Annotated in this window: 40 protein-coding genes; 20 read left to right on the forward strand and 20 right to left on the reverse strand. The window is 74.2% G+C overall.

Annotation, left to right across the window (positions count from 1 at the left end; translation table 11 throughout):
• Positions 1-144: 144 nt before the first annotated feature.
• Both sucB and lpdA read right to left on the reverse strand, forming a co-directional pair.
• Positions 145-1,959 carry a 2-oxoglutarate dehydrogenase, E2 component, dihydrolipoamide succinyltransferase gene (gene sucB, locus ACZ6S5_RS28940; RefSeq protein ID WP_466005386.1) on the reverse strand — a complete coding sequence of 605 codons (1,815 nt, stop codon included), beginning with the start codon at positions 1,957-1,959 and terminating at the stop codon, positions 145-147.
• A gap of 66 nt (positions 1,960-2,025) precedes the next feature.
• A complete protein-coding gene (gene lpdA / locus ACZ6S5_RS28945) occupies positions 2,026-3,417 on the reverse strand; it encodes a dihydrolipoyl dehydrogenase (RefSeq protein ID WP_466005387.1) in 1,392 nt (463 codons plus the stop codon).
• 177 nt (positions 3,418-3,594) lie between these two features.
• Between lpdA and ACZ6S5_RS28950 the strand changes: the two genes are divergently transcribed.
• Entirely contained in the window at positions 3,595-3,924 is a 330-nt protein-coding gene (locus tag ACZ6S5_RS28950; protein WP_466005388.1) for a hypothetical protein, read from the forward strand.
• Positions 3,925-4,012: 88 nt separating this feature from the next.
• Here the strand turns inward: ACZ6S5_RS28950 and ACZ6S5_RS28955 are convergent, their stop codons facing one another.
• Positions 4,013-5,581 carry a leucyl aminopeptidase gene (locus ACZ6S5_RS28955; RefSeq protein ID WP_466005389.1) on the reverse strand — a complete coding sequence of 523 codons (1,569 nt, stop codon included), beginning with the start codon at positions 5,579-5,581 and terminating at the stop codon, positions 4,013-4,015.
• Positions 5,582-5,744: 163 nt separating this feature from the next.
• Here ACZ6S5_RS28955 and gcvT point away from each other — a divergent pair, with 163 nt between their 5' ends.
• Entirely contained in the window at positions 5,745-6,875 is a 1,131-nt protein-coding gene (gene gcvT / locus ACZ6S5_RS28960) for a glycine cleavage system aminomethyltransferase GcvT (RefSeq protein WP_466005390.1), read from the forward strand.
• Positions 6,876-6,949: 74 nt separating this feature from the next.
• Here the strand turns inward: gcvT and ACZ6S5_RS28965 are convergent, their stop codons facing one another.
• Positions 6,950-7,255 carry a putative quinol monooxygenase gene (locus ACZ6S5_RS28965; RefSeq protein ID WP_466005391.1) on the reverse strand — a complete coding sequence of 102 codons (306 nt, stop codon included), beginning with the start codon at positions 7,253-7,255 and terminating at the stop codon, positions 6,950-6,952.
• Between ACZ6S5_RS28965 and ACZ6S5_RS28970 the strand changes: the two genes are divergently transcribed.
• Positions 7,254-7,658, forward strand: coding sequence for a winged helix-turn-helix transcriptional regulator (locus tag ACZ6S5_RS28970; protein WP_466005392.1), 405 nt, complete (start codon positions 7,254-7,256; stop codon positions 7,656-7,658). The two genes, ACZ6S5_RS28965 and ACZ6S5_RS28970, sit on opposite strands and share 2 nt — an antisense overlap.
• Before the next feature lie 7 nt (positions 7,659-7,665).
• Here the strand turns inward: ACZ6S5_RS28970 and ACZ6S5_RS28975 are convergent, their stop codons facing one another.
• From ACZ6S5_RS28975 to ACZ6S5_RS28990, 4 genes are all read right to left on the reverse strand, one after another.
• Positions 7,666-8,958, reverse strand: coding sequence for a DUF2314 domain-containing protein (locus tag ACZ6S5_RS28975; protein WP_466005393.1), 1,293 nt, complete (start codon positions 8,956-8,958; stop codon positions 7,666-7,668).
• A 64-nt stretch (positions 8,959-9,022) separates the two neighbouring features.
• On the reverse strand, positions 9,023-9,847 hold the full coding sequence (locus tag ACZ6S5_RS28980; RefSeq protein ID WP_466005394.1) for an adenosylcobinamide-GDP ribazoletransferase: 825 nt from the start codon (positions 9,845-9,847) through the stop codon (positions 9,023-9,025).
• Positions 9,837-11,753, reverse strand: coding sequence for a bifunctional adenosylcobinamide kinase/adenosylcobinamide-phosphate guanylyltransferase (locus ACZ6S5_RS28985; RefSeq protein WP_466005395.1), 1,917 nt, complete (start codon positions 11,751-11,753; stop codon positions 9,837-9,839). The genes ACZ6S5_RS28980 and ACZ6S5_RS28985 overlap by 11 nt, the downstream gene beginning before the upstream one ends.
• Before the next feature lie 74 nt (positions 11,754-11,827).
• Positions 11,828-13,774, reverse strand: coding sequence for a serine/threonine-protein kinase (locus tag ACZ6S5_RS28990; RefSeq protein ID WP_466005396.1), 1,947 nt, complete (start codon positions 13,772-13,774; stop codon positions 11,828-11,830).
• Between the two features lie 125 nt (positions 13,775-13,899).
• Here ACZ6S5_RS28990 and ACZ6S5_RS28995 point away from each other — a divergent pair, with 125 nt between their 5' ends.
• Both ACZ6S5_RS28995 and ACZ6S5_RS29000 read left to right on the forward strand, forming a co-directional pair.
• Complete coding sequence (locus ACZ6S5_RS28995; RefSeq protein ID WP_466005397.1) at positions 13,900-14,100, forward strand: hypothetical protein; 201 nt, start codon at positions 13,900-13,902, stop codon at positions 14,098-14,100.
• The gene (locus ACZ6S5_RS29000) at positions 14,100-14,894 is read left to right on the forward strand and encodes a site-2 protease family protein (protein ID WP_466005398.1); all 795 of its coding nucleotides are present in this window, start codon (positions 14,100-14,102) and stop codon (positions 14,892-14,894) included. The genes ACZ6S5_RS28995 and ACZ6S5_RS29000 overlap by 1 nt, the downstream gene beginning before the upstream one ends.
• A gap of 45 nt (positions 14,895-14,939) precedes the next feature.
• Here ACZ6S5_RS29000 and ACZ6S5_RS29005 read toward each other — a convergent pair whose 3' ends face one another.
• Together ACZ6S5_RS29005 and ACZ6S5_RS29010 are read right to left on the reverse strand one after the other, a co-directional pair.
• Positions 14,940-15,938 carry an aldo/keto reductase family protein gene (locus ACZ6S5_RS29005; protein WP_466005399.1) on the reverse strand — a complete coding sequence of 333 codons (999 nt, stop codon included), beginning with the start codon at positions 15,936-15,938 and terminating at the stop codon, positions 14,940-14,942.
• Between the two features lie 65 nt (positions 15,939-16,003).
• Positions 16,004-20,779: a WG repeat-containing protein gene (locus ACZ6S5_RS29010; RefSeq protein WP_466005400.1), complete on the reverse strand. Its 4,776-nt coding sequence runs from the start codon at positions 20,777-20,779 to the stop codon at positions 16,004-16,006.
• 160 nt (positions 20,780-20,939) lie between these two features.
• On the opposite strand from ACZ6S5_RS29010, the gene ACZ6S5_RS29015 reads away from it, so the two are divergent.
• From ACZ6S5_RS29015 to ACZ6S5_RS29025, 3 genes are read left to right on the forward strand one after another with little or no spacing between them, the layout of a single operon-like run.
• Positions 20,940-21,791: an ABC transporter permease gene (locus ACZ6S5_RS29015; RefSeq protein ID WP_466005401.1), complete on the forward strand. Its 852-nt coding sequence runs from the start codon at positions 20,940-20,942 to the stop codon at positions 21,789-21,791.
• A 28-nt stretch (positions 21,792-21,819) separates the two neighbouring features.
• A complete protein-coding gene (locus ACZ6S5_RS29020) occupies positions 21,820-22,665 on the forward strand; it encodes an ABC transporter permease (protein WP_466005425.1) in 846 nt (281 codons plus the stop codon).
• Complete coding sequence (locus tag ACZ6S5_RS29025) at positions 22,662-23,654, forward strand: ABC transporter ATP-binding protein (protein ID WP_466005402.1); 993 nt, start codon at positions 22,662-22,664, stop codon at positions 23,652-23,654. Before ACZ6S5_RS29020 ends, ACZ6S5_RS29025 begins: the two co-directional genes overlap by 4 nt.
• Here ACZ6S5_RS29025 and ACZ6S5_RS29030 read toward each other — a convergent pair.
• Positions 23,638-24,198 carry a helix-turn-helix domain-containing protein gene (locus ACZ6S5_RS29030; protein ID WP_466005403.1) on the reverse strand — a complete coding sequence of 187 codons (561 nt, stop codon included), beginning with the start codon at positions 24,196-24,198 and terminating at the stop codon, positions 23,638-23,640. The genes ACZ6S5_RS29025 and ACZ6S5_RS29030 overlap by 17 nt on opposite strands.
• Positions 24,199-24,266: 68 nt before the next feature.
• On the opposite strand from ACZ6S5_RS29030, the gene ACZ6S5_RS29035 reads away from it, so the two are divergent.
• Positions 24,267-25,025 (forward strand): AzlC family ABC transporter permease, encoded by a 759-nt coding sequence (locus ACZ6S5_RS29035; protein ID WP_466005404.1) that lies wholly within the window; start codon positions 24,267-24,269, stop codon positions 25,023-25,025.
• Positions 25,019-25,327, forward strand: coding sequence for an AzlD domain-containing protein (locus ACZ6S5_RS29040; protein WP_466005405.1), 309 nt, complete (start codon positions 25,019-25,021; stop codon positions 25,325-25,327). The genes ACZ6S5_RS29035 and ACZ6S5_RS29040 overlap by 7 nt, the downstream gene beginning before the upstream one ends.
• Before the next feature lie 52 nt (positions 25,328-25,379).
• On the opposite strand, the gene ACZ6S5_RS29045 is transcribed toward ACZ6S5_RS29040, so the two are convergent.
• From ACZ6S5_RS29045 to nadA, 3 genes are all read right to left on the reverse strand, one after another.
• Complete coding sequence (locus ACZ6S5_RS29045; RefSeq protein ID WP_466005406.1) at positions 25,380-25,991, reverse strand: DUF3043 domain-containing protein; 612 nt, start codon at positions 25,989-25,991, stop codon at positions 25,380-25,382.
• 74 nt (positions 25,992-26,065) lie between these two features.
• Entirely contained in the window at positions 26,066-27,421 is a 1,356-nt protein-coding gene (gene murA, locus ACZ6S5_RS29050; protein ID WP_466005407.1) for a UDP-N-acetylglucosamine 1-carboxyvinyltransferase, read from the reverse strand.
• 213 nt (positions 27,422-27,634) lie between these two features.
• Positions 27,635-28,810, reverse strand: coding sequence for a quinolinate synthase NadA (nadA, locus tag ACZ6S5_RS29055; protein ID WP_466005408.1), 1,176 nt, complete (start codon positions 28,808-28,810; stop codon positions 27,635-27,637).
• 67 nt (positions 28,811-28,877) lie between these two features.
• Here nadA and ACZ6S5_RS29060 point away from each other — a divergent pair, with 67 nt between their 5' ends.
• From ACZ6S5_RS29060 to ACZ6S5_RS29075, 4 genes are all read left to right on the forward strand, one after another.
• Complete coding sequence (locus ACZ6S5_RS29060) at positions 28,878-30,014, forward strand: glycerate kinase family protein (RefSeq protein ID WP_466005409.1); 1,137 nt, start codon at positions 28,878-28,880, stop codon at positions 30,012-30,014.
• Between the two features lie 177 nt (positions 30,015-30,191).
• Positions 30,192-30,560, forward strand: a complete 369-nt coding sequence (gene erpA, locus ACZ6S5_RS29065; RefSeq protein WP_466005410.1) for an iron-sulfur cluster insertion protein ErpA — start codon at positions 30,192-30,194, stop codon at positions 30,558-30,560.
• A gap of 262 nt (positions 30,561-30,822) precedes the next feature.
• Complete coding sequence (locus ACZ6S5_RS29070) at positions 30,823-31,800, forward strand: carbohydrate kinase family protein (RefSeq protein WP_466005411.1); 978 nt, start codon at positions 30,823-30,825, stop codon at positions 31,798-31,800.
• Entirely contained in the window at positions 31,797-32,411 is a 615-nt protein-coding gene (locus tag ACZ6S5_RS29075; protein ID WP_466005412.1) for a P-loop nucleotide/nucleoside kinase family protein, read from the forward strand. Before ACZ6S5_RS29070 ends, ACZ6S5_RS29075 begins: the two co-directional genes overlap by 4 nt.
• A 60-nt stretch (positions 32,412-32,471) precedes the next feature.
• Here ACZ6S5_RS29075 and ACZ6S5_RS29080 read toward each other — a convergent pair whose 3' ends face one another.
• Together ACZ6S5_RS29080 and ACZ6S5_RS29085 are read right to left on the reverse strand one after the other, a co-directional pair.
• On the reverse strand, positions 32,472-32,702 hold the full coding sequence (locus tag ACZ6S5_RS29080) for a sulfurtransferase TusA family protein (RefSeq protein WP_466005413.1): 231 nt from the start codon (positions 32,700-32,702) through the stop codon (positions 32,472-32,474).
• Complete coding sequence (locus tag ACZ6S5_RS29085) at positions 32,699-33,850, reverse strand: cysteine desulfurase family protein (RefSeq protein ID WP_466005414.1); 1,152 nt, start codon at positions 33,848-33,850, stop codon at positions 32,699-32,701. The genes ACZ6S5_RS29080 and ACZ6S5_RS29085 overlap by 4 nt, the downstream gene beginning before the upstream one ends.
• Positions 33,851-34,022: 172 nt before the next feature.
• On the opposite strand from ACZ6S5_RS29085, the gene ctaC reads away from it, so the two are divergent.
• Together ctaC and ACZ6S5_RS29095 are read left to right on the forward strand one after the other, a co-directional pair.
• On the forward strand, positions 34,023-34,994 hold the full coding sequence (gene ctaC / locus ACZ6S5_RS29090; protein WP_466005415.1) for an aa3-type cytochrome oxidase subunit II: 972 nt from the start codon (positions 34,023-34,025) through the stop codon (positions 34,992-34,994).
• Between the two features lie 10 nt (positions 34,995-35,004).
• Positions 35,005-35,430, forward strand: a complete 426-nt coding sequence (locus tag ACZ6S5_RS29095; RefSeq protein ID WP_466005416.1) for a cytochrome c oxidase subunit 4 — start codon at positions 35,005-35,007, stop codon at positions 35,428-35,430.
• Positions 35,431-35,635: 205 nt separating this feature from the next.
• Here ACZ6S5_RS29095 and ACZ6S5_RS29100 read toward each other — a convergent pair whose 3' ends face one another.
• From ACZ6S5_RS29100 to ACZ6S5_RS29115, 4 genes are all read right to left on the reverse strand, one after another.
• A complete protein-coding gene (locus tag ACZ6S5_RS29100) occupies positions 35,636-35,845 on the reverse strand; it encodes a hypothetical protein (protein ID WP_466005417.1) in 210 nt (69 codons plus the stop codon).
• A 161-nt stretch (positions 35,846-36,006) separates the two neighbouring features.
• On the reverse strand, positions 36,007-37,053 hold the full coding sequence (gene trpD / locus ACZ6S5_RS29105) for an anthranilate phosphoribosyltransferase (RefSeq protein WP_466005418.1): 1,047 nt from the start codon (positions 37,051-37,053) through the stop codon (positions 36,007-36,009).
• Positions 37,054-37,179: 126 nt separating this feature from the next.
• The gene (locus ACZ6S5_RS29110) at positions 37,180-37,578 is read right to left on the reverse strand and encodes a hypothetical protein (protein WP_466005419.1); all 399 of its coding nucleotides are present in this window, start codon (positions 37,576-37,578) and stop codon (positions 37,180-37,182) included.
• A 92-nt stretch (positions 37,579-37,670) separates the two neighbouring features.
• The gene (locus ACZ6S5_RS29115) at positions 37,671-38,627 is read right to left on the reverse strand and encodes a cytochrome c oxidase assembly protein (protein WP_466005420.1); all 957 of its coding nucleotides are present in this window, start codon (positions 38,625-38,627) and stop codon (positions 37,671-37,673) included.
• Positions 38,628-38,735: 108 nt separating this feature from the next.
• Between ACZ6S5_RS29115 and ctaE the strand changes: the two genes are divergently transcribed.
• The 4 genes from ctaE to qcrB all read left to right on the forward strand — a co-directional run bounded on the left by ctaE (position 38,736) and on the right by qcrB (position 43,022).
• Positions 38,736-39,335, forward strand: coding sequence for an aa3-type cytochrome oxidase subunit III (gene ctaE, locus ACZ6S5_RS29120; RefSeq protein ID WP_466005421.1), 600 nt, complete (start codon positions 38,736-38,738; stop codon positions 39,333-39,335).
• Positions 39,336-39,407: 72 nt separating this feature from the next.
• Positions 39,408-40,241 carry a cytochrome bc1 complex diheme cytochrome c subunit gene (gene qcrC, locus ACZ6S5_RS29125; protein ID WP_466005422.1) on the forward strand — a complete coding sequence of 278 codons (834 nt, stop codon included), beginning with the start codon at positions 39,408-39,410 and terminating at the stop codon, positions 40,239-40,241.
• Positions 40,242-40,308: 67 nt separating this feature from the next.
• Positions 40,309-41,394 carry a cytochrome bc1 complex Rieske iron-sulfur subunit gene (qcrA, locus tag ACZ6S5_RS29130; protein WP_466005423.1) on the forward strand — a complete coding sequence of 362 codons (1,086 nt, stop codon included), beginning with the start codon at positions 40,309-40,311 and terminating at the stop codon, positions 41,392-41,394.
• Positions 41,391-43,022, forward strand: coding sequence for a cytochrome bc1 complex cytochrome b subunit (gene qcrB, locus ACZ6S5_RS29135; RefSeq protein WP_466005424.1), 1,632 nt, complete (start codon positions 41,391-41,393; stop codon positions 43,020-43,022). The genes qcrA and qcrB overlap by 4 nt, the downstream gene beginning before the upstream one ends.
• The last annotated feature ends 123 nt before the right edge of the window (positions 43,023-43,145 follow it).

The raw sequence follows: 43,145 nt of genomic DNA on the forward strand, positions 1-43,145 counted from the left end.
GCACCGCCAGTACCCCTTACCCCAGGGCCCAGGGGACAACAGAATGTTGCGGGGGTCTCCCGGGGACACACCTTACGGCGACACCGGGGGGGGGGGGGGGGGCCCCCCCCCCCCCTCCCCCCCCCCCCCCTTCCGGATGGTGCGTCAGAGCCCCAGCTCGGCCTCGAAGTTGCCGGCCTCCAGCCGCTCCTTGACCGCGACGAGGAAGCGGGCCGCGTCCGCGCCGTCGATCAGCCGGTGGTCGTACGACAGGGCCAGGTAGACCATCGACCGGACCGCGACGACCTCGCCCAGCTCCGGGTCGTTGACCACGACCGGACGCTTCACCACGGCACCCGTACCGAGCATCGCCGACTGCGGCGACGGCACGATCGGGGTGTCGAAGAGCGCGCCCCGGCTGCCGGTGTTGGTCAGCGTGAAGGTCGCGCCGGCGATTTCGTCCGGGCTGATCTTGTTGGTCCGGGTGCGCTCGGCCAGGTCGGCGACCCGCTTGGCGATGCCGCCGAGGTTGAGGTCACCCGCGTTGTGGATGACCGGCACCAGCAGGCCCCGCTCGGTGTCCACGGCGATGCCGAGGTGCTCCGCGTCCGGGTAGGTGATCGTCCCGCCCGCCAGGTCCATCCGAGCGTTGACGATCGGGTAGGTCTGGAGCGCCTCGACGGCGGCCAGGGCGAAGAACGGCAGGAAGGACAGCTTCACGCCGTGCCGCTGCTGGAAGGAGTCCTTGGCCTGGGCCCGCAGCTTGGCGATCCGGGTGACGTCCACCTCGATCACCGTGGTCAGCTGCGCCATCTCGTGCAGCGACTCCTGCATCCGCTTGGCGATCGCCGCGCGGATCCGCGGCAGCTTCTCGGTGCTGCCCCGCTTCGCGCTCGGCTGCGGCTTCGCCGCCGGCTTGGCCGGGGCCGCTGCCGCGGCGGCGGGAGCCGGCTGCGCGGCCGGCGCGGCCTGGGCCGCCTTCGCCTTCTCGGCCGCCTCCAGCACGTCCTGCTTGCGGATCCGGCCGCCGACGCCGGTGCCGTTGACCGAGGAGAGGCTCACACCGTGCTCCGCGGCCAGCTTGCGCACCAGCGGGGTCACGTACCCGGCGGCCTCCTCGCCACCGCCCTGCACGGGGGTGGTCGGGCGCTGCGGCGTCGGGGTCGGGGCGGCCGGCTGCGCGGCCTGCTCGGCCTTGGCCGGCTGGGCGGCCTGCTCCGCCTCGGCGGCGGGCTCGTTGTACGCCGCGCCCGGGGTCGGCTCCTCGACCTTGGGCTCCGGGGCCGGAGCCGGGGCCGGCTTCGGCTCGGGCTTCGCCTCGGCCTTGGGCTCCGGCTTGGGCTCCGGCTTCGGCTGGGCCGGCGCGGCGCGGGCCGCACCGACGATCGCCAGCACCCCGCCGACCTCGGCGGTCTCGTCCTCGGCGACCTTGATCTCCAGCAGCGTGCCGGCGACCGGCGACGGGATCTCGGTGTCCACCTTGTCGGTGGAGACCTCCAGCAGCGGCTCGTCCACCTCGACGCTCTCGCCGACCTGCTTGAGCCAGCGGGTCACCGTACCCTCGGTGACGCTCTCGCCCAGGGCCGGCATCTTGACCTCGGTGCCCTGGCCCGCCGGCGCCGCGGCCGGGGCCGGCTCCTGCACGGCCGGCTGCTCCGCCTCGGCCTGCGGCTCGGCGGCGGCCTCCTCGGCCTGCTCGGCCGGCGCCTCCTGCTGCGGGGCGGCCCCACCGGCCTCCTCGCCCTCACCGGCGATGATCGCCAGCTCGCTGCCGACCTCGGCGGTCTCGTCCTCGCCGACCACGATCCGGCTCAGCACGCCCGCCGCGGGCGACGGGATCTCGGTGTCCACCTTGTCGGTCGACACCTCGAGCAGCGGCTCGTCGACCTCGACGGTCTCGCCCTCCTGCTTGAGCCAGCGCGTGACGGTGCCCTCGGTGACGCTCTCGCCGAGCCGGGGCATGGTGACCGATACCGGCATGTTCTCCAGACTCCTTCATTCCCCTGGTGGGATCATCGCCCGTCGCCGGACGCCGCGGTTGTCGTGTCAGGCGTGCGCGTGCAGCGGCTTGCCGGCGAGGGCCAGGTGCGCCTCGCCCAGGGCCTCGTTCTGCGTCGGGTGGGCGTGCACGAGCTGCGCCACCTCGGCCGGGTACGCCTCCCAGTTGTAGATGAGCTGCGCCTCGCCGATCAGCTCGCCGACCCGGGCACCGACCATGTGCACGCCGACCACCGGGCCGTCCTCGACCCGGACCAGCTTCACGTGGCCGGCGGTCTTGAGGATCTGGCTCTTGCCGTTGCCACCCAGGTTGTAGTTGTAGGTCTTGATCTTGTCGGCGCCGTACTGCTCCTTGGCCTTGGCCTCGGTCAGGCCGACCGACGCCAGCTCCGGGTCGCAGTAGGTGACCCGCGGGATGCCGGCCTCGTCGATCACGGCCGGGTTCTGGCCGGCGATCTCCTCGGCGACGAAGATGCCCTGCTGGAAGCCGCGGTGCGCGAGCTGCAGGCCGGGCACGATGTCGCCGACCGCGTAAACGTTCGGCACGCTGGTACGCAGCCGCTCGTCGGTCAGCACGAAGCCGCGGTCCATCTTGACGCCCTGCTCCTCGTAGCCGAGGTTGGCGGTGTTCGGGCCCCGGCCGACGGCGACCAGCAGCAGCTCGGCCTCGACGGTGTCGCCGCCCTGGATGGTCAGCTTGACGCCGTTCTCGGTCTTCTCGACCTTCTCGAACGGCTTGCCGACCTTGAAGTTGATCTTCCGCTTGCGGAAGGCCCGCTCCAGCGCCTTCGACGACTCCTCGTCCTCGGCGGCGACCAGGCGGGGCAGCGCCTCGACGATGGTCACGTCCACCCCGAAGGACTTCCACACGCTGGCGAACTCGACGCCGATCACGCCGCCGCCGAGCACGATCGCCGAGGACGGGACCCGGTCCAGGACCAGGGCGTGGTCGCTGGTGATGATCCGCTCGCCGTCGACCTCCAGGCCGGGCAGGCTCCTGGCGTACGAGCCGGAGGCCAGGACGATGTTGCGCCCGGTGTAGCGCTTGCCGTCCACCTCGACGGCGTTCGGCGCGACCAGCTTGCCGTGGCCCTCGACGATGGTGATCGCCTTGTTGCTCTTGAGCATCCCCTGGAGGCCCTTGTACAGGCGGGCGATCACGCCGTCCTTGTACGAGTTGACCGCCGCCATGTCGATGCCGACCAGCTCGGCCTTGACGCCGAACTGCTCCGACTCGCGGGTCTGGTCGGCGATCTCGGCGGCGTGCAGCAGGGCCTTGGTCGGGATGCAGCCGTTGTGCAGGCAGGTCCCGCCGAGCTTGCCCTTCTCGATCAGCGCGACCGTCAGGCCGAGCTGTACGGCGCGCAGGGCGGTCGCGTAGCCGCCGCTACCACCTCCGAGGATGACGATGTCGAAGGTCGAATCGTTCGGCTGGCTCACATCCAACTCCCAGGTCGCGTCACTGCATCGGGGGTTACGGCGGAGTAACAGGCACACCCCACCTCGGTCATCTTGTCACCACCGGGAGCGGAGCGCGTAGTGAGGTGCCCAACGACACGTCACCGACACGTACGCTTGGCACCGTCTTCGATGACGTACGGGGGAGGAGTGGATCCGGTGGGGCTGTTCCGACGACGCAAGCGGGCCGGCACGGTGAGCCGCGACCGGGCCGCCGACCGCGCCGATCTGGACCACCTTGAGAACTTCGTCCGGACCCGGCGCGGGGTCGAGGCGTACCTGGAACCCCGGACCACCGTCACCGAGACCACGGTCATGCTGATCGCCGACGACGGCGAGTGGACCCGCCGGCGGATCGGCAGCCCGGACCAGGGCCGCCGGTGGGCCCACAAGCTCGCCATCCCGATCTACGACGTCCGCCTGATGGGCTACCCCCAGCGCATGCGCGACTACAACGAACGCCGCAAGCGCCGCCCGGAACTCTTCTGACCGCGTCCCGGAAGCAACTTCGGGGAAGTTGCTGTCTCTCGGCGTGCCGAGGCAGCAACTTCCCCGAAGTTGGGTGGATCTTCAGGCGTCAGCCGTTGGCGGCTACGTCGTCGATCAGGTGGAGCAGGGTGCGGACGGGGACGCCGGTGCCGCCCTTGGTCCAGTAGCCGGTCGCCTCGCCCGAGTGGTAGCCGGGGCCGGCGATGTCGATGTGCGCCCAGGCCACGTCGTCGGTGACGAACTCGCGCAGGAAGACGCCGCCCTGAAGCATGTGACCGGCCCGGTCCATCACCGCGTTGACCTGCGAGATGTCCGCGACGTCGCTGTCCATGCCCTTGCGCACGTCGTCCGGCAGCGGCATCGGCCAGGCCGGCTCGCCGGTCGCCTCACCGGCCGCCTTCACCCGCTCGCACAGCTCCGGGGAGCCCATCACGCCGGCGATCCGCTTGCCCAGCGCGATCACCTGGCCACCGGTCAGCGTGGAGGTCTCGAACAGGTAGTCCGCGCCATCCTCGCAGGCCCGGGCGATGCCGTCGGCCAGGATCATCCGGCCCTCGGCGTCGGTGTTGAGCACCTCGACCTTCTTGCCGCTGTACATGCTGATCACGTCGCCCGGCCGGTAGCTGGTGCCCGACGGCATGTTCTCCGCCATCGGCAGGTAGCCGGTGACCGCGACGGACGGCTTGAGCGCCGCGACCGCCAGCATGGCCGCGCCGACCGCCGCCGCGCCGGCCATGTCGGACTTCATCTCCCACATGCCCTGGGCCGGCTTGATCGAGATGCCGCCGGTGTCGAAGGTGATGCCCTTGCCGACCAGCGCCACCCGCTTGCCGTTGCCGCCGCCCTCCGGCGTGTAGGTGAGCTTGACCAGCCGCGGCGGGGCCTCGGAGCCCTGGCCGACGGCGAGGATGCCGCCGTACCCGCCGGCCTTCAGCGCCTCCTCGTCGAGCACCTCGACGCCGAGCCCGGCATCCCGGGCGGCGGCGGCCACGGCCTCGGCGAACGCCGGCGGACGCAGCTCGTTCGGGGCGGTGTTCACCCAGTCCCGGCTGGTCAGCACCGCGCCGGCGACCGCCTGGGCCCGGGTGATCTCCGCCCGTGCGGTGGCGTCGCCCGCGTCCGGGACGGCGACCAGCACCTCGGCCACCGGCTCACGCCGGGCCGGCTGCGGCTTGGTCTTGTAACCGGCGAACCGGTAGCCGCCGAGCAGCGCGCCCTCGGCGACCGCGCGCAGCGCGGCCGGGGCGTCGGCGTCGTCGGGCAGCGGCAGGGCGAGCGCGACGCGCGGCGCGCCGGCCAGGGAACGGACCGCCGCGCCGGCGGCCCGGCGCAGGGTCTCCGGCGCCGGGGCGGCGCCGGTCGGCTCCGGACCGAGGCCGACGGCGGCGACCACGGGCGCGGTGACCGTGCCCAGCGTGGCCAGCTTGATCACCTCGCCGGCGCCGCCGGTCGCGCCGAGCAGGGCCAGCGTCTCGGTCAGCTTGCCGTCGAACGCGGCGGCGATGCTCTCCGCGCCGCTGGCCAGCAGCAGGGTGCCGGCGGGTGAGCCGGACTTCTGCTCGGCGGTCTGGCTGTGCACGCCGATCACGATCGCGTCGACGGCGAGTTCGGCGGGGTCGGTGTCGACCAGGCTGAGGGTGGTGCGGGGCGATGTCACGAAAGCTACTCCGGGCGGGCCGGGCCGGCCGCTGCGTCGCGTACCGGCGATGAAGGTCTCCGGCGGCAACCTACCCGCCGGACGCGTTGCTGTCCCGCCGATGCGCTCCGACGGGGTCCCGCCGATGCTAACCAGGCGTCCAGGTGACGGTAAGTTGCCACCCATGACCGAGGTGACCTCCGACGCCGCCGCGACCCGGCTGCGTCGTTCCCCCCTGCACGAGCGGCACACCGCGCTCGGCGCCAAGTTCGCCCCGTTCGGGGGTTGGGAGATGCCGCTGGAGTACGCCGGCGGCGGCGTGCTCAAGGAGCACACGGCGGTCCGTACCGGGGTGGGCGTGTTCGACGTCTCGCACCTGGGCAAGGCCCGGATCACCGGGCCGGGCGCCGCGGACTTCGTCAACGCCTGCCTCAGCAACGACCTCGGCCGGATTGGGCCGGGCAAGGCGCAGTACACGCTCTGCTGCGACGACGCCACCGGCGGCGTGGTCGACGACATCATCGCCTACCTGCACGCCGACGACCACGTCTTCCTCATCCCGAACGCGGCGAACACCGCCGAGGTGGTCCGCCGCCTGCGCGCCGCCGCGCCCGCCGGGATGGTGATCACCGACGAGCACGAGGCGTACGCGGTGCTCGCGGTGCAGGGGCCGCGCTCGGCGGAGCTGCTCGGCGCGCTCGGCCTGCCTACCGACCACGGCTACATGAGCTTCTCGACCGCCACCCTCGACGGCGTGGGGCTGACCGTGTGCCGCACCGGCTATACCGGCGAGCTGGGGTACGAGCTGGTCGTCCCGGCCGAGCACGCGCTCGCCGTGTGGGACGCGCTCTTCGCCGCCGGCGAGGCGTACGAGCTGCGGGCCTGCGGCCTGGCCGCGCGGGACACCCTGCGCACCGAGATGGGCTACCCGCTGCACGGGCAGGACCTCTCGCTGGAGATCACCCCGGTGCAGGCCCGCTCCGGCTGGGCGGTGGGCTGGGACAAGCCGGCCTTCTGGGGCCGGGACGTCCTGCTCGCCGAGAAGGCCGCGGGCCCCCGGCGTACGCTGCGCGGCCTGGCGGCGGTGGACCGGGCGATCCCGCGCCCCGGCATGGCCGTGTACGTCGGCGACCAGCAGGTCGGCACGATCACCAGCGGCACGTTCAGCCCGACGCTGAAGCAGGGCATCGCCCTCGCCCTCATCGACACCGACCCCGACCTCCCCGACGGCGAGGTGCTGGAGGTCGACATCCGAGGCCGCCGCGCCCAGATGCGCCTCACCCGTCCCCCCTTCGTCCAGCCCTCCGTCCGCTGAGTTCTCGTTGATCAAGGAGTTTGCGTCTCCGGCGGGCCGGATCCTGACGCAAACTCCTTGATCAACCGGGCGGGTCACGGGTCGGTGGTGACCTCGGTGGGGGTGTAGTGGCGCATTTCCTCGATGTCGTGGACGTAGGGGCGGATCTCGCGGAAGAAGGCGGGAAAGTGCGGGCCGGTGCGGAAGCCGTGCAGGTGATCCTGCGCCGACGTCCAGCGGATGCGCAGGACGTACGCGGCCGGGTCCTCGACGCAGCGGCTCAGCTCGTAGCCGAGGCACTCCGGCGCGGCGTCCAGCGCCCGCGCGGCCCGGGCGTACGCCGGGACGAACTCCGCCTGCCGTTCGGCCGGTACCCGGTACCTGATGTACTCGACGATCATGCCCACCAGCCCACACCGGGACCGGTGCGCGGACAAGTACGCACTTTCCGGTAAGGAGGGGGACCGGATGCCCCGGCGCTACCACTGCGCGGTGGAGGTGGCCGTCGACGTGGTCGGCGGCCGGTGGCGGCCGGTGATCCTCGCCCACCTCAAGGAGGGCGTGCACCGCTACGGCGAGCTGCGCCGCCGGATGCCGGACGTCAGCGAGAAGATGCTCGTCCAGCGGCTGCGCGAGCTGGAGGCGGAGGGCCTGGTCGCCCGGCGCGACCTCGGCACGCCGAAGGCCCTGCACGTCGAGTACCACCTCACCGCGGAGGGTCGCAGCCTCGTGCCGGTGCTGGAGGCGCTGCACGCCTGGGGCCTGGCCCGGGCCGCCCGGACCGGCACGCCGATCGAGCCCTGAGCGCGGCTCAGTCGGCGGTGGGCGGCTCGCCGGCGTCCAGCACGGCCTGGGTCCAGCCGCCCTCGATCACGCCGCTCGTGTCCAGCACGGCCCAGTCGACGACGTCGGACGCCTCCACCACCACCGGGGAGCCGATCCGCACGGTCGGGTCGCTGTTGGCGTCGCTGGCGCTGGCGCCGACGATCCGCTCCGGGCTCTCCCACGAGGTCACCCCGGCCCAGACGAACTCGGGACCGTCGTCGCCGGGCAGCCCGTACTTGACCACGAGCTGGGTCTCGGCGGGCAGCTGACCGGCGAGGAAGCGGGCCCGGATGTCGCCCAGCCCGGCCCGGGCGGTGGCGATCGCCCGGCTCATCGCGTCGCCCGGGCGCGCGTACCGGACGTCCGGCTGGATGCCGTTGAACAGGGTGGCGCAGGCGGCGGCGAAGTAGCGGCCGGGCGGCCCCGGGTGCCCGGGCGGCGGGCGGAGGGTGAGGAACGAGTCGGCGTCCGGATCGGTCGCCGGGTCCAGCTCCAGCGCCAGCAGCACCGGCGCCGTCGCCCCGTGCTGCTCCGGGTTCCCGTACGCCACCGCGATGTCGTGCCCGGTCACCGTGGCCAGCATCGGGAGCTGCACGAACGCCGGTACCTCCTCGCCGGCCAGTCCCTCGGTCCACTCCCGCAGCAGCCGCCGCGCGGCCCCGGTCATCACCGCGCCCCAGGCCCGGGTGAGATGGTCCGGCACCCCCTGGGCCTGGAGTTCCAGCAGCCCGAACCGGCGCAGCCCCTTGGTGGTGAACCAGAGCCCGTCGGCGTCCGACGAGTACGGCACCAGCACCCAGTCGACCAACCGGATCCGGCCCTGCTCGTCGGGGAGCGAGCGCAGCGCGGCCGCCGGGTCGAGGAACTGCAGGCCGAAGACGTCCACCACGTCCCCGTCGACCGTCTCGGCGACCGCCGCGGCCACCGCCCGGGCCGCCCACTCGTGCGCCGGCGGCCAGCCCGGCCGGTACTCGGCCTGCACCACCACCAGGTGGGTGGCGGCGGCCAGCCGGGCCAACTGCTCCTCGGTGGCCCCGAACGCGGTGAGCAGGTCCGGCGGCAGCTCGGGGAACTCGCTGATCGGCCGGGTGTCCACGGTCATCAGCGGGCTGTCCAGCATCTGCTTCGCCAGCCCGTGCACCGGCTCGGCGAGCCGCCCGGCGAGGCCCGCCACCGCGGTCTTCGGGCTGACCTTCGGCAGCCCGGCGATGGGCACCAGGTAGGTCGCGTCCAGTGACTCCGGGACCGGTACGGGCAGGAAGTCGTCCGTGATGAGCATGCCGTCCCCCTCGACACCGCCGGTGCTGTCGTTTGAGAACGCTACCCGCCCGGACGGGTGACGCTCAGCCGGACAGCACCAGTCCCAGGTAGGACAGCGTGGTGACGATCTCCACGGTGGCCCCGAGCACGTCGCCGGTGATCCCGCCGAGCCGGCGTACCACATGCCGCAGCAGCCCCGCCGCGACGGCGAGCGCGGCGAGGACGGCGAGCGGGCCCTGCCACGGTCGGCCCGGCACCGCCGGCACGGCCAGCAGCGCGACGGCCGCCGCGCCGACGACCAGCGCGACCGGCCCGACCGTGCCGGCCACCAGCGCGCCCAGCCCCTCCGGGCGGGCCGCCGGTACCCCGCGCCGGCAGGCCAGGCCGACGCCCAGCCGCCCGGCCGCCGTCGCGGTGACCACCGCCGCGAGCGCCGCCGGCCACGACCGGCCGGCCAGCTCCGCGAGCACCGCCGCCTGGAGCAGGAGTACGACCACCAGCGCGACCACGCCGAACGGCCCGACGTCCGGCTTCTTCATGATCTCCAGCGCCGCCGCCCCGCGCCGGTACGACCCCAGCGCGTCCACGGTGTCGGCCAGCCCGTCCAGGTGCAGCCCCCGGGTCAGCAGCGCGCCCGCCCCGACGGTGACCCCGGCCGCGACCAGCGGAGGAGCGAGCGCGGCGGTCAGCAGCAGCACCGCCGCGAGCAGCGCGCCGAGCACCGCCCCGACCGCCGGGGCGAGGGCCATCGCGACGCCCGCCACGTCCCGGTCGATCCGGCCGGCGACGGCTCCAGGTCGCGGCGCGGCGACAGACGCGCCGCGCTGGAGCTGTCGGGGCACCGGCAGCGTGGTGAAGGTGGTGACCGCCAGCCGGAGGCCGGCGGCGAGGCGTGTGTCAGTCGGCACGTCGGCCGGGGGAGACCGGCTCGTCCGGGCCGGTCGTGGTGGGCCCGGGGCCGGCCGGCTCGGGCTCGGCGAACTCCGGCTCCGGCTCGGGCTCGGTGGTGGCCGGCCCGGGACCGGCCGGCTCCGGCTCGGTGAAGTCCTCGTCGTCCTCGCCGCGCAGCGACGGGTGCGTCGGCAGGCCGGCGGCGAGCGCCAGCGCCGAGCGCAGCAGCGGCAGGGTGGCCAGCGCGGTCGCCCCCTCGCCCAGGTCCAGCCGCAGGTCCACCAGCGGGGTCAGGCCGAGCACGTCGGCGGCGAGCCGCACCGCCGGCTGGCCACCGTGGTCCGGCAGCAGGCACCAGTGCCGGGCCTGGCCGGCGAGGTCCCGGCTGACCATGCCGGCGGCGACGCCGACCGGGCCGTCCAGCAGCACCGGGACCCGCCGGGCGGTCGCGCCGAGCAGCACGCCGGTGGCCACCGCGACGTCGCCACCACCCAGCTCCGCCAGGATGTCCTTGGCGTCCCGGGGGGAGCGCCGGGTGCGGTGCAGCGCGTCCCGGACCGCCGCGCAGCGGACCATCCAGGCCGCGTCGTCGTACTGGCCGTGCTCGGTGAGCACCCGGCCCAGCACCGCCGGGGGTTCCGCCCCGGCCGTGGCCGCCAGCACCGCCGCGGCGGCCGCCTCGGTGCCGGCGCCGCACGCCGCCAGCACCAGCAGTTGTACGCCCGCGTCGGCGGCCTGCTCGGCCAGCCGCCAGCCGTACCGCAGGGCCGATTCGACCTGCTCGGCGCTGAGCGCCGGCCCGTCCTCGATGGCCGCCGAGGTGGGCGCCTCGACCACCTGGAGGCCGGCCCCACTCTCGGCGGCCAGCCGGGCGAGGACCCCCTTGCCGGCGCGCGCCTGCCGGGCGCGGCGCAGCGACTCACCGGGCACCGCGCCGGCCGACGCGCCACCGGCGTGGTCGCCGTGCAGCAGCAGCACCCGGACCGAGCCCCACGGCGTGGGGTTCGGGGTGCCCTGGGTGGCGGCGGCGAAGCCGACCACCCGCTCCAGCACCCCCAGACCGCCACCGGCCAGGTCCAGGGTGGCGAGCCGGTCGACCGCCTGCGGGCCGGCGTAGTCGTCGGGCATGGGCAGTTCCATGCCGGGCTGGATGACCAGCCCGGTGGCGATCATCGGCAGCGCCATGGTGGGAGCGGCCCAGTCGCCGCCGGTCGCCGCGGGCGCCGGGGCGGGGGCGGCCGGCGCGGCCGGGGTCAGCACCTCGGGCAGGCTCTCCTCCGGCGCCGCCCCGTTCACCGTCCCGAGCGCGGCGGCCGGGGCGCCCGCCTGGCCGGGTCCGGCCTGCGCGGGCACGGCGGGGTGCTGCGGCTGCGGGCCGGTCGGCTTCAGCCACGCGGGCTGGCCGGCCACCACGAGGACCACCGCGTCGCAGGCGTCGGCGACCGCCCGGTTGGTCGCGCCGAGCGCGTCGGTGAAGGCCCGGCCCAGCGGGGTGGTCGGCACCAGGGAGAGCCCCACCTCGGGGCTGACCAGCACCAGCCGGGCGGCGCTCGCCCGGACCGCGTCGGCGAGCTCGGCGATGGTGGCCGTGTCGTCGGCGGGCTGGTGGGCGGGGTCGAGCAGCACGGTCACCCAGCCGCCCAGGTCGTCGACGATCAGCGTCTCGTTCGGCTCGGCCCCGGCGATCACGTCGGCCAGCCGGCGCGGGTCCGCCGCGGTCTCCTCGGTCGTCCAGCTCCCCGGCCGGCGGGCGCGGTGCGCCGCCAGGCGGGTCGCCCATTCGGTGTCCTCCGGGTCCCCCTCGGGGGCGGTGGCCACGTACCGGACCGTGGGGGCGTCGGCGACCAGCGATTCCGCGAACTCGGACTTGCCGGACCGGATACCGCCGAGCACCAGGAGCGTGTTCCACCCGTCAACGGACATGCCCGTACCTTAAAGCCGTCGTGCGGGTCGCCGCCCGCCGGCCCGGACGCGGACCGGCGGGTGGACGGGTGGGCTCAGGCGCAGTGCTCGAACGGGCTGCCGTAACTGGCCCCGCCGGTCGACCCGCCCCACTTCACGCAGACCCCGGGAGCGGTGGCCCGCACCGGCCCGGCGTAGTAGCTGTACGCCCCGCTCTCGGTCTGCCGGGTCTTCCCCTGCACCTCCAGGTACGCCGACGCGGTCGTGGGCCGGCCGACGTCGGTGTCCTTGAGGGTGACCACGCAGTTCGTCCCGCTGCCGCTGTTGTAGAGCAGGTACACCCGGCCCTTGCGGACCCCGTCCGCGGTCAGCGTGGCCGAGTCGATCACCTGGTAGCCGCTGCCGCACACCTGCTTGGCCGTGTACGGCTGCTGCTGGGCGGCGGGGGAGCTGGTCGACGGCCCCGGCGCCGGCGCGCCGGTGTCGCCCGGGGTCGGCTGCGCCCCGCCCGACGGGGTGCCCGCCGCCGAGCGGCTCGGGGTGGCCTTCGGCGACCGGCTGGGCCGGCCGGTCCGGCTCGGCGTCGTCCCGGGCGTCGCCACGGTGGCGGACGGGTCGGTGCCGGCGGGGTCGGGCAGCGCGGACTCCCCGGCCAGCGTGGCCGGCCGCGGAGCCGGGTCGTCCGGCGACCGCAGCACCGCCACGGCCACCGCGGTCAGCACCGCGACGAGGACGACTCCGGCCGCCCCCGCCAGGGCGAGCACCCGGCCGCGTCCCCGCCGCTCGCCGGTCGACTCCTCCAAGGTCGGCGGCACTCCGGAGCCGGCGTTCCGCTCCTGCGGCGGCCCGTACCCGCCGGGGCGCGGGCCGGTGGCGCCGACCGACCAGGCCGGACCGGGTGGCCCGGCGGGGCGCGGCGCGGCCTGGGCGTACCCGGGTTGGCCGCCGGACCCGCTCCCGGCGTCGGTCGCGGCGGCGCGGCCCGGTGCGAAACCCGGCGGCGTGGCGGCAGCCGGGCCGGATCCCTGCGGGGCGGTGCCGGCCGGGGCTGCCGGGGACTCGGCGGGGGGCTGGCCGCCGGTCGGCGCACCCCCGGACGGCGCCGGGGTGTGCGGGCCGGCAGCGGCCGGCGTGGGCAGCACGGCGGGCCCGGGGACGGCCGGACCGGCCACCGCCCACGGCGGGCGGGGCGGGGCGGGGAGCCGGGCCAGGGTGGAGTCCCGGGCGTCCTGGGCCGCCTCGGCCAGGGCGAGCGCGCTCGGGTGCCGGTCCCGGGGGCGCTTCGCCAGCGCCTGGCGGACCACCTCGATCACCGCCGGGGGCGTGTCCGAGGGCAGCGGCGGCGGCTCGTCCTGGGCGTGCCGCATGGCCACCTGGAGCGGGTTGTCGCCCTCGAAGGGCGGCCGGCCGGCGAGGCAGAAGTACGCGACCGCGCCGAGCGCGTACACGTCGGTGACGGCCGAGACGGGCTGGCCGACGGCCTGCTCCGGCGACATGAACGAGGCGGTGCCGAGCACCATGTGCGCGGCGGTGATGCCCGCCGTGGCGCTGGCCCGGGCGATCCCGAAGTCGACCAGCACCACTGTGCCGTCCCGCTTCACCAGCAGGTTGCCCGGCTTGACGTCCCGGTGCACGATCCCGGCCAGGTGGGCGGCGTGCAGCGCGTGGGCGGCCTGCGCCACCACCGACATGGTCGACGCCGGGTCGAGCCGGCCGGCCCGGCGGATCCAGGTCACCAGCGGCTCGCCGTCGACGTACTCCATCACCAGATAGCTGACCTGGCCGCCGTCGGCGAGCGCGGCGGAGCCGAAGTCGTGCACCTGCACGATGCCGGGGTGGCGCAGCGCGGCCAGCATCCGGGCCTCGGCGTGGAAGCGGGTGGTGAACTCCGGGTCGGCGACCAGCGACGGCAGCAGCACCTTCACCGCGACCTCCCGGCCGAGCAGGGTGTCGGTGCACTTCCAGACGGCGCCCATGCCGCCGGTCGCGATGCGTTCACTCAGCCGATACCGGTCGCTGAGCACCACTCCTTGAGTCAGCACCGGGTCACCGTACCGGCCCGCCCGGACGCATGATCCATGTGGCGGGGGGCCGTTCCACGTCCGGCCGACTACGCTTGCGGAGGTTTGGCGTCCCAGGGGACGACGGCGGCGAGGGGAGACGCGGCATGGCGTGGAGCTGGCGGTACGAGGGCACGAACGGCGACCAGGTCGACGGACCGAGCGAGTCGTTCGGCAACCAGGCGGACGCCGAGTCGTGGATCGGCCAGACCTGGCGGGAGCTCGCGGCGTCCGGCGTCACCTCGGTCGCGCTCGTCGAGGACGACCGGTTGGAATACCGGATGAGCCTGCTGCCGACGGCGGAGTGATGGCGTACGACCGCCCGGGCGACCCGCTGGTGCTCGGCGTGCCCCGGGCGGCGTTCCGCCCCAGCCCGGTCTTCCTCGCCCTGGCGGCGCTCTTCGTGGCCAGCGGGGTGATGACCTGGCTGGGGTTCGGCAACGTCCGGTTCGACGTCTTCCTCTTCGTCGTCACCGGCTGGCTGGTCTCGCTCTGCCTGCACGAGTACGCCCACGCGGTGGTCGCGTACCGGGCCGGCGACCGGGACATCGCCCACCGGGGCTACCTGACGCTCAACCCGCTCAAGTACACCAACCCGCTGCTGTCCATCGTGCTGCCGGTGGTCGTGGTGCTGCTCGGCGGGATCGGCCTGCCCGGCGGCGCGGTCTGGGTGGACCGGCACGCCATCCCGGGCCGGCTGCGGCACACCCTGGTCAGCCTGGCCGGCCCGGCCACCAACGTGCTGTTCACCCTGCTGCTGGTGGTGGCGCTGCGGATCGGCCTGGAAATCGGCGGGCCGATCGAGTTCTGGGCCGGATTGGCCCTGCTGGCGTTCCTCCAGCTCACCGCCAGCGTGCTCAACCTGCTGCCGGTGCCCGGCCTGGACGGCGGCAACATGATCCAGCCCTGGCTGAGCCCGCAGTACCGCCGGATGTACGACCTGTTCGCCCCGTTCGGGTTCATCCTGCTCTTCGCGTTGCTGTGGAACCCGCGGATCGGCGGCGCCTTCTTCGGCGCGATCTTCACCGTCTCCGACCTGATCGGTCTGCCCCCGGAGCTGTACAGCGCCGGGCTGCACCTGATCCGGTTCTGGCAGGGCTGAGCCCGGCCCGGCCGGCGGGGACGCGCCGGCCGGACCGGGACCGGCTCACGGGCGCTGGGCCGGGCTCTCGGTCTTCGCCGGGTCCCGCTCGGTGACCGGCTCGACGATCTCGTCGATCGCCTTGAGCAGATCGGCGTCGAGCTTCACGCCGGCCGCCTTGACGTTGTCGTGCACCTGCTCCGGCCGGGACGCCCCCACGATCGCCGAGGAGACGTTCGGGTTCTGCAACACCCAGGCGACGGCGAGCTGCGCCATGCTCAGCCCGGCCTGCTCGGCGAGAGGCTTGAGCCGCTGCACCCGGTTGAGCACCTCGTCGGTCATGAACCGGGCGATGAAGTTGGCGCCGGACTTCTCGTCCGTGGCCCGCGAGCCGGCCGGCGGCGGCTGGCCCGGCAGGTACTTGCCGGAGAGCACGCCCTGGGCCATCGGCGACCAGACGATCTGGCCGACGCCCAGCTCCTCGCTGGTCGGGATCACCTCGGCCTCGATGACCCGCCACAGCATCGAGTACTGCGGCTGGTTGGAGATCAGCGGGATACGCAGCTCGCGGGCGAGGGCGTGCGCCTCCCGGATCTGCGACGCCTTCCACTCGGAGACCCCGATGTAGTGCGCCTTGCCGGAGTGCACGACGTCGGCGAACGCCTCCATCGTCTCCTCCAGCGGGGTGCTGTAGTCGTACCGGTGGGCCTGGTAGAGGTCCACGTAGTCGGTCTGCAGCCGGCGCAGCGAGCCGTTGATCGACTCCATGATGTGCTTGCGGGACAGCCCCCGGTCGTTCCGGCCCGGGCCGGTCGGCCAGTAGACCTTGGTGAAGATCTCCAGCCCCTCGCGCCGCTCACCCTTCAGCGCGCGACCGAGCACCTCCTCGGCCTTCGTGCCGGCGTACACGTCGGCGGTGTCGAAGGTGGTGATGCCGGTGTCCAGGGCGGCCCGCACGCACGCGGTCGCCGCCTCCTCCTCGACCTGTGAGCCGTGGGTGATCCAGTTGCCGTACGAGATCTCGCTGACCATCAGGCCCGAGCGGCCTAGGTGTCGGAATTCCATGCCCCGACCCTAGTCCCGCCGCCCGGCGGCCCCGCCGGCGGCGCGTCAGCGTCGCGGGGTGCGGATCAGAGCACCGGGCTGGTGTCGGCGAGCAGCTGGTCGATCTCGGCGACCACGGCGGCACGGCTCGGGTGCACCGGGTCGATCAGCTGCTGGCCCCGCCGGTCCCGCGCTCCCCAGCGGCCCGTCTCGTCGCCCACCAGGAAGGCGACCGGGTGCACCACCAGCGCCGCGTACACCGGCGCGACCAGCACCCGGCCGGTCCGGTCCACCACGCCCCGGCGCCCGGCCAGCGCCACGCCGGCCAGCCCGTCCTCGGTGAAGCCCTCCACCTGTCGGCCGTCGGCCAGGGCGGTGCTGAGGTTGTGGTACCGGGTCGGCACGACGACCTGCCCGGAGCGGTCCACCGCGCCCCAGCCGCCGTTCTGCCGGACCGCCGCCAGGCCGGCGCGGAACGGCCGCGCCTCCTCGTACCCGGGCGGGATCTTCACGATGTTGGTCGGGTCCACCGCCATCCACCGGCCCTGGCCATCCATCGACACCCAGGCCAGTCCCTCGGAGAACGAGCCCACCGCCCGGTAGCCGTTGTTCGCCTCGATCAGCGCCGCGCCGGTCGTGTCGATCAACGCCCAGCGGGACGCCTCGGGGCGGCGCACCCAGGCCAGTCCCTCCTCGAACGGCTGCACCTCGGCGTACCGGTGCTCGACCACGAGGTTGCCGTGGGCGTCCGCGTACCCCCAGAGCTCCTGCTCCTCGTCGAAGGTGGGCACCGGGTGGCGCTCGCGGCCGAGGATCGCCTCCCGGCTGCGCGGCTTCGGCCCGAAGCCGTCCGCCGCGGCCCGCTCGGCGACCGCGTCCAGCGCCACTGCGGTACGGGCGCCCAACTCCTCGTCCTCGCCCTGGCGCAGGTCCATCGCGCGCTCGAAGTGCAGGCACGCCTCGGTGAGTCGGCCCTGGTCGTAGCAGCACCGGCCGGCGTGCTCGTGCAGCGCCGCGCGCAGCCGGTCGGGCAGCTCCGACGAGTTCGCCTCGGCGAAGAGCCGGTCGGCCTCCGGGTACTCGCCCCGCCAGCGCAGCACCTCGGCGAGCCGGGCCCGGGCCAGCGCGGTCCGCCGCAGCTCGCCGGTGGCGTCGGCGTAGGTGAGGGCGAGCCGCGCGTCGGCGAGGGCGTCGTCCAGGTCACCGAGGATCCGGGAGGCCACCGACCGCAGGCTCAGCAGCCGGGCCCGGCTGCGGTTGTCCAGCGCGCTGCCCAGCTTGGCGGTGAGGCCGTCCCGGACCTCGCGCAGCGCCGCCGGATCGGGGGCCTCCTCGCGCAGGGTCTCCGGGTGCAGGCGCCAGCGGAACGCGGCCAGCGCCTGCTCCGGGTCTGCCGGGCGTACCTCCGGTCGCTCGTCGCCGGCGGTCTCCTCGGCCTGGTCGGCGGGTGGCGTCAGGCCCTCGTCGGGGGTGGAAACCTCGGCCGGCAGCGGCTCCGACGTGGCCTCCGGCTCCGGCGTCGCGGGCGCGACCCCGGCGGGACGTTCGGCCGCCGACGGAGATGCGGCCCCCGCGCCGTCGGCGGCGGCGGGCCGGGTGTCCGCCGTACCGGCTCCCGCGTCGGGCTCCGCCGGGGCGGGCGCCTCCGCTGCTCCCGCGGACGGTGCGGCGCGGTCCGCCGGACTGTCGCCCGTCGGCGTGGCCGCGGAGCCCGGGGTGGCTCCGGTGCCGGGCGTGACCCCGGCCGCGGGCTGCGCGGGCCGGTCGGTCGTCGCTTCCGGGACCGCTCGGGTGTCCGGCGTGCTCGGCTCGGCGCCGGAACGGTCGGGCGACCAGGCCGGCGGGACCGATGCCGGCGCGGGCGGCGGCGGAGCCGACACGGCCGCCGCGACCGGCGGGCCGACCGCCGGTCCCGCCCCCGGGCCGACCCGGTCGCCGGGCGGTACGGGCTCGTCCGGGCGGGCCGGCGCGGGGTCCGCCACGGGCGCCGGCTCCGGTGCGGGGTGGCTCGGTCGGAACCAGGCCTCGACCTCGCCGGCCGCCCCGTCCGGGGTGCCCGCGTCGGCAGGCCGGCCCGGTCGCGTCGCGTCGGGGTGCCCGCGGTCCGCCTCGACCGTGGCGGGCGTCGGGTTCGCGGTGACGAGCCGGTCGGTCGGACCCGCCACGGGCGGGGCACTCGCCGGGGCCGGGCGGGGGTCCGGCTGCCCGGCGGCTGCCGGTGGCAGGGGACGTTCCGGCTCGCCCGCCCGGGCCCCCGGGTACGCCGGCGGCGCCGGTAGCGGTCCGGTCGCCCGGGCCGGCACCGGTCCGGCGGTCGGTGTGGACACCGGTCCGGCCGGCGGCGCCGAGACCGGCGCGTGGGCGGCACCGGTGGGCGCGGGCGCGCCGGAGACCGGCCGTGCCGGTGGCGCGGAGACCGAACCGGCTGGTGGTGGGGAGGTCGGTGGTACCGGCGGGGTGGCCGCCGTGGAGGAAGCGGGCCGGGCGGGCGGCCCGGAGACCGGCCGACCCCTGCCCTCGACCGCCTCGTCGCCGCGCGCCGACGGCTCGCCCCGGTCGACCGGGCGCGGCCCGTCCCGGCCGGGAGTCGAGGGCGTGCCCGGGCCGGGCGCCGACGGCCTGGCGGGGCCGTGTGCCGATGGGGTGGCGTCCGCGGGCGTCGGCGAGGTGGCAGGGCCGGGCAGGAACTCGACGCGCAGGTCGGCGGCCGGCGGCGCGGAGGTGGGCGCCTCGGGTGCCGGAGGCCGCTCCGAGCGGTCGACCGGCGGATGTCCGGGGCCGTCCGAGACCGGTCGGCCGGCCACCGGGGCACCGGCCACCGGAGCGCCGGAGGCCGGCGAACCCGAGACCGGCGTGCCGGGTCCCGGCATACCGGGAGCCGGCGTGCCGGAGACCGGCGTGCCGGGCCGGGCGGTGCCGGAGACGGGCGCGCCCGACACCGGAGCGCCCGAGGTCGGCGCGATCGGCCGCGGATCGGGCCGGCCCACGGGCGGGCGCCGTCCCTCGTCCAACTGCTTCGGGGCGGCCGCCATCGGGGCCGGACGCGGCTCGTCCGGCCAGCCCGGTGGCGTCGGGCGCGGTCGCGGGTCGTCCGCGCGGGGCGCGGTCGTCGGCCGGTCCGGCCGGCTTTCCGCGTGGACCGGCGCGGTCGGCCGGGGCCCCTCGCGCACCTCGTCGGGTCGGGCCGGGGGCATCGCCCGCGGGTCGTCGGGCCGCGTCGGCGCGGGCGACGTCGGCCGGTCGCGCAGTTCCTCGGGCCGGGCCCGGGCGGCCGGTTCGACCGGTGCCCGCCGGTCGTCCGCGGGACGCATCGGGCCGGGCTCGGCCGGCCGGCCCGCCCGCTCGTCCGGACGCGGCCGGAACTCCGGCCGGGCCGACTCGGGGCGCGGGCCGACGGACTCGGGGCGCGGGCCGACCGACTCGGGGCGCGGGCCGCCGGACTCGGGGCGCGGACGGCTCGGGTCGGGCCGGGGAACGTCGTACCGGGGGCCGGTGGTCCCGGGACGCGGGCCGTCGTGCCGGGGGTCGGCCGGGTCGGGGCGGCGACCGTCGTACCGGGTGCCCGGCTCGTCCGCCGGCCGGGCCGGCCGCCCGTCGGGGCCGAGCGGTGGGCGGTGCCGCTCGTCGGGGCGCTGGCTGGCCGGCTCGGTGCGGGGCCGCCGCTCGATGACCGGCCACTCCTCGGCGCGCGGGCGGACGGCCTCGCCCGGGGGACGCTGGCCCTCCCACCGCTCGTCGGGCCGGAAGGCGGCCGGGCGCGGTCCCTCGTACCGGCCGGACTCGGGGCGGTGCGCGTCCACCGGCCGGCGCGGGCCGTCGGGCGCGTCCCGGTACGTCTCGGCCCGCGCGGCGGCCTCCCGGCGCGGGTCCGCCTCGCGTCGCGGCGCGCCGTCGAAGCCCCGCTCGGTGGGCCGTCCGTAGCCCGGGTCCCGCCCGTCGGTCGGCCGGGCGAAGCCGGGTTCACGCCGGTCGCCACGTCCGTCGAAGCCCGGGTCGCGCCGGTCCGGCCGCCGTTCGGCACCGGGATCACGGCGGTCGCCCCGGCGGTCGAAGTCGGGCTCGTGCCGGTCGGGCCGACGGTCGAAGTCGGACTCCTGCCGATCGGGCTGACCGTCGAAGCGCCGGTCCGCCGGATGCTCGAAGCCGTGGTCGCGCCGGTCCGCCCGGCGCTCGAAACCGGGCTCGGGCCGACCGTTGCGGGTCGGCTCGGCCCGCTCGACGGGGGCGTCGAAGCCCTGCTCGCGCCGCCGGGTGCGTCCGTCGGGCGCGCTCCAGCGCTGCTCGGGCCGGCCGGAACGCGGCTGGGCGCGGTGCGGGAACTCGTCGGGCTCCGGCAGCCAGCCGGACTCGGGCGCGGGGGAGACCGGGCGGTGCGGTGCGCCGTCGCGCGGGCGTACCCACCGCTGGTCGGGCCGATCGTCCCGCCACGCGGCGGGCTGCTCGCGCTCCGGCGTCCCCGGGCCGCGCGGGTCGTACCGGTCGTCGGGGTGCGGGCCGCGCCGGTCCGACCACGACCGCCGCCCGTCACCGCGGGGCTCCTCGCGCCCGTTCCGATCCGGGTACGCGCGCCGCTCGGCCGGGCGCCGGTCATCCGGGGCCGGGCTGACCGGGTACCCGCCGCGCCGCCCGTCCGGTCCGGCCGGGCTGACCGGGTACGCGTCCTCCACCGGCGCCGGGCTGACCGGCTGGACCTCGGCCCGGCCGACCACGGCGGCCCGGCCGCGCGGCGCGGGCGGGGCGAGGTGCTCGATGCCGATGTCACCCGGGTAGCGCTGCCCCGGGAACTGCGGCCGCCACTCGTGGGTCGGCTCGGCGGCCCACGAGGGTTCGGCCGGCTCGCGCCAGCGGTCGTAGCCGCTCATCGGGGGACCCTGTCGCCGCCCGCGCGGCGCGGCCCCGTGGCCGGCTCGCGTCGCTCGCTCACGGCGATGTCACCTCGTTGGAAATTGTCGCGCTGGGCACCGGACGTGCCGGTAGAGTCGCCCGGTCCGGCACGTCTGGCTGCGGAAGGAGGGTAGCGGCGTGGGCTCTGTCACCGCCACTGTGGCGCCGCCCACGAACTCAAACGTTACCCTATCGATTCGGACATTCGGCGCGATAGCCCGGTCCGGCTTCCGGCGATACGCCACCTACCGACAGGCCGCCGTGGCGGGCGTGGTCACCAACACCGTGTTCGGCTTCCTGCGCTACTACATCTTCCTCGCCGCGGCGGGCGCCGCCGGCCGGGTCGCCGGCTACGACCGGGAGCAGCTCGCCACCTTCGTCTGGGTCGGGCAGGGCCTGCTGTCGGTCATCGCGATCTGGGGCTGGACCGAGCTGGCCGACCGGATCCGCACCGGCGAGATCGCCGCCGACCTGCTCCGTCCGGTGCACCCGGTGACCAGCTACCTCGCCACCGACCTGGGCCGGGCCGGGTACGCCGCGCTGTCCCGGCTGGTGCCGCCGGTGCTGGTCGGACTGTTCCTCTTCGACGTGTACCTGCCGCACCGCGCGGCGACCCTGCCGCTGTCCGTGCTCTCCGTGCTGCTCGCCGTGGTGGTCTGCTTCGCCTGCCGCTACCTGGTCAACGCCACCGCGTACTGGTTGCAGGACGTCCGGGGACCGCTGATCCTCTGGACCCTCTGCTCCGGCGTGCTCGCCGGGCTCTACTTCCCGTTGGGCTTCCTGCCCGGCTGGCTGGAGGCCGTGCTCCGCTACGGCACCCCGTTCCCGAGCCTGCTCCAGATCCCGCTCGACGTGCTGGTCGAGCGGGAGCCCGCGGCGACGCAGCTCGGCCTGGTCGGGGTGCAGGCCGGCTGGGCCGTGGTGCTGCTCGCCCTCTGCCGGCTGGTGCAGCGCCGGGCCGAGCGTCGGCTGGTGGTGCAGGGTGGCTGAGCCGGGCACGCTGACCGGCTCGACCCCGGTGACCGCGTCCCCCGGGGGCGGACCGGAGCCGGCGGGCCGTACGCCGGGTGCGCTCGGCGCGTACCGGGCGCTGCTCGGCGCGCAGGCGCGGTCGCAGGCCGCGTACCGGACGTCGTTCGTGGTGGACCTGGTCGGCAACGTCGGCGCCACGGTGTTCGACGTCGTCACCGTCCTGGTGCTCTTCGGGGTCACCCGCGAGCTGGGCGGCTTCACGCTGCGCGAGACGCTGGTGATCGTCGGCCTGTCGTCGTTCGCGTTCGCCGCCGCGGACCTGCTGGTCGGCAACATCGAGCGGCTACCCCGGTACGTCCGCACCGGCCTGTTCGACGCGGTGCTGGTCCGCCCGCTGGCCGCGCTGCCCCAGCTGCTGCTGATGGACCTGCCGGTGCGCAAGGTGTCCCGGGTGGTGTTCGGACTGGCCGTGCTGGTGGCCTCGGTCGGTTCGGCGGGCATCCACTGGACCGCCGGCCGGGTGGCACTGGTGGTGGTCGCCCCGCTCGCCGGGATGGTCTTCTTCGGCTCGGTCTTCGTCACCACCGCCACCGTCTCGTTCTACTGGATCGACTCGGGCGAGCTGGCCAACTCGGTCACCTACGGCGGGCGCGACTTCACGTCGTACCCGGTCACCGTCTACGGCGGCTGGTTCCGGGCGCTCTTCGCGTACGGGCTGGGGTTCGCCTTCGTCAGCTACCACCCGGCGCTGGCGCTGCTCGGCCGGGCCGACCCGCTGGGCCTGCCCGCCTGGGTGGGCTGGGTCGCCCCCGGCGTCGCGCTGGTCGCCGCGGCGATCGCCGCCCTGGCCTGGCGCGTCGGGATCCGTCACTACCGGAGCACGGGGTCATGAGCGTCATCGAGATGAGCGGACTGCGCAAGGAGTTCACCGTCCGGGTGAAGGCCGGCCGGCTGCGCCGGGAGAAGCGGACGGTCACCGCAGTCGACGGGATCGACCTGCGGGTGGAGCGCGGCGAGATGCTCGGCTACATCGGCCCGAACGGCGCGGGCAAGTCGACAACCCTGAAGATGCTGACCGGTGTCCTCATGCCCTCGGCGGGGGAGGCCCGGGTCTGCGGGCTGCGCCCGGTGGCCGAGCGGACCCGGCTGGCGATGCGGATCGGCGTGGTGTTCGGGCAGCGCTCCCAGCTCTGGTGGGACCTGCCGCTGCGCGACTCGTTCGAGCTGCTCCGGCACGTCTACCGGGTGCCGGCGGGCGAGCACGCGGCGCGGCTGACCCGCTGCCGTGGCCTGCTCGACCTCGACGAGTTCCTGGACACCCCGGTCCGGCAGCTCTCCCTCGGCCAGCGGATGCGCGGCGAGCTGACCGCCGCCCTGCTGCACGGCCCGGAGGTGCTCTTCCTCGACGAGCCGACCATCGGGCTGGACGTGGTGAGCAAGCAGGCCGTCCGGGGCTTCCTGGCGGAGCTGGGCCGGTCCGGCGACACCACCCTGGTGCTGACCACCCACGACCTGGCCGACATCGAGCGGCTCTGCCACCGCCTGGTGGTGATCGACCACGGCCGGGTGGTGCACGACGGGTCGATCGCCGCCCTGCACAGCCGCTACGGCTCCCGCCGGATGGTCGTCGCGGAACTGGACGCGGTGCTGCCGGCAGTGCCGGAGCTGCCCGGCGCGCCGCTGCAGCGGGTGGAGGCGGACGGGCACCGGCTGGTCTTCGCGCTCGAGTCGGCGACCGTCGCCGAGGTGGTCGCCGGCCTGGCCGGGCTGGCCACCCTGCGGGACATCTCGATCGTGGAGCCGGACATCGAGGAGGTCGTGGCCCGGCTCTACCGCGCCCCGGACGCGGTCGGCGGAGCCGCCGTCACGGGTGCTCCATGACCAGCACCGCGAAGGTCCCCGGGGTCAGCGCCTCGTACCGGTGCGGGATGTCGCCGGGGAACGTCGCGTAGTCGCCCGGCCCCAGCTCGACCGGGTCGGACTCCGGGCCGACCCGCATCCGTCCGGCCGCGACCACGACGTGTTCGACGCTGCGCGGGGTGTGCGCCTCGGCGAGCCGGACCGCGCCGGGCTCCAGCTCCATCACGTAGACGTCCCGCCGGGTGTGCGGCGAGCCGGCGGCGAGCAGGGTGGCGGAGAAGTCGGCGTGCTCGGAGCGGATCCGTGGCCCCTCGCCGGCCCGGACCACCCGGACGGCGGCCGTCGGCGGCTCGACCAGGCGGCTGAACGGGACGCCCAGCGCGACACCGAGCGCCCACAGCGTCTCGACGCTCGGATTGCCGGCCCCCGACTCCAGCTGGGACAGGGTGGACTTGGCGATGCCGGCCCGCCGGGCCAGCTCGGTCAGCGACAGGCCGGCCCGGTCGCGCTCGCGCCGCAGGGCGGCCGCGATGGTCGCCAGCGGGGGAGCGGGGTCGATCGCCATGTGTTCGCTCCATCGGTCTATTTGTTCGGTTTGACGAACGGGGCCGTTCATGTTCAGGATAATGGACCATGCGTACGGCATATCGAACGGGCGACGCGGCGGTGCTCCGCGACGTCGCCGCCATCGGCGCGGCGATGATCGCCGTCGGCGCGTCGTTCGGCGCGGTGGCGATGGCCGCCGGCCTGCCCGCCTGGGCCACCCTCGCCATGTCCGTCCTCGTCTACGCCGGCGGGGCCCAGTTCATGGCGGTCGGCCTGGTCGCCGCCGGCAGCCCGCTCGCCGCGGTCCTCGCCGGCCTGCTGCTCAACGCCCGGCACCTGCCGTTCGGCCTGACGCTGGGCGGCAGCCTCGGCCCCGGCCGCTGGCGGCGACTGCTCGGCAGCCACCTGATGACCGACGAGGCGACCGCCTTCGCGCTGGCCCGGCCGGCCGGGCCGGGACGACGGCGCGCGTTCTGGCTCGCCGGGATCCTGCTCTTCCTGGCCTGGAACGCCGGCACCGCGCTCGGCGTGCTGGCCGGCGGCGCGGTCGGTGACCCGGCCGCCCTGGGCCTCGACGCCGCCTTCCCGGCCGGGCTGGCCGCCCTGCTGCTGCCCAGCCTGCGCGACCGGGACACCCGCCGGGTGGCGCTGGCCGGAGCGGGGTTGGCCGTGCTGGCCACCCCGCTGCTGCCCGCCGGACTGCCGGTGCTGCTCGCGCTCGCCGCCCTGGTCGTGCCGGCGCTCCGCCTCCGCCGGAGCGCGGACGTGCGGGAGACGCCGGCCGCCGGACCGGACGGCGTCGACGGGCTGGAGCGCGTGGGGCGGACCGGGGAGGCGTCGTGCTGATCGCCGTGATCCTCGCCCTGGCCGTCGGCACGTACGCCTTCCGGGCCTCCGGCGTGCTGCTGCGCGACCGGCTGGAGCTGCCCGAGTGGTCCCGGCGGCTGCTGCCGGTCGGCGCCGCCGCGCTGCTGGCCGCCCTGGTGGCGACCGCCGCGCTGACCGAGGCGGGCGGCTTCGCCGGCTACGCCCGGCCCGCCGGGGTGCTGGCCGGGGTGCTGCTCGCCTGGCGGCGGGCGCCGTTCGTCCTGGTCGTGGTCGCCGCCGCCGGCACCACCGCGCTGCTACGCCTGCTCGGGGTGGCCTGAACACGACCCGGCCCCTCCCCGCGACGGCGGGAAGGGGCCGGAGCAGCCTGGATCAGATCTTGTCGCCGATGTTCACCCGGGGCGCGGGGGCGCGCATCCGGCGGAACGTGATCGACCGCATGATCGCGTAGAAGTAGAGCGAGCCGAGCTTCTCGGTGCTCTTCGGGCAGCGCTCGCGCACCAGCTTCTTGATCTTGCGCGAGATCAGCACCGAGTCGACCACCACGCCGAGCGCCAGCAGGCCCCACAGCACGTTGGAGAGCAGCCGGACGACCGGCGGCATGGCCTGGTTGGAGCCGACCAGCACGATCAGCGCGCCGCCGAAGAACCAGGTGCCGACGGTACGCCGGGAGTCGACCACGTTGCGGGCCAGTTGCCGCTCCGGGCCCCGGTCGCGGGGACCGCCCTCGCGCCGGAACTCGGCCGCCGCCTCGGCACGGGCCGACCGGCGCTGCTCCCGGGCCTCCTCCTTGGTCAGCGGCTTGCTCGGCGCGCCACCGGCGCGCCGACCGGCGCCGGGCCGCTTCGGGGTGACCTGCCCCAGCTCCTTCTTGCTCGGGGTGTAACCCCGGGAGCGGGCAGCGGTGGACTCCTCGTCGGGCGTCACCGGGGTGACGGAGTCCTCGACCAGGTCGGTGGGCTTACGGCGAAACAGCGACGGCACGCGGCAAGGGTAGCCAAACGGCCGCGCCCGGTGCACATCGCGGGTGCACCGGGCGCGAAAGAGGCGGTGTGACGTTACGGACGCTCGACGTGCGCGCCCAGATCCGCCAGCTTGGCCTCGAAGTCCTCGTAGCCGCGGTTGATCAGGTCGACGCCGTACACCCGGGAGGTGCCCTCGGCGGCCAGGGCCGCGATCAGGTGGCTGAATCCGGCCCGCAGGTCCGGGATGACCAGGTCGGCCGCGTGCAGCTTGCTCGGGCCGGCGATCACCGCCGAGTGCTTGAAGTTGCGCCGGCCGAAGCGGCACGGGGTGCCACCCAGGCAGTCCCGGTAGACCTGGATGTTGGCGCCCATCGAATTCAGCGCCTCCGTGTAGCCCAGCCGCTGCTCGTAGACCGTCTCGTGGACGATCGACAGGCCCCGGGCCTGGGTCAGCGCCACCACCAGGGGCTGCTGCCAGTCGGTCATGAAACCGGGGTGGACGTCGGTCTCCAGCGCCACCGCGTTCAGCTCGCCGCCCGGGTGCCAGAACCGGATGCCGCCCTCCTGGCCCGGCTTGCCGGCCCGCGGCGGCCGCAGGTCGGTCACCTCGTACTCGCCGCCGACCGAGCGGAAGATGTTGAGGAAGGTCATCATGTCGGCCTGCTGCGCGCCGAGCACCTCGACGTGGCCGCGGGTGGCCAGCGCCGCCGCCGCCCAGCTCGCCGCCTCGATCCGGTCCGGGATCGGCCGGTGGGTGTAGCCGCTGAGCCGCTTCACGCCCTGGATCTCGATCACCCGGTCGGTGTGCACCTTGATGATCGCGCCCATCTTCTGCAGGACGCAGATCAGGTCGATGATCTCGGGCTCGACGGCGGCGTTGCGCAGCTCGGTGACGCCCTCGGCCATCACCGCGGTGAGCAGCACCTGCTCGGTGGCGCCCACGCTCGGGTACGGCAGCGCGAACTTGGTGCCGTGCAGGCCGTTCGGCGCCGACAGGTGCAGCCCCTCCGGGGTCTTGTCGACGGTCGCGCCGAACTCCCGCAGCGCCTGCAGGTGGAAGTCGATCGGGCGCGGGCCGATGTGGCAGCCGCCCAGGTCGGGGATGAAGGCGTGGCCGAGCCGGTGCAGCAGCGGACCGCAGAACAGGATCGGGATGCGGCTGGAACCCGCGTGCACGTTGATCTGGTCGGTGCTGGCGCTCTCGACGTTGGACGGGTCGAAGACGAGCTCGCCGTCCTCCTCGCCGTCGCTCACCTTCACCCCGTGCAGGCCGAGCAGCCCGCGGACCACCTCGACGTCCCGGATCCGCGGCACGTCGAACAGCCGGCTGGGGGTGTCGCCCAGCAGGGCGGCGACCATCGCCTTGGACACGAGGTTCTTCGCGCCGCGCACGCGGATCCGCCCTTGAAGCGGAGTGCCTCCGTGTACGACCAGGACGTCGTCGGTCAACGCAACCTCCAGCGCGCTTCTGCTGCCGTGTAGATGGTGGGGCCCACGATTCGCATCGCTACCCGGAACGCGGTCATGTGAAAACGGCCCGCGTGTGTCGTCGCCCCGGCAGCATAGCCCTCCGTGACGAAAATGGAATCGGTCACATCACCAGCGAGGGCATGAACCGGGGATTCCGGCGCTTTTCCGTACCAGTGAGGTGACCGAGCGTGATCAGGCGCCCGGCAGGGCCAGCATCTGGTCCAGTGCCGTCCGGGCGTGGCGCGCGGTGTCCGGGTCGACGGTGATCTGGTTGACCACCCGTCCGGCCACCAGCTCCTCCAGGGCCCAGACCAGGTGCGGCAGGTCGATCCGGTTCATCGTCGAGCAGTAGCAGACCGCCCGATCGAGGAACATGATCTGCTTGTCCGGGTGGGCCAGCGCCAACCGGCGGACCAGGTTCAGCTCGGTGCCGACCGCCCACGCCGAGCCGGCCGGGGCCGCCTCGATGGTCTTGATGATGTACTCGGTCGAGCCGACGAAGTCGGCCGCGGTGACCACCTCGTGCCGGCACTCCGGGTGGACCAGCACGTTGACCCCCGGCACCCGCTCCCGGACGTCGTTCACGCTGTCCAGCGTGAAGCGGCCGTGCACCGAGCAGTGCCCCCGCCAAAGGATCATCTTGGCGTCGCGCAGCTGCTCGGGGGTGAGCCCGCCGTTGGGCTTGTGCGGGTCGTAGAGGACGCAGTCGTCCAGGGAGAAGCCCATCTCCAGCACCGCGGTGTTGCGGCCCAGGTGCTGGTCGGGGAGGAAGAGCACCTTCTGCCCCTGCTCGAACGCCCAGTCCAGGGCCCGCTTCGCGTTCGACGAGGTGCAGACCACGCCGCCGTGCCGGCCCACGAAGCCCTTGATGTCCGCCGACGAGTTCATGTACGTCACCGGGACCGTGTCCTGCGCGATGCCCAGCTCGGTCAGCACGTCCCAGGCGGTCTCGACCTGCGACAGCACCGCCATGTCGGCCATCGAGCAGCCGGCGGCCAGGTCCGGCAGGATCACCTGCTGGCTGTCCGAGGTGAGGATGTCCGCGCTCTCGGCCATGAAGTGCACGCCGCAGAAGACGATGTACTGGGCGTCGGGCCGGGCCGCCGCCTCCCGGGCGAGCTTGAACGAGTCGCCGGTCACGTCGGCGAACTGGATCACCTCGTCGCGCTGGTAGTGGTGGCCCAGCACGAAGACCTTCGTGCCGAGCGCGGCCTTGGCCGCCGCCGCCCGGGCCACCAGGTCCGGGTCGCTCGGCGCGGGAAGGTCGCCCGGACACTCCACGCCACGCTCGGTGGCGGGGTCGCTGCCGCGGCCGAGGAGCAGCAGCGCAGTGGCGGTGTTGGAGGGCTCAACCCAGGTCGAAGTCACGCACCCATGGTCCCACAGCGCGGCCGGCCCGCAGCCGTCCGCGGTGTGGCCTGCCACACTGCTCGGCATGCGCGTGCTGCTCTGCCCCGACAAGTTCGCCGGCACGCTGCCGGCCCAGGAGGTGGCCGCCGCGGTGGCCGAGGGCTGGCGGAGCGTCGCCCCCGGCGACGAGCTGCTGATCCGGCCGCTCGCCGACGGCGGCCCCGGGTTCGTCGCGGTGCTCGCCGAGGCGCTCGGCGGACGGCGGCTGCCGGTGCCCACCGTCGACCCGCTCGGTCGCCCCGCCGCCGGTGAGATCCTGCTCACCGACGACGGCACGGCCTACCTGGAGAGCGCCCAGGCGTGCGGGCTGCACCTGCTGTCGGCCGCCGAGCGCGACCCGAAGGCCACCACCTCGTACGGTCTGGGGCTGCTGGTGGCCGCCGCGGTCGAGGCGGGCGCGCGGATCGTGGTGATCGGGCTGGGCGGCTCGGCCACCAACGACGGCGGCGCCGGCATGCTCACCCCGCTCGGCGTCACCGCGCTGGACGAGGCCGGCCGAGCCCTGCCGTACGGCGGGGCGGCCCTCGCGGCGGCGGCCGCGCTGGACGGCGCGCCCCGGGTCCGCGGCGCCGGCCTGGTCGCCGCCACCGACGTCGACAACCCGCTGCTCGGCCTGCACGGGGCCAGCAACGTGTACGGCCCGCAGAAGGGCGCCAGCCGGGAGGACGTGCTGCTGCTCGACGCCGCGCTGGAGCGCTGGGCGGGCCTGCTGGAGCGGGACCTGCCCGGCTGCCCGGCCGGCCTCGGCGCGCTGCCCGGCGGCGGCGCGGCCGGCGGGTTGGGCGCGGCGGTGCTGGCCCTGGGCGGCCGCTGCGAGTCCGGCATCGGACTGGTCACCCGGGCGATCGGCCTGGACGCCGCGCTCGACGCCGCCGACCTGGTGATCACCGGGGAGGGCTCCTTCGACCACCAGTCGCTGCGCGGCAAGGTGGTCGCCGGGGTGGCCGGGGGTGCCCGGGACCGGGGTGTGCCCTGCGTGGTGCTCGCCGGCCGGGTGAGCACCGGGCGGCGGGAGGCCGCGGCGGCCGGGGTGACCGAGGCGTACAGCCTGGTGGAGCACTTCGGCGGCGAGGAGAACGGCGGCGTCGAGGCCGCGATGGCCCGACCCGCCGAGGGGCTGCGCGCGCTCGGCGCGCGGCTCGCCCGGCAGTGGAGCCGCTGAGCCGTCGGCCGACGGCGCGCTGCCCTGCGGCGCGGCTCACGCGGCGCGGGTCCCGCCACCGGAGGTGACTGCCGGCGGGGCGGCGTACGATCGGGGCTGGACCACACCGGGAATCACTGGCGGACGCGCGACGTTGGCCAGTGCGTCCGGACCCATACCGCGCAGGGAGATTTCCACGTGACCACGCCAGCGCAGACCGAGTCGACCGAGGCCAAGGCCCCCAGCACCGTCGTCCTCACCGACGTCGCGGCGCAGAAGGTCAAGGCCCTGATCGAGCAGGAGGGCCGCGACGACCTGCGGCTCCGGGTCGCCGTGCAGCCGGGCGGCTGCTCCGGCCTGCGGTACCAGCTCTTCTTCGACGAGCGGTCCCTCGACGGTGACATCGTCACCGACTACAACGGTGTCGAGGTCGTCGTCGACCGGATGAGCGCCCCCTACCTGGCCGGCGCGACGATCGACTTCGCCGACCGGATCGACGCCCAGGGCTTCACCATCGACAACCCGAACGCCGGCAACTCCTGCGCCTGCGGCGACTCGTTCAGCTGAGTCGGCGCCGGCGCCGGCGCCGGCCACCCGGTCGGCGGGTCCGGCCTGCCCCAGCGGTGAAAAGCGGCGGGGCCGTCCCTTTGCGGGCGGCCCCGCCGCTTTTTCCGTGCCTGCCCGGAATCGTCCGTACGGCGTGCCGCGCGGTGTCCGTCCGGTGACGGGCGCCCTACGGCGGTTGACCGGTGGTCGACCGACCTGCGACCGGCGCGCCGGTCGGACCGGTAGGCTGACCCGCGCCGTGCTCCCGACCACGAGGGTTGACATGAAGATCGCCGTGACCGGCTCGATCGCGACCGACCACCTGATGAGCTTCCCCGGCCGGTTCGCCGAACAGCTCATCGCCGACCAGCTGGACAAGGTCTCCCTGTCCTTCCTCGTCGACGAACTGGTGCTCCGGCGCGGCGGCACCGCCGCCAACATCGCCTTCGGCATGGCGCAGCTGGGCCTGCGGCCGGTGCTGCTCGGCGCGGTCGGCGCCGACTTCGCCGACTACCGCTCCTGGCTGGAGCGGCACGGCGTCGACTGCGACTCGGTGCACGTCAGCGATTTGGCGCACACCGCCCGCTTCGTCTGCACCACCGACCTGGACATGTGCCAGATCGCCTCGTTCTACGCCGGCGCGATGAGCGAGGCCCGCAACATCGAGCTGGCCCCGGTGGCGGACCGGCTCGGCGGCCTGGACCTGGTGCTGGTCAGCGCCAACGACCCGGCCGCGATGATCCGGCACTCCGCGGAGTGCCGGGAGCGGGGGTACGCCTTCGTCGCCGACCCGTCGCAGCAGCTCGCCCGGATGGCGGGCGAGGACGTGCTCAGCCTGGTCGACGGCGCCGACTACCTGATGACCAACGAGTACGAGAAGTCGCTGCTGCAGAACAAGGCCGGGCTCAGCGACGCGCAGCTGCTGGACCGGGTGAAGGTGCGGGTCACCACGCTGGGCAAGCGGGGCGTGGAGATCGCCGGCCGGGACTTCGCCACCATCCACGTGCCGATCGCCCGGGAGATCCAGGCGGTGGACCCGACCGGCGTCGGCGACGGCTTCCGGGCCGGCTTCTTCGCCGCCCTCAACTGGGGCGTCAGCCTGGAGCGCGCGGCCCAGGTGGGCTGCCTGCTGGCCACCCTGGTGCTGGAGAACTTCGGCGGCCAGGAGTACGAGGTCCGCCGGGACCTGTTCGTCAAGCGGCTCGCCGAGTCGTACGGGGACGAGGCCGCCGACGACGTCCGGTCGCACCTGCTGCCGTGACCTCCGACGTGCCCGTCCCGGACGGCGGGGTGGACCCCGACGGCTCCAGGTCGCGGCGCGGCGTCAGACGCGCCGAGCTGGAGTTGTCGCAGGGCGCGGTGCGCCCCGGCGCGGGCGGCCCGCTGCTGGTCGCCTTCGCCGGGCTGCCCGGCGTGGGCAAGACCACCCTCGCCGTCCGGGTCGGCGCCGCGCTGCGCGCCCCGGTCCTGCCGGTCGACCCGGTGGAGCTGGCCCTGCACCGGTACGGCCTGGTCGGCGACGTGCCCGGGATGGCCGCGTACGGCGCGGTCGCCGGGCTGGCCGAGGTGCAGCTCGGGCTCGGGCTGAGCGTGGTGGTCGACGCGGTGAACCCGGTGTCCAGCGCCCGCGGCCTCTGGCACGACCTGGCCGAGCGGGCCGGCGTGCCGCTGCGGGTGATCGAGGTGCACTGCGGGGACGAGGCCGAGCACCGCCGCCGGGTCGAGGCGCGCCTCCCCGACGAGCACCACCCCACCTGGGAGCAGACCCTGCTCCGCCGGGCCGAGTACGAGCCGATCATCGGCCCGCGCCTGGTGGTGGACACCGCCGTCGACACCGACCCCCTCCCCGGCATCCTCGCCTACCTCCGCTGACCGCCCCCGCCCCCCACACCTCCCACACCCGCTCCAGGCGCGGACGCGGGTGGGCGGGGGTCAGTGGGTGCGGCGAATGTCGTAGGCGGGGCCCTCGGTGGGGTGGGCGGCGACGAACTCGTGACCGCGCAGGCGGCAGAAGGCCGGGAGGTCGACCGCTGCGGCGGGGTCGTCGGCGAGCACCCGGACGACCGCGCCGACCGGCAGCTCGGGCAGCCGGCGGGCCAGGTTGATCACCGGCAGCGGGCAGCGTTGGCCCCGGCAGTCGAGCACCTCGTCCGGCCCGGTCACAGCCCCACCACCCCGGCCTCGGCGCGCAGGTCGGCGACGATCCCCGGCAGCTCGGCGAGGAAGCGCTCCACGTCCGCCTCGGTGGTCTCCCGGTGCAGCGACACCCGGACGTTGCCGTGCGACAGCACTCCCATCGCCTCCAGCACGTGCGACGGCCGCAGCGTCGATGAGGTGCACGAGGAGCCGGAGGAGACCGCGAAACCCCGCCGGTCCAGCGCGTGCAGCAACGCCTCGCCGTCCACGTACAGGCAGGAGAAGGTGACCAGGTGGGGGAGGCGGTCCACCGGGTCGCCGACCACCTCCACGTCCGGCACCTCGGCCGCCACCCGCGCCCGGATCCGGTCCACCAGCGGCGCCAGCCGGGCCGCCTCGGCCGCCGCGTCGGCCGCCGCCGCGCGCAGGCTCGCCGCCGCCGCGACCACCGCCGGCAGGTTCAGCACCCCCGGCGTACGCCCCGACTCCCGCTCGTCGGCCGGGAACGGCGACTCCCAACGGGTGCCCTTGCGGACCACCAGCAGGCCGACGCCGGGCGGACCGCCCCACTTGTGCGCGCTGGCGCTCAGCACCGACCAGCCCGCGGGCAGCGGGGCCCGGCCGACCAGCTGCGCCGCGTCGACGTAGAGCGGCACGCCCGCCTCGGCGCAGTACTCGGCCGCCGCCGGCACCGGTTGCACCGTGCCCACCTCGTGGCTGGCGCCGATCAGCGCCGCCAGGGCCACTCCCGGCACCGCCACCGCCGTCGCCCAGGCGTCCAGGTCCAGCCGGCCGAGCCGGTCCACCGGCACGGAGACCACGTCCCCGCCACCGGCCAGGTGCCGCTCGGCGGAGTGCAGCACCGCGGAGTGCTCGATCGCGGAGTGCACCAGCCCCGCCCCGACCCGGCGCCGGCCGGCCAGGCCGCCCAGCACGGCGGCGTGCGCGGCCGCCGTGCCGCTGGGGGTGAAGGAGAGCTCGTCGGCGCGGACGCCGAGGGTCTGCGCGGCGGCCTCGCGGGCGGCGTCCAGCAGCTGGCGGGCGCGCCGGGCCTGGCCGTAGAGCTTGGCCGGGTCGGCCCACCCGTCGTCGAGGGCGGCCAGCAGCGCCTGCCGAGCGACCGGGTGCGGCGGCGCGGCGGTCGCCGCGTCCAGGTAGACCGGGGATGCGCTCACGAAGGCTCACGCTATCGCGTCGGTACCGGCAAGATCCCCCAGATGGGGGCGGACAGTGACCCCAAGACGGTCAGGCCCGCCATGGTCGAGTAATCTGCGACCGTCGGTGACGCCTTTGCCGTCGGTGCTGAGTCAACCAACCCACCGCGGCGCGCTAGGGAGGCAGGACCAGGTGGTCGCAAGGAGTTCGGAGGTACGGTCGTCGGCCGTACGGCACAGCGCTTCCCCAGGGACCGGCGGAGGCCGGCGGCGTGGTGCTGGTCGGCTCGCCGGGCTCGGTCTCGGCGGAGCCGCGCTGCTGGTTCTGCTCACCGGCTGCGACGTCGGCAAGACGTTCGCCGGCTTCGGGTGGCCGCAGGGCGGCATCACGCCGCAGTCGCACCGGATGTACGACCTGTGGATCGCGTCCTGCATCGCGGCGCTCGCGGTCGGCGTGTTCGTCTGGGGCCTGATCTTCTGGTGCGTGATCCGCTACCGGAAGCGGGGCAACGCGCTGCCGGTGCAGACCCGCTACAACCTGCCGATGGAGTTCCTCTACACCATCGCGCCGATCCTCGTGGTCTCCGTGCTCTTCTACTACACGGCGGTCGTGCAGACCGACGTGAACAAGGAGTCGAAGAACCCGGACGTCACCGTCGAGGTCGTCGCCTTCAAGTGGAACTGGCAGTTCAACTACCGCGACGGCCAGGGCCGGGACGCGAACACCATCGCCTCGACGCTGGGCACCAGTGAGGTCATCCCGGTGCTGGTCCTGCCGACCGGCAAGTCGATCCGGTTCGAGGAGACCAGCCGCGACGTCATCCACTCCTTCTGGGTGCCGGAGCTGCTGTTCAAGCGCGACGTCATGCCGGGCAACATCCGGAACACCTTCGAGGTCTCCAGCATCGACCAGGAGGGCGCGTACGTCGGCCGCTGCGCCGAGCTGTGCGGCAGCTACCACGCCTTCATGAACTTCGAGCTGCGGGTCGTCTCGCCGGAGAAGTACGAGCAGTTCCTTGCGGCCAAGAAGGCCGGCAAGTCGACCCAGGAGGCGCTCACGGCGATCGGCCAGAAGCCGTACGCCGAGAAGACCGAGCCGTTCGACACCCGGCGCACCAAGAACAACTTCAACCCGACCAACGCGTCGGCCGGTACGGGCAGCTGAGGGAGCCGGCATGAAGACCGAGTGGAAGATCTTCCTGATCGTCTCGACGTTCCTCTACGGCGTCACGGCCCTTTACGCCGCCTGGACGTACGGCGAGGGCGGCCGGGTCGAGTGGGTCGGCACGGTGGCGCTGCTCCTCTCCGGCCTGCTCACCACGATGTGCGGCGGCTTCTTCTGGTTCGTCTCCCGGCGCATCGACCTGCGTCCGGAGGACCGGGCGGACGGCGAGATCGCCGACGGCGCCGGTGAGGTCGGCTTCTTCAGCCCGGGCAGCTACTGGCCGTTCGGCCTGGCCCTGGCCGCGGCGATCGCCGGCCTCGGGCTGGTCTACTGGCAGATGTGGTTGCTGGGCGCCGGTCTGCTCGCGGTGATCTTCGCCGCCTGCGGCCTGCTCTTCGAGTACTACAGCGGCACCCGCCGGACCGCCGAGCACTGATCTGACGACGCCGAAAGGCCCGCGCCCCCTCCGGGGACGCGGGCCTTTCGCATGCTCGCCCGCCGCCCCGGCGCCGCCACCGCCGGTCCGCGTCGAACATGGGGTTGGCCGGGTGATTCGCCCCCTTCGTCGCCGCCAACCTCATGATCGACGGCGGGACCGGCCGGTGCCGGGCGCGGTGGCGCGGAAGCCGGCGTCGGGTGGGTCACGCGGCGCGACGGTGGGGGCGACGGGTGGGGCCGCGACGGTGGTCGAGGCGCGGCGCGCGGAAGGCGAACGTGGCGATCAGCACGGCCGCGCCGCAGCCGGTGCAGACCAGCTCGGGGCAGTCCGCGCCGTGCCCGTCGGCGCAGGGCGGCGCCTCGAACGGCACGACGCCCTCGCAGCTGTCGCAGTAGAGCTCGCGGTCCGACACGGGCGTCTCCTCTCGTTCCGTCCGCGACGACGTCGGCTGCCGCCGCGATCTGGCACGTCGGCCGCCAATGGCCGAAAACGGAAAATTACTCCCGTGTAGTTTGGCACGCCGGTACGACACTCCCCGGAGTGGACCCGTCCGGGCGTCCACCGGGGAGGGCGTCAGAGCGAGCGGCTCACCTCGAGCCAGCGCGCCAGGGCGCCCGCGGCCGCCCCCGAGTCGATCGACTCGGCCGCCCGGACCATCCCGGCCCGCAGCGCCTCGGTCAGGTCGCCGTCGAGCGGGCCCTGGGTGGCCAGCGCCGCCCCGGCGTTCACCAGCACCGCATCGCGGACCGGGCCGGTCTCCCCGGCCAGCAGCCGCCGGGCCACGCCGGCGTTGTACGTCGCGTCACCGCCCCGCAGGTCGGCCAGGGTGGCCCGGGGTACCCCGAGCTCCGCCGCGTCCAGCAGCGCCTCTCTGACGGTGCCCTGCTGGGCCACCCAGACGCGGGTCGGGGCCGCGGTGGTGAACTCGTCCAGCCCGTCCTCGCCGCGCATGACGATCACCGAGTCGCCCCGGGCCGCGAAGACGGCTGCCATCACGGGGGCCATCCGCAGGTCGAAGCAGCCGACCGCGCCGGACCGGGGACGGGCCGGGTTGGTCAGCGGGCCGAGGAAGTTGAACGCGGTCGGCACGCCGATCTCCCGGCGGACCGGGCCGGCGTGGCGCATCCCCGGGTGGAAGCGGCCGGCGAAGCAGAAGCCGATGCCCGCCTCGACGACGCACCGGGCCACCTGCTCCGGCGTCAGGTCCAGCGGGATGCCGAAGTGCTCCAGCAGGTCGGCGGTGCCGCACAGGGAGGAGGCGGCCCGGTTGCCGTGCTTGACCACCCGGACCCCGGTGCCCGCCACCACCACCGCGGTCATGGTGGAGATGTTGACGGTGTGCGCCAGGTCGCCGCCGGTGCCGACCACGTCCAGCGCGGTGGCGCGGATCTCCTCCGGCAGCGCCACCTCGACCGACCGGCCGAGCATCGCCTCGACCAGCCCGGCCAGCTCGGCCGGAGTCTCACCCTTGGCGCGCAGCGCCACGACGAAGCCGGCCACCTGCGCCGCGCTGGCCGAGCCGGTCATGATCTCGTCCATCGCCCACGCGGTGTCGGCGGTGGAGAGCTCCTCGCCGCGCAGCAGCGCGTTGAGCAGAATCGGCCAGGTCCGTTCGCCCATGGCGGGCCTCCCGAGCGGGGCTGGAATGCGGGTGTGGCGGCCTTCATCCGGTCCGCGGCGGCGCGGCGGCCGAATTGTGGCGGAAAGGCGCCACGGCCCCCTTGCCGTGGCGCCGGGTGGGGTGACTCAGGCCGCGGCGGGCGTGCGCCGCAGCAGCTCGGCGACGGCGTTGCCGGTGGTCACCGGGTCGAGCGGGAAGGTGAGCGTGGCGTCGACCTCGGCGTACGCGGCCAGCCAGCGGTCGGCCGCCCGGGCGATCACCACGCAGGTCGGCGGGGCGTCGTCCCGGTCGTCCTTGATCTGGCGGGCGATGCCGATGCCGCCGCCCGGGGTCGCCTCGCCGTCCAGCAGGAGCAGGTCGATCTCGTAGTCGTCGACGAGCCGGACGCAGCCGGCGTAGTCGGACGCCTCGACGAACTCGATCTCCAGGCCGGGCGCCGGCCGGGTACCGACGGCCAGCCGCATCCGGTCACGGACCTTCGGGTCGTCGCTGTAGAGCAGGACGGTACACAGACGATCGCTCATCGCTGACTTGCTCCCACCTCGTAGCTGCCCGCTGATCGTAGCGGGCGTCACATCCGGCCGGACGGCCCGCCCTGGCGTACCCCGCGGGGCGCTCAGGCGGCGCTCTCCGCGGCGCGCTGGCGGGCCTCCTGGCGGTCCAGCTCGCGGTCCAACCGGCGGGCCTCCCGTTCGGACTGCTTGATCCACTGCACGACCAGCACGGCCAGCATGGTGACGCTGACGAACTCGCCGCCGGCCCACAGCACGCCCCCGGCGACCACCTGGTCGTTCCACGGGTCCGACCAGGCCAGGTGCAGCGACGGGTACCAGTCGCCGCCGAGCAGGGTGGTGCTCTGCATGATGGTCAGCCCGAGCACGGTGTGGAACGGCACGGAGAGCACCATCAGCAGCGCCCGGGCCGGGTACGGCCAGCGCCCGGGCAGCGGGTCCAGGCCGAGCAGCGGCCAGAAGAAGACGCAGCCGGTGGCGATGAAGTGGGCGTGCACCAGCTCGTGCGCCCACTCGTGCTGCAGGGTGAACTCGTAGAGGCCGGTGAAGTAGAGCGCGAACGGGTTCACCACGAAGATGGCGAACGCCACCAGCGGGAAGCTGTAGACCCGGGCGATCCGGCTGTGCACGATCGCCAGCAGCCGCTTGCGGGGCCGCACCGGCAGGGTACGCAGGGCCAGGGTCACCGGGGCGCCGAGCGCCAGGAAGATCGGCGACACCATGGCGAGCACCATGTGCTGGATCATGTGCACCGACAACAGCGTGGTGTCGTACGCGCCCAGCCCGCTCAGCGTCACGGCGGCGATGCCGCCCAGGCCGGGGCCGAGGAAGCAGACCGTGCGGATCACCGGCCACCGGTCGCCGCGCAGCCGCATCCGGTACGCCCCGTAGAGGTAGAGCCCCGCGGCGAGCACCAGCCCCAGGGCGAGCCAGCTGTTGAGCTCGGCCTCGGTGAAGACCCGGGTGACGGTGAACGGCGGCGGGACGCTGCCGCCCCCGCTCGCCAGGGCCGGCGCGGTGGCATCCGAGGTGGCGGCGAAGATCTGATCGACGTGCAGCACGCTTTTCAGGGTAGGTCAGGCGAAGCGGACGACCCCGATCGGGCCACTGTCGGCACAGGTTTCCGACCCCGCTGATCGTCGGTCCCGGTCAAGGGCAATAATGACCGCGTGACTGCGGCCCCAGCCATTGACAAGAGCCGGATCCACTCCCTGACGCGACCCAACATGGTCAGCGTCGGCACGATCGTGTGGCTCTCCAGCGAACTCATGTTCTTCGCGGCGCTGTTCGCGATGTACTTCTCGATCCGCGCGGCGGCGCCGGAGCTCTGGGAGAAGCACACCGAGGTTCTCAACATCCCCTACGCGACCACCTTCACGGTGATCCTGGTGCTGTCCTCGGTGACCTGCCAGCTCGGTGTCTTCGCGGCCGAGAAGGGTGACGTCCACGCCCTGCGCCGGTGGTTCACGATCACCTTCGTGATGGGTCTGATCTTCGTGCTCGGCCAGGCGAACGAGTACCGCAACCTGGTCCACGAGGGCGTCAAGATCAACGCCGACGGGTACGGGTCGATGTTCTACCTGACCACCGGCTTCCACGGTCTGCACGTGACCGGCGGTCTGATCGCGTTCATCATCTTCATGATCCGTACCACCATGGGCCGGTTCACCCCGGCGCAGGCGACGTCGGCCATCGTCGTGTCCTACTACTGGCACTTCGTCGACGTCGTGTGGATCGGGCTCTACGCCATGATCTACTGGCTTCAGTGATCTTGGCGCGTCACGAATCGCGCCGCTGCTCCGTCCCCTGAGACAAGGTCCAACCGGTTAAGGACACAGGTCATGACTTCTGACAACGACCGCCGACGCGGTCTGCTCGCGCGGCTGCGCGGGCGGCCCGTAGCGCGCAGCAGGGGCCGCCGCCGGCTGGGTGCCGCGGTCCGCCTGACCGCCGCGCTGATGCTGGCCGGCGGCGCCTACACCGTCTTCGCCCCCGGCGTGCAGGCGCAGGACAACCCGCCCCTGAGCGCCGCCGCCAACGAGGGCAAGGCGCTGTTCGACGTGAGCTGTGTGACCTGTCACGGTCGCAACGCCCAGGGCGTCGAGGGACGCGGTCCGAGCCTGATCGGCGTCGGGTCGGCCTCGGTCGAGTTCCAGGTCAGCAGTGGCCGCATGCCGATGGCCCGACAGGAGGCCCAGGCGCAGCGCAAGCCCCCGCACTTCACCGACGAGCAGGTCCGCCAGCTCGGCCAGTACATCCAGGAGCTCGGCGGCGGCCCGCAGGTGCCGCAGGGCAACCTGCGCGAGGGTGCCAACATCTCCACCGGTGGCGAGCTGTTCCGGATCAACTGCTCGCAGTGCCACGCCTTCGGCGCCGGCGGCGGCGCGCTTTCCTCGGGCAAGTTCGCCCCGAGCCTCAAGCCGGCCAGCGACCGGCAGATCTACGCCGCCATGCTGAGCGGCCCGCAGAACATGCCGGTGTTCGGCGACAACCAGATCACTCCGGAGCAGAAGGCGGACATCATCGCCTACATCCAGGAGAACCTGAAGGAGACTCAGGACCAGGGCGGTTTCAACCTGGGCCGGTACGGCCCGTCGACCGAGGGTCTCGCGATCTTCCTGGTCGGCATCGTTGCGCTGGTCTTCACGAGCCTGTGGATTGCGGGCAAGTCGTGACCGAGCGGATCATTCGTTTCAGTGCTGTGGCGTCGATCCCCGGCGCCACCCGTAGCGAGGTGACGGCATGAGCACCCACACCGAGCACCAGGCCCCGCAGGGCCGGGAGCCGCTCGACCTGAACGACCCCCGGCTCTCCCGGTTCGACATCGTCGAGGAGGGCGCGCGGCGGGACGACATCGAGATCGTCCACTACGAGCCGCAGGTCGTTCCGGGCAGCCGGGCGGAGCGCCGGCTGACCCGTACGGTCGCCACGATGTTCCTGCTGACCGGCGCGGCCGCCACCGCGTTCCTGATCATCTACATCTGGTGGCCGTGGAAGTGGGAGGCGGGCCGCGGCGGCGACAAGGCCTACACCCCGCTGCTCGGCCTGACCCTCGGCATCGCGCTCCTCGGCATCGGCTTCGGCATCCTCACCTGGGGCAAGAAGCTGCTGCCCAAGGAGGTCTCGATCCAGGGCCGGCACGACCAGCCGGGCGCGACGGAGGACCGCAAGCTCACCGGCGAGACGATCCTCTACATGGCCGACGAGCTCGGGGTGAAGCGCCGCCCGCTGCTCGGCATGTCGCTGATGGCCGGCCTGCTGCCGGTCGGCGCGGTCGCCGCGGCGCCGCTGGTCGGTGGTCTGATCTCGAACCCGCACAAGAACAACCAGATGTTCACCACCGGGTTCAAGCCGCAGGGCGGCAAGAAGATCCGGCTGATCCGCGAGGACGGCCGGCCGATCCGCCCGGCCGACATCAGCGCCGGCGGCCAGCTCACCGTCTTCCCGGGCGTCGACGGCGGCGTGAGCAACAAGTACGCCGACTCGCCGACCCTGCTGATCCACCTGCGCGAGGACGACGCGCAGAAGTCGCGCGCCGCCAACGCACGCAAGGGCCACGGCGACTTCATGTGGGGCAACTACGTCGCGTTCTCCAAGATCTGCACGCATGCCGGTTGTCCGGCCAGCCTCTACGAGCAGCAGACCAACCGCCTGCTCTGCCCCTGCCACCAGTCGCAGTTCCTCATCACCGACAACGCCAAGCCGGTCTTCGGCCCGGCGAACCGGCCGCTGCCGCAGCTGCCGATCGAGGTGGACGAGGAGGGCTTCTTCGTGGCGAAGTCCGACTACACCGAAACCATCGGTCCCGACTTCTGGGAGCGGCCATGAAGCGCCGAAAGTTTGACGTAGCAGCGGTGCCGGCCAAGACCGCCGGGGCGGTGGACGACCGCTTCCAGGTGGCCACCCCGCTGCGCAAGCTGCTGAACAAGGTCTTCCCGGACCACTGGTCCTTCCTGCTGGGCGAGATCGCGCTCTTCTCGTTCGTCGTCCTGCTGCTGACCGGTGTGTTCCTGACCTTCTTCTTCGAGCCGTCGATGACCGAGGTCACCTACAACGGCAGCTACGCCCCGCTGCGGGGCACCCCGATGTCGGCCGCGTACGCCTCCAGCCTGGACCTGTCGTTCGACGTCCGGGGCGGTCTGATCATGCGGCAGATGCACCACTGGGCGGCGCTGCTGTTCATGGCCGCGATCGTGGTGCACATGCTGCGGGTGTTCTTCACCGGCGCGTTCCGCAAGCCGCGTGAGACCAACTGGATCATCGGCTCGCTGCTGTTCTGGGTCGGCTTCCTGGCCGGCTTCACCGGCTACTCGCTGCCGGACGACGGCCTCTCCGGCACCGGTCTGCGGATCGCCTCCGGCATCATCCTGTCGATCCCGGTGATCGGCTCCTGGGTCAGCTCGTCGATCTTCGGCGGGGAGTTCCCGGGCACGATCATCATCAGCCGCTTCTTCATCGCCCACGTGCTGCTCATCCCGGGTCTGCTGGTGGCGCTGATCAGCGTCCACCTGGGCCTGGTCTTCAAGCAGAAGCACACCCAGTGGCCCGGCCCCGGCCGGACCAACGAGAACGTGGTCGGCGAGCGGATGTTCCCGCGCTACGCGCTCAAGCAGGGCGGCTTCTTCATGGTCGTCTTCGGCGTGATCGCGCTCTTCGGCGGCCTGTTCCAGATCAACCCGATCTGGTACTTCGGCCCGTACGAGGCGTGGGTGGTCTCGGCGGCCAGCCAGCCCGACTGGTACGTCATGTTCCTCGACGGCTCGACCCGACTCATGCCGGGCTGGGAGATCAGCATCCCGATCGGCAACGGATACGTCATTCCGCCGCTGTTCTGGCCGACGGTCGTGCTCCCCGGCATCCTGGTCGGCCTGTCGACGATGTACCCGTTCCTGGAGGCGCGCCGCCTCAAGGACTACAAGCACCACAACCTGCTCCAGCGGCCCCGGGACGTGCCGGCCCGGACCGCGGCGGGCGCGATGGCCGTCGCCTTCTACCTCGTGCTGACCCTCTCCGGCGCCAACGACGTGATCGCCGACAAGTTCCACATCAGCCTGAACGCGATGACCTGGGCGGGCCGGATCGGCATCCTGATCCTGCCGCCGCTGGCCTACTACGTCACGTACCGCATCTGCCTCGGTCTGCAGCAGCACGACCGGGAGGTGCTGGCGCACGGCGTGGAGACCGGCATCATCAAGCGGCTGCCGGACGGCCGGTTCGTCGAGGTGCACCAGCCGCTCAGCCCGGTCGACGGCCACGACGGGCACGGCCCGGCGCTGGACTACGTCGGCTGGGTCGTCCCCAAGAAGATGAACCGGCTGGGCGCGCTCGGCCCGGCGATCCGGGGCTTCTTCTACCCGATCGAGAAGCCGGCCGAGGCGCCGGTCTCGCCGGGGCACCCGCCGGTCGAGCCCCGGCCGGAGCGGGAGGAGATCGGCAGCGGCGAGAGCCGTCGCTGACCCCTCGCGTACGACTGACCGTGGGGGGGGGGGGGGGGGGGGGGGGGGGGGGGGGGGGGGGGGGGGGGGGGGGGGGTTTGCTCCCTCTCCACCGGGCACCGAGGCCCGCCAACCCAGACCATC

The organism is Micromonospora sp. NPDC051924 (assembly GCF_055586005.1).

Coding starts and splice junctions, on each gene's coding strand:
- ACZ6S5_RS28975 (WP_466005393.1), bottom strand. CDS start 8,958: ATGCTCATCACGGACGACTTCCTGCCCGTACCGGTCCCGGAGTCACTG.
- ACZ6S5_RS29005 (WP_466005399.1), bottom strand. CDS start 15,938: ATGGAATTCCGACACCTAGGCCGCTCGGGCCTGATGGTCAGCGAGATC.
- ACZ6S5_RS29030 (WP_466005403.1), bottom strand. CDS start 24,198: ATGGCGATCGACCCCGCTCCCCCGCTGGCGACCATCGCGGCCGCCCTG.
- trpD (WP_466005418.1), bottom strand. CDS start 37,053: ATGGGCGAACGGACCTGGCCGATTCTGCTCAACGCGCTGCTGCGCGGC.
- sucB (WP_466005386.1), bottom strand. CDS start 1,959: ATGCCGGTATCGGTCACCATGCCCCGGCTCGGCGAGAGCGTCACCGAG.
- qcrC (WP_466005422.1), top strand. CDS start 39,408: ATGACTTCTGACAACGACCGCCGACGCGGTCTGCTCGCGCGGCTGCGC.
- ACZ6S5_RS28985 (WP_466005395.1), bottom strand. CDS start 11,753: ATGTCCGTTGACGGGTGGAACACGCTCCTGGTGCTCGGCGGTATCCGG.
- ACZ6S5_RS29035 (WP_466005404.1), top strand. CDS start 24,267: ATGCGTACGGCATATCGAACGGGCGACGCGGCGGTGCTCCGCGACGTC.
- ACZ6S5_RS28965 (WP_466005391.1), bottom strand. CDS start 7,255: ATGATCGTCGAGTACATCAGGTACCGGGTACCGGCCGAACGGCAGGCG.
- ACZ6S5_RS29010 (WP_466005400.1), bottom strand. CDS start 20,779: ATGAGCGGCTACGACCGCTGGCGCGAGCCGGCCGAACCCTCGTGGGCC.
- ACZ6S5_RS29025 (WP_466005402.1), top strand. CDS start 22,662: ATGAGCGTCATCGAGATGAGCGGACTGCGCAAGGAGTTCACCGTCCGG.
- ACZ6S5_RS28995 (WP_466005397.1), top strand. CDS start 13,900: ATGGCGTGGAGCTGGCGGTACGAGGGCACGAACGGCGACCAGGTCGAC.
- qcrA (WP_466005423.1), top strand. CDS start 40,309: ATGAGCACCCACACCGAGCACCAGGCCCCGCAGGGCCGGGAGCCGCTC.
- ACZ6S5_RS29000 (WP_466005398.1), top strand. CDS start 14,100: ATGGCGTACGACCGCCCGGGCGACCCGCTGGTGCTCGGCGTGCCCCGG.
- ACZ6S5_RS28970 (WP_466005392.1), top strand. CDS start 7,254: ATGCCCACCAGCCCACACCGGGACCGGTGCGCGGACAAGTACGCACTT.
- ACZ6S5_RS29095 (WP_466005416.1), top strand. CDS start 35,005: ATGAAGACCGAGTGGAAGATCTTCCTGATCGTCTCGACGTTCCTCTAC.
- ACZ6S5_RS29060 (WP_466005409.1), top strand. CDS start 28,878: ATGCGCGTGCTGCTCTGCCCCGACAAGTTCGCCGGCACGCTGCCGGCC.
- gcvT (WP_466005390.1), top strand. CDS start 5,745: ATGACCGAGGTGACCTCCGACGCCGCCGCGACCCGGCTGCGTCGTTCC.
- ACZ6S5_RS29110 (WP_466005419.1), bottom strand. CDS start 37,578: ATGAGCGATCGTCTGTGTACCGTCCTGCTCTACAGCGACGACCCGAAG.
- ACZ6S5_RS29070 (WP_466005411.1), top strand. CDS start 30,823: ATGAAGATCGCCGTGACCGGCTCGATCGCGACCGACCACCTGATGAGC.
- qcrB (WP_466005424.1), top strand. CDS start 41,391: ATGAAGCGCCGAAAGTTTGACGTAGCAGCGGTGCCGGCCAAGACCGCC.